At 68.6% G+C, this 56,252-nt stretch carries 55 protein-coding genes (1 of these 55 running past the window's edge); 36 read left to right on the top strand and 19 right to left on the bottom strand.

Features of this window, described 5'->3' with window-relative positions:
* From leuD to E3T22_RS01550, 5 genes are all read left to right on the top strand, one after another.
* A protein-coding gene (leuD, locus tag E3T22_RS01570) for a 3-isopropylmalate dehydratase small subunit (RefSeq protein WP_088456509.1) crosses the window boundary here: on the top strand, nt 1-601 show its 3' portion. The gene continues 8 nt to the left of window position 1, outside the view; only the last 601 of its 609 coding nucleotides appear in the window; its start codon lies beyond the left edge, outside the window; it ends in the stop codon at nt 599-601.
* Nucleotides 602-690: 89 nt separating this feature from the next.
* Entirely contained in the window at nt 691-2,013 is a 1,323-nt protein-coding gene (murA, locus tag E3T22_RS01565) for a UDP-N-acetylglucosamine 1-carboxyvinyltransferase (RefSeq protein WP_165787962.1), read from the top strand.
* Between the two features lie 7 nt (nt 2,014-2,020).
* A complete protein-coding gene (locus E3T22_RS01560; RefSeq protein WP_370289979.1) occupies nt 2,021-2,833 on the top strand; it encodes a lysophospholipid acyltransferase family protein in 813 nt (270 codons plus the stop codon).
* Entirely contained in the window at nt 2,823-3,950 is a 1,128-nt protein-coding gene (locus tag E3T22_RS01555; RefSeq protein ID WP_088456508.1) for an NAD(P)H-dependent glycerol-3-phosphate dehydrogenase, read from the top strand. Before E3T22_RS01560 ends, E3T22_RS01555 begins: the two co-directional genes overlap by 11 nt.
* Complete coding sequence (locus E3T22_RS01550) at nt 3,853-4,980, top strand: D-alanine--D-alanine ligase family protein (RefSeq protein WP_134480456.1); 1,128 nt, start codon at nt 3,853-3,855, stop codon at nt 4,978-4,980. Before E3T22_RS01555 ends, E3T22_RS01550 begins: the two co-directional genes overlap by 98 nt.
* 203 nt (nt 4,981-5,183) lie before the next feature.
* Here E3T22_RS01550 and E3T22_RS01545 read toward each other — a convergent pair whose 3' ends face one another.
* On the bottom strand, nt 5,184-5,714 hold the full coding sequence (locus tag E3T22_RS01545) for a DUF3515 domain-containing protein (RefSeq protein WP_103460009.1): 531 nt from the start codon (nt 5,712-5,714) through the stop codon (nt 5,184-5,186).
* Nucleotides 5,715-5,738: 24 nt separating this feature from the next.
* On the opposite strand from E3T22_RS01545, the gene thiL reads away from it, so the two are divergent.
* On the top strand, nt 5,739-6,728 hold the full coding sequence (thiL, locus tag E3T22_RS01540; protein WP_134480455.1) for a thiamine-phosphate kinase: 990 nt from the start codon (nt 5,739-5,741) through the stop codon (nt 6,726-6,728).
* Between the two features lie 26 nt (nt 6,729-6,754).
* Here thiL and E3T22_RS01535 read toward each other — a convergent pair whose 3' ends face one another.
* The gene (locus tag E3T22_RS01535; RefSeq protein WP_134480454.1) at nt 6,755-7,294 is read right to left on the bottom strand and encodes a flavodoxin domain-containing protein; all 540 of its coding nucleotides are present in this window, start codon (nt 7,292-7,294) and stop codon (nt 6,755-6,757) included.
* Between the two features lie 92 nt (nt 7,295-7,386).
* A complete protein-coding gene (gene rsmD / locus E3T22_RS01530) occupies nt 7,387-7,962 on the bottom strand; it encodes a 16S rRNA (guanine(966)-N(2))-methyltransferase RsmD (RefSeq protein ID WP_134480453.1) in 576 nt (191 codons plus the stop codon).
* Between the two features lie 84 nt (nt 7,963-8,046).
* On the opposite strand from rsmD, the gene E3T22_RS01525 reads away from it, so the two are divergent.
* The 9 genes from E3T22_RS01525 to mutM all read left to right on the top strand — a co-directional run bounded on the left by E3T22_RS01525 (nt 8,047) and on the right by mutM (nt 18,263).
* Nucleotides 8,047-10,284: an ATP-dependent DNA helicase RecG gene (locus tag E3T22_RS01525; protein ID WP_134480452.1), complete on the top strand. Its 2,238-nt coding sequence runs from the start codon at nt 8,047-8,049 to the stop codon at nt 10,282-10,284.
* Nucleotides 10,285-10,369: 85 nt separating this feature from the next.
* Complete coding sequence (gene coaD / locus E3T22_RS01520) at nt 10,370-10,858, top strand: pantetheine-phosphate adenylyltransferase (RefSeq protein ID WP_088456502.1); 489 nt, start codon at nt 10,370-10,372, stop codon at nt 10,856-10,858.
* A 140-nt stretch (nt 10,859-10,998) separates the two neighbouring features.
* Nucleotides 10,999-11,934: an AAA family ATPase gene (locus E3T22_RS01515; protein WP_370028266.1), complete on the top strand. Its 936-nt coding sequence runs from the start codon at nt 10,999-11,001 to the stop codon at nt 11,932-11,934.
* 57 nt (nt 11,935-11,991) lie between these two features.
* Nucleotides 11,992-13,386, top strand: coding sequence for a DUF58 domain-containing protein (locus E3T22_RS01510; RefSeq protein ID WP_166789245.1), 1,395 nt, complete (start codon nt 11,992-11,994; stop codon nt 13,384-13,386).
* Nucleotides 13,383-15,683: a DUF3488 and transglutaminase-like domain-containing protein gene (locus E3T22_RS01505; RefSeq protein ID WP_134480450.1), complete on the top strand. Its 2,301-nt coding sequence runs from the start codon at nt 13,383-13,385 to the stop codon at nt 15,681-15,683. Before E3T22_RS01510 ends, E3T22_RS01505 begins: the two co-directional genes overlap by 4 nt.
* An 11-nt stretch (nt 15,684-15,694) precedes the next feature.
* Nucleotides 15,695-16,267: a DUF177 domain-containing protein gene (locus E3T22_RS01500; protein ID WP_370291435.1), complete on the top strand. Its 573-nt coding sequence runs from the start codon at nt 15,695-15,697 to the stop codon at nt 16,265-16,267.
* 2 nt (nt 16,268-16,269) lie between these two features.
* Nucleotides 16,270-16,473: a 50S ribosomal protein L32 gene (rpmF, locus tag E3T22_RS01495; RefSeq protein ID WP_066596228.1), complete on the top strand. Its 204-nt coding sequence runs from the start codon at nt 16,270-16,272 to the stop codon at nt 16,471-16,473.
* A 134-nt stretch (nt 16,474-16,607) separates the two neighbouring features.
* Nucleotides 16,608-17,285 carry a ribonuclease III gene (rnc, locus tag E3T22_RS01490; RefSeq protein ID WP_088456498.1) on the top strand — a complete coding sequence of 226 codons (678 nt, stop codon included), beginning with the start codon at nt 16,608-16,610 and terminating at the stop codon, nt 17,283-17,285.
* A 3-nt stretch (nt 17,286-17,288) separates the two neighbouring features.
* A complete protein-coding gene (gene mutM, locus E3T22_RS01485) occupies nt 17,289-18,263 on the top strand; it encodes a bifunctional DNA-formamidopyrimidine glycosylase/DNA-(apurinic or apyrimidinic site) lyase (RefSeq protein WP_134408346.1) in 975 nt (324 codons plus the stop codon).
* Here mutM and E3T22_RS01480 read toward each other — a convergent pair.
* Nucleotides 18,214-19,335: a GNAT family N-acetyltransferase gene (locus tag E3T22_RS01480; RefSeq protein ID WP_134480449.1), complete on the bottom strand. Its 1,122-nt coding sequence runs from the start codon at nt 19,333-19,335 to the stop codon at nt 18,214-18,216. The two genes, mutM and E3T22_RS01480, sit on opposite strands and share 50 nt — an antisense overlap.
* A gap of 135 nt (nt 19,336-19,470) precedes the next feature.
* On the opposite strand from E3T22_RS01480, the gene smc reads away from it, so the two are divergent.
* Entirely contained in the window at nt 19,471-23,010 is a 3,540-nt protein-coding gene (gene smc, locus E3T22_RS01475) for a chromosome segregation protein SMC (protein WP_134480448.1), read from the top strand.
* A 27-nt stretch (nt 23,011-23,037) separates the two neighbouring features.
* Here smc and E3T22_RS01470 read toward each other — a convergent pair whose 3' ends face one another.
* The 11 genes from E3T22_RS01470 to E3T22_RS01420 all read right to left on the bottom strand — a co-directional run bounded on the left by E3T22_RS01470 (nt 23,038) and on the right by E3T22_RS01420 (nt 34,978).
* A complete protein-coding gene (locus E3T22_RS01470; RefSeq protein WP_088456494.1) occupies nt 23,038-24,450 on the bottom strand; it encodes an FAD-binding oxidoreductase in 1,413 nt (470 codons plus the stop codon).
* A gap of 114 nt (nt 24,451-24,564) precedes the next feature.
* Nucleotides 24,565-25,557 (bottom strand): NAD(P)/FAD-dependent oxidoreductase, encoded by a 993-nt coding sequence (locus E3T22_RS01465; RefSeq protein ID WP_241983564.1) that lies wholly within the window; start codon nt 25,555-25,557, stop codon nt 24,565-24,567.
* A complete protein-coding gene (gene fdxA / locus E3T22_RS01460) occupies nt 25,550-25,879 on the bottom strand; it encodes a ferredoxin (protein ID WP_088456492.1) in 330 nt (109 codons plus the stop codon). Before fdxA ends, E3T22_RS01465 begins: the two co-directional genes overlap by 8 nt.
* Nucleotides 25,876-27,282, bottom strand: coding sequence for an FAD-dependent oxidoreductase (locus tag E3T22_RS01455; protein WP_134480446.1), 1,407 nt, complete (start codon nt 27,280-27,282; stop codon nt 25,876-25,878). The genes fdxA and E3T22_RS01455 overlap by 4 nt, the downstream gene beginning before the upstream one ends.
* 71 nt (nt 27,283-27,353) lie before the next feature.
* Nucleotides 27,354-28,274 (bottom strand): ABC transporter permease, encoded by a 921-nt coding sequence (locus tag E3T22_RS01450; RefSeq protein ID WP_088456490.1) that lies wholly within the window; start codon nt 28,272-28,274, stop codon nt 27,354-27,356.
* Nucleotides 28,264-29,004 carry an ABC transporter ATP-binding protein gene (locus E3T22_RS01445; RefSeq protein ID WP_198414946.1) on the bottom strand — a complete coding sequence of 247 codons (741 nt, stop codon included), beginning with the start codon at nt 29,002-29,004 and terminating at the stop codon, nt 28,264-28,266. Before E3T22_RS01445 ends, E3T22_RS01450 begins: the two co-directional genes overlap by 11 nt.
* A 53-nt stretch (nt 29,005-29,057) precedes the next feature.
* A complete protein-coding gene (locus tag E3T22_RS01440) occupies nt 29,058-30,131 on the bottom strand; it encodes an ABC transporter substrate-binding protein (RefSeq protein WP_088456488.1) in 1,074 nt (357 codons plus the stop codon).
* On the bottom strand, nt 30,128-31,501 hold the full coding sequence (locus E3T22_RS01435) for a sulfate adenylyltransferase subunit 1 (RefSeq protein ID WP_088456487.1): 1,374 nt from the start codon (nt 31,499-31,501) through the stop codon (nt 30,128-30,130). Before E3T22_RS01435 ends, E3T22_RS01440 begins: the two co-directional genes overlap by 4 nt.
* Nucleotides 31,501-32,472: a sulfate adenylyltransferase subunit CysD gene (cysD, locus tag E3T22_RS01430; RefSeq protein WP_134408341.1), complete on the bottom strand. Its 972-nt coding sequence runs from the start codon at nt 32,470-32,472 to the stop codon at nt 31,501-31,503. The genes E3T22_RS01435 and cysD overlap by 1 nt, the downstream gene beginning before the upstream one ends.
* Complete coding sequence (locus E3T22_RS01425) at nt 32,454-33,179, bottom strand: phosphoadenylyl-sulfate reductase (RefSeq protein WP_088456485.1); 726 nt, start codon at nt 33,177-33,179, stop codon at nt 32,454-32,456. The genes cysD and E3T22_RS01425 overlap by 19 nt, the downstream gene beginning before the upstream one ends.
* Nucleotides 33,176-34,978 carry a nitrite/sulfite reductase gene (locus tag E3T22_RS01420; RefSeq protein WP_103459990.1) on the bottom strand — a complete coding sequence of 601 codons (1,803 nt, stop codon included), beginning with the start codon at nt 34,976-34,978 and terminating at the stop codon, nt 33,176-33,178. Before E3T22_RS01420 ends, E3T22_RS01425 begins: the two co-directional genes overlap by 4 nt.
* A 141-nt stretch (nt 34,979-35,119) precedes the next feature.
* Between E3T22_RS01420 and ftsY the strand changes: the two genes are divergently transcribed.
* Nucleotides 35,120-35,995, top strand: a complete 876-nt coding sequence (ftsY, locus tag E3T22_RS01415) for a signal recognition particle-docking protein FtsY (RefSeq protein WP_103432061.1) — start codon at nt 35,120-35,122, stop codon at nt 35,993-35,995.
* A 10-nt stretch (nt 35,996-36,005) separates the two neighbouring features.
* Nucleotides 36,006-36,512 carry a DUF2004 domain-containing protein gene (locus E3T22_RS01410; protein WP_088456482.1) on the top strand — a complete coding sequence of 169 codons (507 nt, stop codon included), beginning with the start codon at nt 36,006-36,008 and terminating at the stop codon, nt 36,510-36,512.
* 73 nt (nt 36,513-36,585) lie between these two features.
* Here E3T22_RS01410 and E3T22_RS01405 read toward each other — a convergent pair whose 3' ends face one another.
* A complete protein-coding gene (locus E3T22_RS01405; protein ID WP_134480445.1) occupies nt 36,586-38,097 on the bottom strand; it encodes an MFS transporter in 1,512 nt (503 codons plus the stop codon).
* A gap of 48 nt (nt 38,098-38,145) precedes the next feature.
* Here E3T22_RS01405 and E3T22_RS01400 point away from each other — a divergent pair, with 48 nt between their 5' ends.
* The 3 genes from E3T22_RS01400 to E3T22_RS01390 all read left to right on the top strand — a co-directional run bounded on the left by E3T22_RS01400 (nt 38,146) and on the right by E3T22_RS01390 (nt 41,184).
* Nucleotides 38,146-38,754 carry a TetR family transcriptional regulator gene (locus tag E3T22_RS01400; RefSeq protein ID WP_134480444.1) on the top strand — a complete coding sequence of 203 codons (609 nt, stop codon included), beginning with the start codon at nt 38,146-38,148 and terminating at the stop codon, nt 38,752-38,754.
* Between the two features lie 12 nt (nt 38,755-38,766).
* On the top strand, nt 38,767-40,332 hold the full coding sequence (gene ffh, locus E3T22_RS01395; protein WP_088456479.1) for a signal recognition particle protein: 1,566 nt from the start codon (nt 38,767-38,769) through the stop codon (nt 40,330-40,332).
* Between the two features lie 63 nt (nt 40,333-40,395).
* Nucleotides 40,396-41,184: an LLM class F420-dependent oxidoreductase gene (locus E3T22_RS01390; protein WP_134480443.1), complete on the top strand. Its 789-nt coding sequence runs from the start codon at nt 40,396-40,398 to the stop codon at nt 41,182-41,184.
* A 34-nt stretch (nt 41,185-41,218) separates the two neighbouring features.
* Here the strand turns inward: E3T22_RS01390 and E3T22_RS01385 are convergent, their stop codons facing one another.
* Both E3T22_RS01385 and E3T22_RS01380 read right to left on the bottom strand, forming a co-directional pair.
* Nucleotides 41,219-42,775, bottom strand: coding sequence for an HNH endonuclease signature motif containing protein (locus E3T22_RS01385; protein ID WP_134485908.1), 1,557 nt, complete (start codon nt 42,773-42,775; stop codon nt 41,219-41,221).
* Between the two features lie 97 nt (nt 42,776-42,872).
* Nucleotides 42,873-44,078 carry a glutamate--cysteine ligase gene (locus E3T22_RS01380; protein ID WP_370028126.1) on the bottom strand — a complete coding sequence of 402 codons (1,206 nt, stop codon included), beginning with the start codon at nt 44,076-44,078 and terminating at the stop codon, nt 42,873-42,875.
* 282 nt (nt 44,079-44,360) lie between these two features.
* Here E3T22_RS01380 and rpsP point away from each other — a divergent pair, with 282 nt between their 5' ends.
* From rpsP to E3T22_RS01325, 11 genes are all read left to right on the top strand, one after another.
* Nucleotides 44,361-44,777, top strand: coding sequence for a 30S ribosomal protein S16 (gene rpsP, locus E3T22_RS01375; RefSeq protein ID WP_103432055.1), 417 nt, complete (start codon nt 44,361-44,363; stop codon nt 44,775-44,777).
* 2 nt (nt 44,778-44,779) lie between these two features.
* Nucleotides 44,780-45,016 (top strand): RNA-binding protein, encoded by a 237-nt coding sequence (locus tag E3T22_RS01370; protein ID WP_088456475.1) that lies wholly within the window; start codon nt 44,780-44,782, stop codon nt 45,014-45,016.
* A gap of 21 nt (nt 45,017-45,037) precedes the next feature.
* Nucleotides 45,038-45,700, top strand: coding sequence for a ribosome maturation factor RimM (rimM, locus tag E3T22_RS01365; protein WP_088456474.1), 663 nt, complete (start codon nt 45,038-45,040; stop codon nt 45,698-45,700).
* 94 nt (nt 45,701-45,794) lie between these two features.
* Nucleotides 45,795-46,652 (top strand): formate/nitrite transporter family protein, encoded by an 858-nt coding sequence (locus E3T22_RS01360; protein WP_088456473.1) that lies wholly within the window; start codon nt 45,795-45,797, stop codon nt 46,650-46,652.
* A 10-nt stretch (nt 46,653-46,662) separates the two neighbouring features.
* Nucleotides 46,663-47,445 carry a tRNA (guanosine(37)-N1)-methyltransferase TrmD gene (trmD, locus tag E3T22_RS01355; protein WP_134408335.1) on the top strand — a complete coding sequence of 261 codons (783 nt, stop codon included), beginning with the start codon at nt 46,663-46,665 and terminating at the stop codon, nt 47,443-47,445.
* 10 nt (nt 47,446-47,455) lie between these two features.
* Complete coding sequence (locus tag E3T22_RS01350; RefSeq protein ID WP_134480441.1) at nt 47,456-48,013, top strand: MFS transporter; 558 nt, start codon at nt 47,456-47,458, stop codon at nt 48,011-48,013.
* A 204-nt stretch (nt 48,014-48,217) separates the two neighbouring features.
* On the top strand, nt 48,218-48,562 hold the full coding sequence (gene rplS / locus E3T22_RS01345; protein WP_088456470.1) for a 50S ribosomal protein L19: 345 nt from the start codon (nt 48,218-48,220) through the stop codon (nt 48,560-48,562).
* Nucleotides 48,563-48,673: 111 nt separating this feature from the next.
* Complete coding sequence (lepB, locus tag E3T22_RS01340) at nt 48,674-49,420, top strand: signal peptidase I (RefSeq protein ID WP_088456469.1); 747 nt, start codon at nt 48,674-48,676, stop codon at nt 49,418-49,420.
* A gap of 34 nt (nt 49,421-49,454) precedes the next feature.
* Nucleotides 49,455-50,099: a ribonuclease HII gene (locus E3T22_RS01335; protein WP_088458030.1), complete on the top strand. Its 645-nt coding sequence runs from the start codon at nt 49,455-49,457 to the stop codon at nt 50,097-50,099.
* 25 nt (nt 50,100-50,124) lie between these two features.
* Nucleotides 50,125-50,448, top strand: a complete 324-nt coding sequence (locus E3T22_RS01330; RefSeq protein ID WP_066596196.1) for a DUF2469 family protein — start codon at nt 50,125-50,127, stop codon at nt 50,446-50,448.
* Nucleotides 50,449-50,485: 37 nt separating this feature from the next.
* Nucleotides 50,486-51,646: a dipeptidase gene (locus E3T22_RS01325; RefSeq protein WP_134480440.1), complete on the top strand. Its 1,161-nt coding sequence runs from the start codon at nt 50,486-50,488 to the stop codon at nt 51,644-51,646.
* A 20-nt stretch (nt 51,647-51,666) separates the two neighbouring features.
* Here E3T22_RS01325 and E3T22_RS01320 read toward each other — a convergent pair whose 3' ends face one another.
* A complete protein-coding gene (locus tag E3T22_RS01320) occupies nt 51,667-52,110 on the bottom strand; it encodes a nitroreductase/quinone reductase family protein (RefSeq protein ID WP_088456468.1) in 444 nt (147 codons plus the stop codon).
* 118 nt (nt 52,111-52,228) lie between these two features.
* Between E3T22_RS01320 and E3T22_RS01315 the strand changes: the two genes are divergently transcribed.
* The 4 genes from E3T22_RS01315 to dprA all read left to right on the top strand — a co-directional run bounded on the left by E3T22_RS01315 (nt 52,229) and on the right by dprA (nt 56,107).
* A complete protein-coding gene (locus E3T22_RS01315; protein WP_088456467.1) occupies nt 52,229-52,753 on the top strand; it encodes a DUF1269 domain-containing protein in 525 nt (174 codons plus the stop codon).
* A gap of 119 nt (nt 52,754-52,872) precedes the next feature.
* Nucleotides 52,873-53,250 (top strand): YraN family protein, encoded by a 378-nt coding sequence (locus E3T22_RS01310; RefSeq protein WP_370449235.1) that lies wholly within the window; start codon nt 52,873-52,875, stop codon nt 53,248-53,250.
* On the top strand, nt 53,250-54,785 hold the full coding sequence (locus E3T22_RS01305; protein ID WP_088456466.1) for a YifB family Mg chelatase-like AAA ATPase: 1,536 nt from the start codon (nt 53,250-53,252) through the stop codon (nt 54,783-54,785). Before E3T22_RS01310 ends, E3T22_RS01305 begins: the two co-directional genes overlap by 1 nt.
* The gene (dprA, locus tag E3T22_RS01300; RefSeq protein ID WP_088456465.1) at nt 54,782-56,107 is read left to right on the top strand and encodes a DNA-processing protein DprA; all 1,326 of its coding nucleotides are present in this window, start codon (nt 54,782-54,784) and stop codon (nt 56,105-56,107) included. The genes E3T22_RS01305 and dprA overlap by 4 nt, the downstream gene beginning before the upstream one ends.
* The last annotated feature ends 145 nt before the right edge of the window (nt 56,108-56,252 follow it).

The following is a 56,252-nucleotide window of genomic DNA, read 5'->3' as shown; positions in this document are numbered from 1 at the left end:
ATTCACCACCGTCACCGGTGTCGCCGTTCCCATGCGCCGCTCGAACGTCGACACCGACCAGATCATCCCCGCAGTGTTCCTCAAGCGCGTCACCAAGACCGGATTCGAAGACGCCCTCTTCTACGGTTGGCGGCAGGATCCTGAGTTCATTCTCAACCAACCGGCCTACCAGAGCCCCAAGGTCCTGGTAGTCGGCGCCGACTTCGGCACCGGATCTTCGCGTGAACACGCCGTATGGGCGCTGCGCGATTTCGGCTTCGATGTGGTGCTGAGCCCCCGATTCGGCGACATTTTCCGGGGCAACTCGGGCAAGCAGGGTCTACTGGCCGGTCAGATCAGTGAGGACGATGCCGAGACCCTCTGGGGGATACTCGAGGCGAACCCCGGAATAGAACTGACCGTGGATCTGGTTGCCTCTACTGCCAGTGTCGGCGACCTCACAGTCTCATTCGAGGTCGACGAATACACTAGATGGCGACTGCTGGAAGGCCTGGACGACATCGGCCTGACCCTGCGCGACGAAGCGCGAATCGCAGAATTCGAATCCCACCGGGAGCCCTGGCGCCCCCGCACTCTCCCCGCAAGGCAGGTAAATTTGTGATCATCGTCGGCGAAAACAATCAGGTCCGCGAAAACGTTCAAGAGAATGCAGAGCGCGGAAACGCGCAGAGTCACGGAGCCAATGTAGGCCTGGTCGGCGACAAGATCACCATCCGCGGCGGCCGCCCCCTGGTCGGTCGCATCGAGGTCAAGGGTGCCAAGAACCTGGTCACCAAGGCCATGGTTGCCGCACTCCTCGGCGAAACCCCGAGCATCCTGCGTGACGTGCCGAACATCAGCGACGTACGCATCGTGCGCGGCCTGCTCGAGGCCCACGGCGTCAAGGTGACCGAGGGCGACGAGCCCGGCAGCCTGCAGCTGGACCCGGTGGACGTGGAGAGCGCGCACTACGCCGACATCGACGCCCACGCCGGCTCCTCTCGCATCCCGATCCTGTTCTGCGGCCCGCTGCTTCACCGCCTCGGCGAAGCTTTCATCCCCGACCTCGGCGGCTGCCGCATCGGCGACCGCCCCATCGACTACCACCTTGAGGTGCTGCGCAAGTTCGGCGCCGTCGTCGAGAAGCAGGAGAGCGGCATCCGCATGTCGGCGCCGAACGGCCTCAAGGGCACCAAGGTGGAGTTGCCGTACCCGAGCGTGGGCGCCACCGAGCAGGTGCTGCTGACCGCCGTGCGTGCCGAGGGCATCACCGAGCTCAAGAACGCCGCGATCGAGCCCGAGATCATGGACCTCATCAACATCCTGCAGAAGATGGGCGCCATCATCACGGTCGACACCGACCGGGTCATCCGCATCGAGGGTGTCGACAGCCTGCAGGGCTACCAGCACCGCGCCCTGTTCGACCGCAACGAGGCCGCCAGCTGGGCCGCGGCCGCGCTGGCCACCGACGGTGACATCTTCGTCGGGGGCGCCAAGCAGGCCGAGATGCTCACCTTCCTCAACGTCTTCCGCAAGGTCGGCGGCGCGTTCGACATCCACGACGACGGCATCCGTTTCTACCACCCGGGCGGCGACCTCAAGCCCGTCATCATCGAGACGGATGTTCACCCCGGCTTCATGACCGACTGGCAGCAGCCGCTCGTGATCGCGCTCACCCACGCCCACGGCGTGTCGATCGTGCACGAAACCGTCTACGAGCAGCGCTTCGGCTTCGTCGACGCCCTGGTCGAGATGGGCGCCACCATCCAGATCCACCGCGAATGCCTCGGCGGGCACCCGTGCCGCTTCGGTCAGCGCAACTTCAACCACTCCGCCGTCATCGCCGGCCCGACCAAGCTGGTCGGCGCCGACATCGAGGTACCCGACCTGCGCGGTGGCTTCAGCCACCTCATCGCGGCCCTCACGGCCGAGGGAACCTCCACCGTGAGCAACGTGGGAATCATCAGCCGCGGGTACGAGAACTTCATCACCAAGCTGCGTCTGTTGGGGGCTGACTTCGATCTCGAAGGATAATGGCACCGTGCCAGATACAGACGTGCCAGATTCCAACGCGCCAGATTCCCCGTCGTTACCGGTGACGAAGTCCGGCCGGGTGCGCTCCGAGAAGAGCAAACCCTCGATTTTCTGGCTGCTTGCCGTGCTCGTGCTGCCGCCGATGAACCTGGCCGCGCGCTACAAGATCACCGACGGCCACAAGTTCCCCCGTGAGGGCGCGTTCGTTCTCTCGCCCAACCACTACAGCGAGATCGACCCGATCGTGATGGGCATGGTCAGCTGGAAGCTCGGCCGGCTGCCGCGGTTCCTGGCCAAGGCGTCGCTCTTCAAGCTGCCCGTTGCCGGCTGGCTGCTGAAGAAGTCCGGGCAGATTCCGGTGCAGCGTGGCGGTTCGGTGCGCGGCAGCGAGCCCGTCAAGGCCGCCCGTCGGCTCGTCGAACGCGGCCAGATGGTGGTCGTGTACCCGGAGGGGTCCCTCACCCGCGATCCGGGCATGTGGCCCATGCGCGGCAAGAGCGGCGCCGTGCGGATCGCCCTGGAGCAGGGCATCCCCATCGTGCCGGCGGCGCACTGGGGCACCCAGCAGCTCATGGAGCGGTACTCCAAGAAGCTGCACCTGTTCCCGCGCAAGACCATCCTGGTCAAGATTGGCGACCCGCTCGACCTGGCCGAGTTCCGCGGCCGCAACCTCGATACGGCGACGCTGAACGAGGCGACCGCCGTGGTGATGGACGCCATCACCGCCCTGCTCGAGGACCTCCGCAACGAGACCGCACCGGCCAAGCGCTGGAACCCCTCTGAGCACGATCAGAAAGAGACCGGCCGTTTTGAAGCCTAAAGTCCAGCCAGGCACCCGCGTTGCCGTTCTCGGCGCCGGAAGCTGGGGCACCACGTTCGCGAAAATCCTCACCGACGGCGGAGCGGATGTGGTGCTCTGGGCCCGCCGCCCCGAGCTGGCGAAGGAGATCACCGAGGGGCGCCGCAACAGCGACTACCTGCCCGGTATCAACCTGCCCGTGGGCCTCCGCGCCACGTCCAGGCTCGATCTGGCCCTCGCCGGCGCCGATCAGGTCTTCGTCTCCGTGCCCAGCCAGTCCCTGCGCGAGAACCTCATCCAGGCCGAACCGTTCCTGGCGCCCAACGCCATCATCGTGTCGCTGATGAAGGGCGTCGAACGCTCCTCGGGTCTGCGGATGAGCGAGATCATCGAGCAGGTCCTGCCGATCGACCCGGCCCGCATCGCCGCGATCTCTGGGCCCAACCTCGCCCTGGAGATCGCCAAGGAGCAGCCCACGGCCGCCGTGGTGTCCTCGTCGAACCTGGATACCGCGCACGCCGTGGCCCTGTTGGCCACCACGAAGTACTTCAGGTCGTACGTGAACACCGACGTCATCGGCACCGAGTTCGGCGGCGTGCTCAAGAACCTCATCGCCGTGGCGATCGGCATCGTGGACGGCGTCGGCTACGGCGAGAACACCAAGGCGTCGATCATCACCCGCGGGCTCGTGGAGATGACCGACTTCGCCGTGGCCTACGGCGCGCAGCCGGAGACCCTCGCGGGTCTGGCGGGCCTCGGCGACCTCATCGCGACCTGCCAGTCCCCGCTGTCCCGCAACAACACCGCCGGCCGGCTGCTCGGCCAGGGCTACAGCTACAACGACGTCATCGCGCAGATGCAGCAGACCACAGAGGGACTCGCATCCGTGAGCCCGATCCTCGAGTTGGCGCGTGCCAAGGGTGTCGACATGCCCATCGTCGAACAGGTGCGCCAGGTGCTGGCGGGTACGCTGAAGCCGCGGGATATTGCGCCGCACCTCACGACTGACTCCGGCGCACCGCAGGGTGAAAGGACCATTGATGACGGACAAGCTCACGGTAGCGCTGCTGTTTGGGGGGCGTTCAAGCGAACATTCGATCAGCTGCGCCACAGCGGGCGGGGTACTGGCCGCAATTGACCGGGACCGCTACACGGTCATCCCGGTAGGCATCACCCGCGACGGCACCTTCGTGCTCGAAGACGACGATCCGACCAAGTTCGCGCTGACCGCCGCCGCCCTGCCCGAGGTCACCGACAACGGGACCCGGGTGCTCTGGCCCGACAGTGCGCGTAGCCGCGAAGTCATCGTCGTGGACGACTCCGGCCGCCGGAGCCTCGGCCCGATCGACCTGGTGTTCCCGATCCTGCACGGACCATACGGCGAAGACGGCACCGTGCAGGGGATGCTCGAACTCGTCGACCTGCCGTTCGTCGGCTCCGGTGTGCTCGCGTCAGCGTTGGGCATGGACAAGCACTTCACCAAGACCGTTCTGCAGCACTCGGGGCTGGCCGTGGCCCCCTGGCGAACCATCACCGCGGACGACTGGGCCGACGCGCCGGGGTCGGCTTACGCCGCCCTGGAGGAGCTGGGGCTGCCCGCCTTCGTGAAGCCGGCCAGAGCCGGCTCCAGCGTCGGCGTGAGCCGGGTCGCCAACTCCGACCAGCTGGCCGAGGCGATGGCCGTGGCGCTGGCCGAGGACGACAAGGTGCTCATCGAGGCGGGCCTGGTGGGCCGCGAGCTCGAGGTCGCCGTGCTGCAGGGGCGCCCCGGCGAACCGGCGCATGCCTCCGTTGCCGGTGAGGTCGTCGTCACCGGCCGCGACTTCTACGACTTCGCCGCCAAGTACCTCGACGCTGCGGGCATCGAACTGCTCTGCCCGGCGGACCTCGCCCCGGCGGACCTGGCCGAGATGCAGGACATCGCGGTGCGGGCGTTCGAGGCCATCGACGCCGGCGGCCTGGCCAGGGTGGACTTCTTCCTCACCGCCGACGGCTGGGTGATCAACGAGATCAACACCATGCCGGGCTTCACCCCCATCTCGATGTTCCCCAGCTGCTGGCTGGCCAGCGGGTACACCTACCCGCAGCTGATCGACGAGCTCATCGAGGTGGCCCTGGCCCGGGCAGCGCACAAGCGCCGCCGCACCTCCGCCGTCGTCACCGAGTAACGCAGACGCCGCCACCACTTGCCGTGAAACGCCCCCTTCAGCTGCTTTGAAGGGGGCGTTTGCCGTGAGTCGATGGGTGCGCCCTCCACGACTTTCCGCAGGATTCCCCTTCAGCTGCCCTGAAGGGTGTATTTCCGGCAACTCGATGAGGGGCGCGCGGGCCCGGGCACGGCATCCGCGGCCTCCGCGCGGCGGAGCCCGCCTTAGGGCGCGGGCGTCTCGCTGGGCAGGGTCACGTCGTCGGCGCTGAGGCACTGCTTCGAGGCGGGAACGTTCGCGACGGCCGCGGCGAGGTCGACCAGGGTTGTCGATCCGCTGACCAGCTCGGAGTCGAGGTAGACCTCCGTGGCCGGTTCACGCCCATAGGTGGTGTACCGGTACATGGGCGCCTCACTGTCATCCTCGATCCAGTCGACTCCGTTGATGCTCACGCACGGCAGCGTGGTGGGTCCGGGCACCTCGACGCCGCAGGTGAGCAGCACCGCGCTGGGGTCACCCCAGGCGCCGGTGGCCTGAGCGTTCGTCTCCCGCTCGGGCTGGTCGGCCACGGTCGTCGGCAGGCGCACGATGATGTCGGCGCAGGCGGGGTTCTCCGCATCCGCTGCCGGCTGCATCGGAACCGCGGCGGCACACCCTGTGAGCACAACGGCGGAGGCCGCGAGCAGCAGCGCTGTCGCGGCGCGGACACCGGTGCTGTGGCGGAGCCGGCGAGAGAGGGTGAACTGGAGAGTCATCACATTCAGGTTACCGTTTGAAGCATGACCAATGCTCCCGACCAGACCCTGGCCGACCTCAGCGAGGGCGAGGTGCTCGCCCGCATCTTCCCGCGGCTGCCGCACGCCGACATCGAGTTGCTCGGACCCGGTGACGACGCCGCCGTGCTCTCCGCGGCCGACGGCCGGTTCGTCGTCACCTGCGACATGATGATCCAGGGCCCGGACTTCAGGCTGGCCTGGTCGACGCCGCACGACCTGGGCTGGAAGGCCGCCGCCACGAACCTGTCCGATGTCGCCGCGATGGGCGCGAGGCCCACAGCGCTCGTGGTGGCCATCGCCGCTCCGCCGTCCACACCGATCTCGGTCATCCTCGGCATCGCCGACGGGTTGCGCGACGGCTGTGAAGCGTTGGCTCCGGGCTGCGGGGTCGTGGGCGGTGACCTGTCCGCCTCCGACGCCCTCACTCTCTCGATCACGGCCTTCGGCGACCTCGAGGGTCGGGCGCCCGTGCTGCGTTCCGGTGCCCGGCCGGGGGACATCGTTGCCCACGCTGGACGTCTGGGTGACGCCGGCATCGGCCTCGGGCTGCTGTTCCGCTTCGGGGTGGACGCCGACGGAGTGCCGAGCCGCGCGGCCGCCGATGCCCTCAAGCTGCGCGAGCCCCGGTTCGTCGAGGCGCAACTGGCGCCGGTACCGCCGATCCGGTTGGGCGCTGTCGCGGCGGCCGCCGGAGCGACGGCCATGCTCGACGTGTCCGACGGGCTGGCTATCGATGCGGGCCGGCTCGCGCGGGCCAGCGGCGCCGGCGTCGATTTTGATTCAGCGGCGCTCGGCGACCAGCGGGAGCTGGCCCTGGGCGGGGGAGAGGACCACGGCCTGCTGGCCACCTTCCCGCCCACCGCGGAGCTCCCCGCCGGATTCCGGCGCCTCGGCACCGTCACCGGCGAGTCCGGGATCGTGCTCGTGGACGGTGAGCCGCACACCCAGGGCGGTTGGGACCCGTACCGCGGCTGGGACGGCGCCACCACCTGAGGCACCCTCCCCAACGATGAGCCGGCTCAGGCGGGCGTGACCAGGGCGCGGGCGATCTCCCTCGCCCAGGCTTCGATCTCCGGCCAGTCGCGGAAGTCGCCGGCCGGGATCTTCTCGGCCGCGCCGGGGAACTTTCGAATCAGCCTGTGCCCCAGGCTGAGCACATCCGGATCGATGGCTCCGAAGAACACCCGGTGACCGACCGGCCGCACGCTGTTGGTGAAATCGGCGATCTCCGCGGGCACGGTGCTCTCCCGCACATCGGTGCCGTCGGCATCCGTGGTCGCCGATCCGAGCGGGCCGCTGCTGAACAGCCAGACCCGGTGTTCGAGAAGGGTGGGCTGGTAGCGGTGCACGAAGGTCGTGGCATCTTTGAGCCAGTGACCCATGTACACGGCGCTGCCCACCACGAAGGCGTCGAAACCCGCCACATCCTCCGCGTGCGGGGGCTGTGCGGCATCGTAGACGCGGGCGTCCAGGCCGGCGAGGCCGAGTTCGGCGCCGATGCGTTCGGCGATGCCCAGGGTGGCGCCGTACTGGCTGGCACAAACAACCGCTACACGCACAGAGTCGACCTTTCGAATGCGGTGGACGACGGTGCCCACACATCAACCGTAGGCGCAAAAATCCGTTCTGACCAGCCCTCTTCAGGGGTTTCCTACACCGGGCCGGCCACCCCGGCGTACCAGAGGGTGGTGTCGCCGTAGTTCTTGCGGCGTTCCACGACGAGGCCGGGTCCCCAGGTGGGTTCCGGCGACCGGGACGAGCGTTCCACCACCACGAGGGCGTCCGGGTCCAGCAGCGGCGCCAGGGCGGCGAGGTTCGCGGCCAGCTCGGCGTCCGGGAGGTCGTACGGCGGGTCGAGGAAGACCAGGTCGAAGCCGTCGGGGGTGCCGCCAAGGAAGGATTGCACGGCCTGGCTGGACACCGAGATAGCGAGGTTCGCGCCCTTCGGGGCGGCCTTCTGCACCGCGGCGGCGTTCTTACGGCAGGTCTGGCTGGCCGCGAAGCCGTTCTCGACGAGGGTGACGACCCTGGCGCCGCGGCTGGCGGCCTCGAGGCCGAGTGCGCCGGAACCGGCGTACAGGTCGAGCACCCTGTAGTCACGGATGGCGTCGCGGGCGTCGAGTGCCGAGAACAGTGCCTCGCGCACCTGGTCGCTGGTGGGCCTGGTGCCCTTGGCCGGCACGGTGAGGGTGAGGGAGCCGGCGAACCCGGCGACAATTCGCGTCATTTGTCTTCGAGCCTAGCCTTCGCGCGCCATCCACAGTCTGCGGCGTCGGTGCCCGGCGTCGGTGCTGACGTTTAGCATCGGAGTATGACCGGTTCGGATGCCGCCACCTCGCACGGGGACCCCGCCGACGACCCCGGGGCGCTGACCCTCGATTCGGCCCTGCGGGGCGTTCTCGGCCAGGGCCAGGCGACCCTGCTGGACAAGGCCTTCGGCATGGCGACGGTGGGCGACCTGCTCAGCCACTACCCGCGCCGATACGCCCGGCGCGGCGAACTCACCACGCTGGCGGCGTTGCCGCTGGACGAGGCCGTGACAGTGCTGGCCGAAGTGCTGTCCGTGACGGTGAAGAGCCCCGGCAGCCGGCAGCCGGGCAAAAAGTCACCGCACCGGACGGAGGTCATCATCTCCGACGGGCGCGGCATGCTCTCGCTGACCTTCTTCAACCAGCCCTGGTTGTCCAGGACCCTGCGCCCCGGCATGCGGGCGATGTTCTCCGGCAAGGTCACGATTTTCAACAAGACCCGTCAGCTCGCCCATCCCGACTTCGAGATCGTGCCGGGCAGCGACAACCCCATGGACGCCACGATCTCGCCGGAGGATGCCGCAGAGGCCCGCCTGTGGGCCGACCGGCCCATCCCGATCTACGGTGCGACGGCTGCCGTGACGAGCTGGCAGATCGCCAAGCTGATCGTGAAGGTCCTCGAGAGGCTCGGCCCGGTCGAGGACCCGATCCCCGAGCGGATGCGCCGCGAACGCGGCCTGCTGGAGCACCGGGACGCGCTGCTGCGCATCCACCGCCCCACCACCGACGACGACTGGAACGAGGCCAGGGAGACGCTCCGCTTCACTGAGGCGTTCGTGCTGCAGTGCGTGCTGGTGCAGCAGCACACCGAGCACCGCGCCCTGCGGACCCGGTCGCGGCAGCCGGTCCCCGGCGGTTACCTCGAGCGGTTCGACGCGACGCTGCCGTTCGCCCTCACCGTCGACCAGGAGATCACCGGCGCCGAGATCCTGCGAGACATTGCCCTGACCGCCCCGATGAACCGGCTGGTCCAGGGCGAGGTCGGCTCCGGCAAGACCGTCGTGGCCCTGCGCGCCATGCTCGCGGTGGCGGACTCCGGCGGCCAGGCGGCGCTGCTGGCCCCCACCGAGGTGCTGGCCGGGCAACACCTGCGCTCGATAGCCCGCATCCTGGGCCCCGACCTCACCGCCGAACTGATGCCCACCCTGCTCACCGGGCAGCTCCCCGTCGCCGAACGGCGGAAGGCACTGCTGCGCACGGTGTCCGGCCAGGCCCGCATCGTGATCGGCACACACGCCCTGCTCAGTGACACCGTCGGGTTCTTCGACCTCGGCCTGGTCGTCATCGACGAACAGCACCGTTTCGGCGTCGACCAGCGCGAGGCCCTGCGACAGAAGGCCGAACTGCCGCCGCACGTTCTGGTGCTCACCGCCACGCCCATTCCCCGCACCATCGCGATGACGGTGTTCGGTGACCTCGACGTGAGCACCATCGCCATGCTCCCGTCCGGACGCCCGGGGATCGAGAGCTTCGTGGTGCCCCTCGACGAAAAACCGGCCTGGGTGGTGCGGGTGTGGCAGCGGGTGTCCGAGGAGCTCGCGCTCGGCCGCCAGTGCTTCGTGGTGTGCCCCGCGATCGCGCCGAAGAAGCTCGAACAGGGCGAGGAGATCGACTTCGACGCCACCCCGATGACCACCGTCGAAGAGCTCAACGCCGAGCTGCACCGGCATCCGCTGCTGCGGGATGCCCGGATCGAACCGCTGCACGGCGCCATGACCGCCGACGAGAAGGACGACACCATGCGGGCCTTCGCGGCCGGTGACATCCAGGTGCTCGTGGCCACCACCGTCATCGAGGTCGGCGTCGACGTGCCCAACGCCTCGGTGATGGTCGTGATGGATGCCCACCGCTTCGGCGTGTCCCAGCTACACCAGTTGCGCGGCCGGGTGGGCCGCGGCGGCGTGCCCGGGCTATGCCTGCTGGTGACAGCGGCGCCGTCGGGGTCCCCGGCCCGGGACCGCATCGAGGCCGTCGCGAACACCCTCGACGGGTTTGTCCTGGCGCAGGTCGACCTCGAGCAACGGCAGGAGGGCGATGTGCTCGGCCGCTTCCAGTCCGGCGGCCAGTCGTCGCTGCGCCTGCTCCGCGTGGCGACCGACGGCGACATCATCGCCGACGCCAGGACCGCCGCCCGCGAACTCATCGGCGGGGACCCGGAGATGCGCACCATGCCGGCGTTGCGGGCGGCCGTGCGCCGCCGGCTCGACGACTCGGAGCGCGCCGCGCTCTCCAAAGGCTGAACGGGTCACCGTCAGCGTCTGAACGTCTGGGAAATCCGGCCGGACCGGGCAGCGGGCGCTGCAAGCTGGCGCTAGGGTGAACCGTATGCGCAGGATCGCCGTCGTACCTGGTTCATTCGACCCCGTCACACTGGGGCACCTCGATGTGATCCAACGAGCGGCGGGACTGTACGACGAGCTGCACGTTCTTGTGGTGCACAACCCGGCCAAGTCGGCGCTTCTGCCGATCACCCAGCGGGTCTCCCTCATCGAGCGGGCGATCATCGAGGCCGAACTGCCGGGAAACATCATCGTCAGCTCCTGGAGCATGGGCCTGCTCGTCGACTATTGCGTCGACGTGGGCGCCAGTGTGTTGGTCAAGGGCATCCGCTCTCAGATCGATGTGGCCTACGAGACCCCGATGGCCATCGTGAACCGCAACCTCGCGGGCGTCGAAACCATCTTCATGCTGCCGGACCCCGCTCACGCCCACGTGTCCAGCTCCCTGGTGCGTCAGGTTGCCGCCCTCGGCGGTGACATCGCCCCGTATGTGCCGCCCGCCGTCGCGGCCTTTCTGAATCGACCGCTCGCATGAACGCATTTCCGGGACGTTGGGTCTCGGAGTCGGCCGTGGCCGGCACGACCACCGTCGGTGCGGCATCCCGCAGCGCCATCGACGGGGACGGTGAAACCGACGTGGCTCTCGCCGACGTGCAGGGAGCCGCCCTCGCGATCATGCGCAACGTCGAGTCCGTCATCGACGGCAAGCATTCGGCCGTGCAGATCGCGCTCACGGTGCTCCTCGCCGAGGGACACCTCCTCATCGAGGACGTGCCCGGAGTGGGCAAGACCATGCTCGCCAAAGCGCTCGCCAAGTCCGTGGACTGCAGCGTCAGCCGCATCCAGTTCACGCCGGACCTGCTGCCCTCGGATGTGACGGGTGTGTCGATCTACAACCAGTCTGAGCGGCGGTTCGAGTTCAAGCCCGGCGCCATCTTCGCGAACATCGTGATCGGCGACGAGATCAACCGGGCCAGTCCCAAGACCCAATCCGCGCTGCTGGAGTGCATGGAGGAACGCCAGGTCACCGTCGACGGACACAGCTATCCGCTGGCGCGCCCGTTCGCCGTCGTCGCCACCCAGAACCCCATCGAGATGGAGGGCACCTACGCCCTCCCCGAGGCCCAGCGCGACCGTTTCATGGCGCGCATCTCGATGGGTTACCCCGACCCGGCCTCCGAACTCTCGATGCTCGACTCCCGCGACCTGACCAGCCCGCTGTCCAGGATCGACGCCGTGGTCACCGGCCCCCAGCTGCGGGGCATGATGTCGGCCGCACGGAGCGTGTTCGCCTCCGGGGCGGTCAAGGAGTACGCCGTCGCCGTGGTGCGGGCCACCCGGGACGACCGCGACCTGCGGTTGGGGGCGAGCCCGCGGGCTACCCTGCAGCTGATCAGGGCCGCGAAGGCCCAGGCGGCTCTGCACGGCAGGGAGTATGTGCTTCCCGACGACATCGACTCGCTAGCCGTCGCCGTGCTCGGGCACCGTTTGGTGCCCACCACCCGGGCACTGGGCCATCGATCGCAGGACAGCGCCCTGCTCATCGAGGAGACGATCAGGCGCATCCTCGCGGCCACGCCCGTGCCGACGGGGTCGCAGGGCCGCCTGTAGCGGGCGGCACACTATCGGAGTCATCATGGGCCATAGATGCAGGTGGACGTGACGCAGATGAGCAAGACGCAGAGGGGCATGACCCGGACGGACCTGACCGGGCGACGCGGCCGGGCCCGCCGACTGGTTCGCCCCACAGTGCGCGGGGCCGTTTTCCTGGGCGTCGGGGCGGTGCTGTTCGCGGTCGCCTGGGCCTACGACGAACGCGACCTCCTGTTCGTGGCCGGGGTGCTGCTTCTGGTCCCGACAGTGGCCCTCGGCTTCGTCCTCGTCCATCCGGTGCGCGTGTCCGTCACCCGCACGTTCAGGCCCGGCACCGTGACAGCGGGGTCCAGCGCCACCGTGACGATCCAGATCCGCAATCTCGCCCCAACGCCCCTGCTCGGACTGCGCTGGCGCGACACGGCGGTCAGGGGCGTCAGCGTGCCGCCGAGCCAGCCGCTGCGGTCCCTCGCACCGGCGCGAGCCGGGCGCTCGAGCGCCGCAGACACCGCGGTGGTGAGCTATCAGCTGCATCCATCCCGGCGGGGGGTGTATCCGATCGGACCGCTGATGCTCGGCCGGTCGGACCCCTTCGGACTCGCCTACAGCGAGTGGCCGATCGGCTCACCGCATGATTTGACCGTGACGCCTAGGGTCACCTCGCTGCCGGGCAACGGTGTGTCGATCACACGGGGCGAGGGCTCCCGCCATGAACGTGTTCGGCATCTCAACAATGACTCGAATGAATTGATCGCCAGGGAGTACCGGCCGGGGGACCCGATGCGCAGGGTCAACTGGCCGGCGACCGCCCGGCATGGCGAGATCATGGTCCGGCAGGAGGAACAACGCAGCCATCCCGAAGCGCGCGTCATCCTCGACACCACCCGCGGAGGGCGGGGCGCCGACCGCGGGCACGACGCCGAATTCGAGCTGGCCATCGAGTTGGCCGCGTCCGTCGCCGTTCATCTGCTCGAGGGCGGGTTCAGACTCGATGTGGTGGAGCTCGGCCCCTGCCAGCTCCTCCCCGTGCGGCCAGTGGCGGGGGACTCCAGGGTTCCTCACGATCCGGACAACGGCCGGCGAGGGGGCCTGCGCGGCGACGACCCGGCTTCGTTCACCGGTCCGGAAGGCGTGCCCGCGCTTGTCGATGCCCTGGCGATCGTGGTCCGACGTGACCGCGTGACCCACGCCGCGATCGATGACGGCCTCGGCCACCGGCCGGCAGCGACTCTGGGCCGTCAGGTTCCGTCCTTCGCGGTTCTCGTCGATATCGGCCCCGCCGACACGCGTGACCTGGTCGCCTTGCGCGGCCTCTGCCAGCCCGCCGTCGCGTTCGTGTTCGACACCATGAGCGCCGACTCCATCGAACGCCTGAGCGAGGCCGGCTGGCAGTGCGCGCTGGTGGATACGTCGGCACCGGTCGCGGTTGCGTGGGCGCAGGCCGGGCAGGACACGGCGGCGACGCGATGACCAGAACTGAAATCGTGCGCTGGCCGCTCACCCTGGCGCTGCTGGTGCTGCTGATGACCGGATGCACCGCCCTGGGCGCCGTCCTGGCCGGATCGTCGTGGTGGTTGGTGCTGTTGATCGTGGCGAGCCTCGTGCTCGTCGGTTCGGCAGGGCTGCGTCGGGCGGGGGTGCACAGTGTGGTCGTGCCGCTGCTGGCGACGGGTGGGCTCATCGTGCTACTCACACTGTTCTTCGGTGGCGGGACCGGGCTGCTCTGGCTGGTTCCCACCGGCGATACCGTCGCCCGCTTCACCGAACTGGCCACTGACGGGGTGCGCTCCATTCAGACGCAGGGCACTCCGGCCCAGGTGCTGGACGGCATCCTGTTCCTCCTGGCCGTGGGAGTGGGCTTGTTGGCGATCCTGATGGACATCCTCGCGATCGGTCTGGGCCGGCCCGCGTTGGCCGGGATCCCGGCCCTGGTCCCCGTTGCGGTACCCGGTTTTGTGGTGTCCACCGGTGCGGACTGGGTCGCCCTCGTTGCGACAGCCGCCGCGTATCTGCTCCTCCTGCGCATCGACGTGCATCTGCGTGGGATGCGGGTCAACCGGCAGGCCGGCGGGCGCGGAACAGGGATCACGGGTGCGACCGGGGCCGTACGCGGAGCCATCGCCATCGCTGCCATCGGCATCGTCGGCTCCCTGATCTTCAGCCTGTCGGCGCCCGTGATCTCCGGCGGAGCCTTCGGCTCGCGGTCCGACAGCGCGCTCTTCGGTGCCGGAGTCAGCCAGATGATCGAACTCGGCCAGGACCTGCGCAGGCCCAAGGCCGGTCCCGCGCTGCACTACCGCACAACGGCCGTCGAGCAGCCGTACCTCGCACTGCTCACCCTCGATGACATCAAGGGCACCACGTGGCTGCCGAGGGCCGTCGAGGTCGATGAGGACCTGACCGTCGACTCCATAGCGAATCCGCCGGGGCTCTCCCAACGGGTGGCCAGGACCGAGGCCAACACCATCATCGACATCGACGGGGTCCGCACCGACATGCTGCCGGTCCCCGTGCCCGCAACGAGCGTCGATGGGCTCACCGGGGACTGGTTCTGGAACAACGACACCCGAGCCATTTCGAGCACCGACAGCACGACCATCGGCCAGCGCTACGCGGTGACGTCCCTCGAACTGCAGCCCACCAGGGAACAACTTCGTGAGTCCGGCACCCGGTACCCCGTCGACATCGAGCCGAGTCTGTTCCTGCCGATGGGAACACCCGGGATCATCGGTGACACCGCCCGCATCGTCAGTACGGGTACGGAGTCGAACTACGACGCCGCGGTGGCCATCCAGGATTACCTGCGCGGAAGTGAATTCACCTACGACACCGAGGCTCCGGTCGATGAGGGGTACGACGGCGGCGGGGCCGATGTCATCGCCACGTTCCTCGACGTGAAACGCGGCTACTGTGTGCACTTCGCCTCGGCGATGGCCCTGATGTCGCGCAGCCTGGGCATCCCGGCCCGGATCGTGCTGGGGTACCTCCCCGGCACCCGGACGGCCACGGCCGTCGACGGCATCAACCGGTACAACGTCGACTCGCACGACCTGCACTCCTGGCCGGAGCTCTACTTCGTCGGGGTCGGCTGGGTGCCTTTCGAACCGACCCCTGGGCGGGGCACGGTTCCGGACTACGCCGCGCCGGAGAGCTCGACGGCGTCCGGTGCGCCGTCCGCGGGTGAGGCGCCGTCGGTCGTGCCGCGGGCCAACGACAACCCCGGATTCGAGGGTGGCCCCGTGGACACTCTGGCGGCCGAGGAGGATGAGTTGCCCAACATTCTCGCCCGGATCGGGCTCGTGGCGACGGGTGTCCTGCTTCTCCTGCTCGCCCCCGGCGTGTTCCGCCTGGCCCGGCGGCGGCGGCGGCGGCGCCTTCTGGCAGCGGATCGGGCCGGCGCGGTGCTGGCCTGGCGTGAGCTGTCCGATACCGCGGTGGATCACGGGCTGGAGGTCTACGACACCCTCACCGCACGGGAGCTGGCCGACAGTATCCGGGACCGGCCCGGTGTGGGCGACAGTCCCCGGGCCCGCGAGGCGCTCGAGCGGATGCTGGTGGCCACCGAACAGGCGCACTACGCCCGCCGGGACGGGTCGCCAACGAACCCGGGTGCCGGGCTGCTGGCCGATCTTGATGTCGTCGTTCACGCCGTGCGGCACGGTTCCCGGGCCATCCAGCGGGCCAGGGCCCTGGTGTTCCCGACGTCGCTGACCTCGTCGGCACTGCGCCGGATGGGCCTGGCCACCGGCACGCCCGGGGGCGCGTAGAATTTTCCCTTGTGATCAAGTTCAAGAAGACCCCGTACAAGGTTGACGTTCGCGACGTCATCAACCGCCCGGGAACGATGTACGAGCGCAACATCGACATCGTCGTTCCCAACGACCTCGGTGAAGCGCTCGTTGCCGTGAAAGCCGGCTCCACCCTCGAGGCCGATCTGCGTCTGGAATGCATCCACGAGGGCATCCTGGTGACCGCCGATGTCACCGGAAAAGCCGCCGGAGAGTGCGGAAGATGCCTGATTGACATCGAATTGCCTGTCCGAGTTCATTTTGTTGAACTTTTCGCGTACGCTCTTGATGAAGCTTATGAGTGTGCGGTTCAAGACGACCACGTGGATCTTGAACCTCTCATCAGGGATGCAGTGGTGTTGTCACTGCCGTTCCAGCCGGTTTGCCGGCGGGATTGCCCAGGTCTCGACCCAGAGACCGGGGAACGGCGTGCCACTTCCCCTGAACTCGAACCGAGTGAAGTGCCGGATCCGAGATGGTCCGCACTATTGGAATTCCAAGCTTCCGAAAGCATCAGCACGGATGAGCACATCCATGCTGTACCGGATAGAGAAGAGAAGTAGTCATGGCAGTCCCGAAGCGCAAGCAATCACGCTCCAACACCCGCTCACGCCGTTCCTGCTGGAAGGCCGAAGCCCCCACCCTGGTGAAGACCATGGAAAACGGCAAGGTTGTCTACAGCCTCCCGCACCGCGCGAAGGTCGTCACGGACGCCGCCGGCACCGCACTCTTCATGGAGTACAAGGGCCGTAAGGTCGCTGACGTTTAGTCAGAGCTTCAACCAAGGGGTGGTGCGCAACCGTGTCAGGTTCTGACGCAAATCCCGGAACAGATGCTCCTGCAGCGGTCACTGCTGCAGGAGTTTCTGCTGCCCGGGGACCGACAGGGGCGCCGGAGAATCCGATGGCGGCCCTGCAGGAGATTCTTGGCGTGCAGGTCGACGCCGGTCTTCTCGAACTCGCGTTGACACACCGCTCATACGCGTACGAGAACGGTGGCTTGCCCACGAACGAACGCCTGGAATTTCTGGGCGACTCGATTCTGGGCCAGGCGGTGACCGTGATGCTGTACCGCGATTACCCGCAGCTGCCGGAGGGCGACCTTGCCAAGCGCCGGGCCAGCCTGGTGTCCACGGCCGCCCTGTCCGAAATCGCCCGCGGTATCGGCTTGGGTCGTTTTGTGCGCCTCGGACGTGGGGAAACCCTCACCGGTGGCCGCGACAAGTCGTCGATCCTGGCCGACACCGTCGAGGCGCTCATCGGCGCGGTCTACCTCGACACCGGCGTGGACTCCGCGACGCGTTTTGTCATGCGGCTGTTGCAGCCCATGCTGGCGGACCCCGGCCACTTCGGGATCTCGATGGACCCCAAGACCAGCCTGCAGGAAGCCGCCGCGCGGTTGGGAGCCGGAGTTCCGGTGTACACCGTCGCCGAAAGCGGACCGGACCACTCCAAAGTCTTCGTGGCCACCGTGAGTGTCGGCACCGCCGTGACGGCCACCGGCGAGGGCACCAGCAAGAAGCATGCCGAGATGGCCGCGGCGCTTGAGGCGTGGACCCGCCTGCGTGCCGTGCGCCGCTGACACGTGCCTGAACTTCCCGAAGTCGAGGTCGTGCGGACCGGCCTGGAAACCGCCGTGTCCGGCGCCGCGATCACGGGTGTCGAAATCTTCGACGAGAGGTCCCTTCGTCGCCACGACCGCTCGCTCGGCGATTTCGAAGCGCTCGTGACCGGCGCCCGGATCGAGGCCGCCGTGCGCCGGGGCAAGTTCCTCTGGTTCCCGCTGGCCGTCGCACCGGGGGAGGCGCCGGGGTCGGGCGCGCGCCGGGCCATCGTGGCCCACCTCGGGATGAGCGGACAGGTTTTGTTGCGTACCCCGGGTGAGACCCCGGAAAAGCTGCTGCGCATCCGCCTGACCCTGCAGAACCCCGAACACGGTGAACTGGCCCTGCACTTCGTGGACCAGCGCATCTTCGGCAGCATGGCCGTCGACACGATGCAGGCCACCGACGACGGCCGGTCGGCCGGTTACGCAGGGCCCGGCATGGCCCCAGGCCGGCCAACCACCGGTACCGCGGATGCGCTCCCGGCCTGGTCCGGCCTCATCCCCAGCCAGGTGGCGCACATCGGCCGGGACCCGCTCGACCCGGCGTTCTCCGCCCCGGCCTTCTACCGAGCGCTGACCCGCACCAGGTCAGGCATCAAACGGGTGTTGCTCGACCAGCAGGTCGTCAGCGGGATCGGCAACATCTATGCGGACGAGGCACTCTTCGACGCCCGGGTGCACTTCGACCAGCCGGCCGCGACGCTGTCCGCGGCGAGCGCCCGCCGCCTACTCACCGCCGTCCGCGCGATTCTGCTGCGGGCGTTGGCCGAGGGCGGCACCAGCTTCGACGCCCAGTACGTGAACGTCAACGGACAGTCCGGCTACTTCGCGCACAGCCTCAACGCCTACGGGCAACACGGCAAGCCCTGCCCCCGCTGCGGCACCGACCTCGTGCGGGTCAAATTCATGAACCGCTCGTCGCACTACTGCCCGCGCTGTCAGCGGCTGCGCTGACCTTCCGCCAGGCACCCTCGTAGCCCATCGGAACGAAACCGAGCGCCTCGTTGACGTCGAGCATGTAGCGGTTCTCTTCGGCGTTGAACGTGGTCACCGCCGGATGCCGGGGATGCTCACGGGCCAGGCTTTGCAGATTGGCCAGCTTCATGAGCATGCCGAGCCGGTGTCCGCGGTGTTCCCGAAGCACCAGTGTGTCCTCCTGGGTCACGGCCCGGCTGGTGTCGCCGGGCACCGACAGCTCGGTGAAACCGGCCAGGCGACCGCTGGGCCGGTGCAGGACAGCGGTCACCAGCGTCCGGCCAGGGCCTGCCGCGTACGCGTCCTGTTCGCTGCGTAGCCGCTCCACGCTCCACACGTCTTCAGGCTCTTCCAGACCCGCCGTCGGGGCATCCGTCGACATGCGGGTGTACAGCAGGGCCATGTCCTCGAGCCAGCGCTCCGGGGTGCGCCCGGTCCAGGACAGCAACGCATAATCCTCGCCGGCGCGGGCCGCCGCCTCCCTGAGCTGCCGGGCGAGGACGGCGGGGTCCACCGGCAGTTGCAGCCGGCTGCCGCGTTCCACCTGCTCGAGCCGGTACCCCCTGTGCAGCAGAAAACGCACCTCGGGGTTGGCCAGCGGAACCGAACCGAAACCCGTGGGCGGGACGAGGCGTTCGCCGGGGCCGGGCGGTGAAACCGCGTAGATCACCCTGCTGCTGCGGTGCTCGGCGGCGGCCAGGGTCTCCAGGACGTCCAACAGTGCGCTGCCGATGCCCCGGCCCCGCCATTCGGGCAGGACCTCGACGGTGAACCAGGCGAACTCCGACGACGGGTCCGCCTGCGTCTCGTAGGCGGCCCGGCCCACGATCGCCCCCGCGACGCGGGCCACGAACATCCGACGAGGAGAGTGCTCGGGGGTGAGGTAGCCCGGCAGCAGTTCCTCCGCCGACTGGGCCAGCTCACCGGTGCCGTACGCGTGGGCCTCCACCCGGTTGCGCACGTCGACGGCCGCGACGAACTCCGGCCAACCCGTCGCGCCGGGCGCCGCCGGAACGCTCAATTCATCGATGCCCAACGAATGACTCTCCATGTCCGCAGAGCCTAGACCCGGTGTCGCGGAACTGACACACTCCCGGGGGATCTCGAGGCGGTCAGATCCCAGTAAACGAGCGGCGGTCCGGTACCGTGGACTGAGTCAGACACTTTAGCGGGAAGGACGAGCGGGTTGTACCTGAAGAGCCTCACCCTCAAAGGTTTCAAGTCCTTCGCGCAGTCGACGACCTTCGCGTTCGAACCCGGCGTCACCTGCGTCGTGGGTCCCAACGGCTCCGGCAAGTCCAACGTTGTTGACGCCCTGGCCTGGGTGATGGGCGAGCAGGGGGTGAAAACGCTCCGTGGCGGCAAGATGGAGGACGTCATCTTCGCCGGCACCTCCACCAGGGGACCGCTTGGCCGCGCCGAGGTGATCCTGTCGATCGACAACAGCGACGGGGCGTTGCCCATCGAATACGCCGAGGTGACCATCTCGCGCACCCTGTTTCGCAACGGCGGCAGCGAGTACGCCATCAACGGCCGCACCTGCCGGCTGCTCGACGTGCAGGAGCTGCTCAGCGACTCCGGTCTCGGCCGGGAGATGCACGTCATCGTCGGCCAGGGCCAGTTGGATGCCGTGCTGCGCGCCAGCCCGGAGGAACGCCGCGGTTTCATCGAGGAAGCCGCCGGAATCCTCAAGCACCGTCGCCGCAAGGAAAAGACCGTGCGCAAGCTCGAGGCCATGCAGACCAACCTCACCAGGCTCAGCGACCTCGCCGGGGAGATCCGCCGGCAGCTCAAGCCGCTCGGCCAACAGGCTCAGGTGGCCAGGCAGGCCCAGCAGATCGCCGCCACCGTGCGGGACGCGCGGGCGCGGCTGCTCGCCGATGATGTGATCGTGCTGCGCAGGGCCCTTGACGCCCACGGCCGCACCGAAAGCGAACGGCACTCCGAACGCCTGGTGGTCCAGGAACAGCTCGACCACAACCAGGTGCGGGTGCGCCGGCTGGAGGACGCGCAGGTAGGCGATGCCGTGGACATCGCCCGGCGCACGGCGTTCGCCCTTGAATCCGCCCAGGAACGGCTGCGCGGGCTGTACACCCTCGCCAACCAGCGGCTCGCCCTGCTGGGCGCCCAGGCTGAACCTGTCGAACGGGCCTCGAGCGTCACCCCGCAGCGGGTCGAGGATGCCGCGGCGGAAGTGGACCGCCTGCGGGCGGGCATCGCGACGGCCGAGGACGTCTGGGCCAGGGCACGCACCACGACGGCCTCGGTGCGCCGCGACTTGGACGCCGTCGACGACGAGATCGCAGCACAGTCCGCCCTCGTCTCCCGTCATGACCTCGAGGTGTCCCAGCTCGCCGGCGAGTCCGACACCGCGGCGTCCCGATTGGCCGCTGTGCGCGGGGAGGTGCTGCGCCAGCAGGATGCCCTCGACTCCGCCCGCGATCGACTCGCCGCATCCCGCCAGCAGCTGGCCGACCTCGACGAGGACGCCGACGACGCGGCGAACGATGTCGACCTCGACGAGGTCGTGGACCTAGCCCAGGCCGAGGTGTCGCAGGCCGAGGCCGAGATCGAGCGGCTCCGCGAGCTCCTGCACGGCCAGGAGCGGGAACGGGATGCGCTGGCGGCCCGCACGAGCGCCCTCACCCTGGCACTCGGCCAAAAAGACGGTTCCTCGGCCCTCCTCGAAGCCGACCTGGCCGGCATCCGCGGTCTGGTCGCCGAGGTCATGAGCGTGCGCCCCGGTTTCGAGCGCGCCGTCGCGGCGGCGCTCGGCTCCCTCGCCGATGCCGTGGCCGCCGATGACCGGGATGCCGCGGTCGCCGCGGTCGGACACGCAGACGCGCTACACCTCGGCCGGGTGGAACTGGTGCTCGCCGGGGCCGCCGACGCCGGGTCCGCCGGGTCTGCTGCTCAACCGGACCTCTCCGGCCTGCCGGGAGTCGTGGCCGCGCACACCGTCGTCGACGCACCGCCCGGCGTGCTCGGGCTGCTCGAGGGCACCCTCATCGTCGACGATCTGACCGCCGCCGTCGCGGCATCCGATGCCCTGGCCTCGTCTGGGCAGGGATCGACAGCCACCATCATCACCCGCGCGGGGGATGTGCTCACCGCCCACGCGTTGCGCGGCGGCTCCGGTGCCGCCCCCAGCAAACTGGAACTCGTCACCGAACGTGACGAGGCCGCGCACCGACTGGCCGAGGTGACGAGCCTGCTCGGCATCGTCTCCGGCGATCTCGGCGAACAGCGCACCCTCCTGGCCGGCGCTCGGGACCGGTCCAGGTCGGCCCAGGCCCGGCTCCGCGAGCACAACACCCTGGCGGCCGCCCGCGCGGACCGGCGCAACCGACTGACCGTGCAGGTCGACGCCGCGGCCGCGGATTTTGACAGGCTGTCGGCCGCGGCCGAGCTCGCCTCCTCAGGAGTCGCCGAGGCCGAGAGCGCCGCCAGGAAAGCAGCCGCCGCTCTGGACATCAGACGCTCCACGCCGCGGCCCATCCTCGACGTCACCGCCCGCGACGCCCTGTACGCAGAACTCGAGCGGGCCAGGGAGACCGAGATCGAGTCGCGTCTGCAGGTGGATACCGCCAAAGAGCGCCTGCGTGGCGGCCAGGCCCGCGTTCTCTCCCTGACCCGGCAACTCGAATCCGACCGGGCCGAGGCGGACGCCGCCGCCCGCCGGGCCGTTCTCCGCCGCCGGCAGGTGGATGCAGCATCCGCCGTTGCCGACGCGCTGCCGGCGGTGCTCGCGTCGGTCGACGGCGCCGTGGCCCAGGCGCGGCAGCGGCTGGCCGTCGCCGAGGCCGAACGGACCAGCCAGAACGACGAGCTGAGCACCCTCCGTCGGGCCGAGAGCGAACTGCGCAGCCGGTTGCAGGCCATCACGGAAAACGTACACGGCCTCGAACTGGCGATCTACGAGAAAAAACTGCAGTTGTCGGCGCTTCTCGAGCGCGCCGCCAGCGAACTGGGCCTGGTGGAGGACGTCCTCGTCGGCGAATACGGCCCGGACCAGCTCGTGCCCGCCGACGGCGAGGCCTCATCGGCCACGCCGTACGACCGGGAGGAGCAACGGGCGCGCCTGGCGGCCGCCGAACGCAAGTATGCCCGTCTGGGGCGGATCAACCCGCTCGCGCTCGAGGAATTCGCGGCGCTGGAACAACGCCACCTATTCCTCACCGAGCAGCTCACCGACCTCACCACCACCAGGGCCGATCTGATGACCATCATCGAGGACATCGACGTGAAGATGGGGACCATTTTCGCCAGCGCTTTCGAAGACACCCAGGCGGCCTTCGCCGAGGTGTTCCCGGTGCTGTTCCCCGGTGGCAGCGGCAGCATCCAGCTCACCGACCCCGCGAACATGCTCACCACCGGGATCGAGGTGTCGGTGAAGCCGGCGGGCAAGAAGATCGAGCGGCTGTCGCTGCTCTCCGGCGGCGAACGGTCGCTGGCCGCTGTGGCCCTGCTCATCGCGATCTTCAAGGCCAGGCCGAGCCCGTTCTACATCATGGACGAGGTCGAGGCCGCGCTGGACGACGCGAATCTGGGCCGGCTGCTGACCATCTTCGAGGATCTGCGGGCCACCAGCCAGCTCATCGTCATCACCCACCAGAAGCGCACCATGGAAATCGCGGATGCGCTGTACGGCGTCTCGATGCGGCAGGACGGAGTGTCCGCTGTGGTCGGCCAGCGCATCGTGCGTGAGACGGAACAGGCGTCCTGAGCCACGTCTCGTGTCGCTACGTCTCGGCTAGGCCGGCAGCGGCCGGTTGCTGCGGAACAGGTTCTCCGGGTCGACCCTCGCCTTGATCCCGGCCAGGCGTTGCAGATCCTCCGGCGTGAACGCCACGCCCAGATCCTGGCCGGCCGCGAGCATCGTCGGCACGATGCGGGGCACACCCACGGCATGCACGGTGTCCTCCAGCGGCTGGAACACCAGATGGCGGTCGGAGGCGGCCGGAACCGGCGCGCCCGGCGGCAGGATCGCCGCCGCGAAGAGCATGAACCCGGCGTCGAGGTGGCCGACGACTCCGTCGGCGCCGACCGTCGGGTCGCCGATCAACCCGCCCAGCGGCCGCAGCTGCAGCAGGGACAGTCCGGCGTAGCTCGCGGTGTGGAACGCCTCGACGAGGCTCGCGATGGTGGCGGTGTCGAGATCGCTGACGGTCCTGGACCAGTCCAGCGTCGCCGAGGGTTCCTGCGGTTCACCGGATACCTCGCCCAGCTGGCCGATCGAGAACGGCCGGCACAGGTTGGCGATGACCGGGGCGATCGACACGAGCGGAGCGAGCAGGGCGCTCCCCGCCGCTTCCGACCCCACAAAAACCGCATCAACCTGGGTGAAGCTCCGCCCGCGCAGAAGCTCGGGCACCTGCTCGACGTCGGGCAGGTTGATCAGGCCCAGGAACAGGCTCAGTTCCGGCGGCGCATCCAGCAGGATGTCGGCCGCGGCTCCGAAGACCACCTCGGCCGATTCGGCGGGAAACAGGATCTTGCCGCCGAAGAGGTCGGCCGCCGGGTACAGCTCGATCTCCAGGGCGGTCACCACGCCGAAAAGCCCGCCGGCGCCTCGCAGGCCCCAGAGCAGATCCGGGTCGCTGTCTTTGGTGACGCGGCGCAGCACCCCGGTGGCGTCGATCAGCTCGACGGCTCGAATCGAGTGCGCGGCCAGCCCCTGCCACCGGCTGAACCAGGAGTGCCCGCCGGAGAGCAGGTACCCCGTGACGCTGACGTCGGGGTTGGTGCCGGCCAGAGCGATCAGGCCGGTGCCGTCGAGACGGTTGAGCAGGGTGACCCAGGGCACGCCGGCGCCGACGCGTGCGAACCGGGCGACGACATTCACGGTGACCTCGTCGAAGGCACTGGTGCGCACGAGGATCTGGCCGGCGAGGTCGGCGGCGGCGCCATGCCCCCGCGGCTGCACGGTCACTCCCAGGCCGGCCTCCCTGGCCGCGACGATGACCTGCCTGAGGTCGCGCACAGAGCGCGGCCGCACGACGGCGCTCGGCTGCTGGTCGACGGCGAGGTTCCACGGGGCGCGGGCGTCGTCCCAGCCTGCTTCGCCGGGCAGCACCAGAGCGCCTTCGAGAATCCCGCTGAGGGCGATGAGGGCAGGATGCGCGCCGGACGCCGGCGATTGCATGGGCTGTGGTGGGGTGCTCATGGGCGTCCTTTCGACGGGCGATGCTTTCACCGACGCAAGGCCGACCCGCGCGGCGACTACCGTGACGATACCCAGCACCGCGGCGGCCCGCCACCCCGGGCGCCGGTGCACCTGTCAGTGTGCGGTGCTTACCCCCAGCAGGTCCTGGCTGATGATCGCGGCCGTGCGGGCACCGGCGCCGGCCGCCACGATCAGCTGCTGGGGTCCGGGCGCCGCGACGTCCCCGGCGGCGTAGAGCCCCGGCACGCTGGTGCGCCCGTTGCGGTCGGTGAGCAACTGGGCGTGCGCGTCCCCGGCGACGTTCAGCCCGGTCAGGAACTCCACGGCGGGATGCCAGAGCGGCCGCACGAACCCGCCGGTGACCGGGATCCGGTCACCGCCAGACACCCACACCGAGGCGAGCCGCCCCCGGTCGCCTTCGAGGTCGGTGATGCGGCGTCGTTCGACGCTGATGCCGCGCCCGCGCAGCACCCGTTCCTGGCCGGCGGAGACGGCGCCGGTCTCGTCGCTGAAGAGTGCGCCGTTGGTGAACACCGTCAGCGTGCGGGTCCACTGGGAGACCAGGAGCGCCCGGGCGAACAGGTCCTCGGTCTCGCCGATCAGGGCCAGCGGTTGATCACCCAGCTCGTAGCCGTCGCAGGCGGCGCAGCTGAACAGGCTCATGCCATAGAACCCGCGGATGTTGGGAACATCCGGAAGCGTCTCGCGCAGCCCGGTGGCCACGAGCACCGCGCGGCTGGCCACGGTTCGACCGGCACTTGACGGGCTTCCGAGCGTCACGGTGAACGGGTGCGAGTCGTCCTCCTCGGACAGCTCGCGGGTTCGCCGGACCGCGCGCACCGAGGTACGCCGCAAGATCTGGGCGCCTGGATAGCCCTCGACCTCTGCCCTGGCCAGCCGGCGCAGCTCGTGCGGAGGGACCCCGTCCCTGGTGAGGAAGCCGTGCGAGATCATGGTCGCCGCGTTCCGGGGCCGGTCGCTGTCGATGACGAGCACGGTGAGGCGGGCCCTGCTCAGGTTCAGCGCCGCCGAGAGGCCGGCAGGACCGGCGCCGATCACGACGCAGTCGTAGCGGTCCTGGTCGTCGTGCTCCAGGGCCTCAGCCACCGAGTGCGCCCTGGCGAGGCAGCTCGGCGATGACCGGGTGGTCGTAGCCGAGCACACCGGTTTTCGCGGCGCCGCCGGGGGAGCCGAGCTCGACGAAGAAGTCCACATTGGCCCGGTAATAGTCGGACCAGGCTTCGGGCAGGTCGTCCTCGTAGTAGATGGCCTCCACCGGGCAGACCGGTTCGCAGGCGCCGCAGTCGACACACTCGTCGGGGTGGATGTACAGGGACCGTTCGCCCTCGTAGATGCAGTCGACCGGGCACTCGTCCACGCAGGCGCGATCCTTCACGTCCACGCAAGGCAGCGCGATGACATAGGTCACGAGGACACCAGCGAGACTTCGGCGGCGATCAGCACCTGCTCGTCGCGGGGCACGACCTTCACCCGTTCCCGGGTCACCTCCGACAGGTCGGCATCGCCGAGGGCCCGTTCGTGGGCGTCCAGGGCCAGCCAGCCGGGCCAGGTGGTGTAGCGGATGCCGCGCTCGCCGAGCAGTCGCAGGACGGCGTCCTGGGCGGGGTCGGCCGGTTCAGGCAGCAGTGCCAGGTCCTCGACCAGGTGGGTGATCGTCTCCAGTGCGTCGCCCTTGGTGTGGCCGATCAGCCCGACCGGGCCACGCTTGATCCAGCCCGTGGTGTAGAGCCCGGGCAGGGGCGTGCCGTGCTCGTCGATGACGCGGCCTTCGTCGCTGGTGATGACGCCGCGGGCGTCGTCGAAGGGCACATCGGGCAGCGCGCTGCCGCGGTAGCCGACCGCGCGGTAGACGGCCTGCAGCGGGTAGTCGAGGATCTGCCCGGTGCCGCGCACGCCCCCGTCGCCGGTCGGCGTGGTGCGTTCGAAGCGCATCCCCTCGACTCTGTCGGTGCCGTAGACCTCTACCGGGCTGTGCAGGAAGTGCAGGTGCAACCGCCGGGGCGCTCCGGTGGGCTCCCGGGTGAGCCAGCCGTTCAGGGTGCGGCTCATCACCTTGACCTGGTTGCTGGATGCGGCCAGGCGGGCCTCGGAGTCGGCGTCCCTGGGGAAGTCCTCCTCGTAGACGATCACGTCGACGTCGGGGATATCGCCGAGTTCGCGCAGCTCTATCGGGGTGAACTTCACCTGGCCGGGACCGCGCCGGCCGAAGACGTGCACGTCGGTGACCGGCGAGCCCGCCAGGCCGTCGTGCACGTTGGCGGGGACGTCGGTGCTGAGCAGGTCGGCGGGGTGCTTGGCCAGCATCCGCGCCACGTCGAGGGCCACGTTGCCGTTGCCGATCACCGCGATGTCGGTGGCGTCCAGCGGCCAGTCCCGCGGCACATCCGGATGCCCGTCGAACCACGAGACGAAGTCGGCCGCTCCGTAGGATCCGGGCAGGGTGATGCCGGGGATCGGCAGGTCGGCGTCGCGGATCGCCCCGGTGGCGAAGATGACGGCGTGGTAGTGCCGGCGCAGGTCGGCCAGGCTCAGGTCGGTGCCGTAGCCCACGTTGCCGAGGAACCTGATGGTGCCGGCATCGAGCATCTCGTGCAGGGAGGTGACGATGCCCTTGATGCGGGGATGGTCGGGGGCCACGCCGTAGCGGATCAGGCCGTAGGGGGCGGGCAGGGTGTCGAACAGGTCGATGCCGACCTCACCGCCGGTCGCCCGCACGGCCGTGCCGAGGATGTTGCCGGCGTAGATGCCGGCGGGGCCGGCGCCGATGATGGCGACGCGCAGTGGCTGGGGCGCGGAGGGCGTCCGGGTCATGAGTGGCCTTTCGAAAGAGCGGGGTCGGACGTGCGTGACGGGGTGGGGTGAATCGGTGGGTCCTGGTTCGCCTACCGGCGCGCGCCGGGGGTGAGGCCACGGCGGCGCAGGAGCCGGCGCTCGAGCGGGGCGAAGGCGGTCAGTTCCACCAGAATGCCCACGGCGAGGATGACCAGGATGGTCGCGAGCACCGCGGAAAGGTCGGCGAGTTCCCGGCTCTGCTGCAGCATGGTGCCGAGCCCGAATCCGATCGAGCCGCCTACCACGATGATCTCCGCAGCCATCAGGGACCGCCAGGCGAAGGCCCACCCCTGTTTGAGCCCGGAGAAGTACCCGGGCAGGGCGGCCGGGAGCACGACCAGGGTGGCGAGTTCGATGCGGGAGGCGCCCAGCACGGTGCCGACCTTGCGCAGCTGCGGGGGAACCTGGTCGATGCCGGAGACCAGCCCGTTCGCGATCGACGGGACGGCGCCCATCAGCACCACGAAGTAGACGGTGGCGTCGGTCAGGCCGAACCAGATGATCGCGGCGGGCACCCAGGCCACGGACGGCAGCACCTGCAGACCGGACAGGAGCGGCCCGAGGGCACGCCGGAGCAGCCGCCACTCGGCCAGCAGCAGCCCGAGCGGTGTACCGATCGCGACGGCGATGAGGAAGCCGGCTCCGCCGCGGGACAGGCTGGTGAGAACCGCCTGCTGCAGTCGGCCGTCGTTCCACTGCTCGACAAGCGACCCGGCCACGTTCACCGGGCCCGGTGCCAGGTCGGGTCGGGGCTGGGCGATCACGGTGTAGAACTGCCAGGCCACGATCAGCGCCACCACCAGCAGGACCGGTGGCAGCACCCCGCCGAGAAACCGGCGCCAGCGGCCCTTCTCGGTCAAGGGCACGGTCTGGAGGGCGTCCAAACCTGATTCGAGGCGTCGGAGCTCGTCGTGATCACCGACGCTGCGGGGCGCGGCGGAAGAACTGTGCAGCTTGGTGTCAGGCAGCATTGCGGCGGATCTCCTCTCGTAGCTGGTCGGTGATCTCGATGGCCAGGCGGGACACCTCGGGGGACTCGATCCGCCGGGTCCCGGTGTCGTCGATGCGCCATTCGTTGGCGATGCGGCCCGGGCGAGAGGACATGAGCACCACCCGCTGGCCGAGCCGGGCGGCCTCGCGCACGTTGTGGGTGACGAAGATGATGGTGCGGCCGGTCTCCCGCCAGACCCGCTCCAGTTCCTCGTGCAGCAGGTCCCGGGTGATGGCGTCGAGGGCCGCGAAGGGTTCGTCCATCAGTAGGACCTTGCGGTCCTGGGCGAGGGCCCTGGCCAGGGCCACTCGCTGGCGCATGCCGCCGGAGAGCTCGTGCGGGCGTTTCTGGGCGGCATCGGCGAGGTTGACGAGGTCGAGCAGCTCCAGGGCCTGGGCGCGGCGCTGGGATCTGGGCACCCCCCGGAGCTTGAGAGCGAGTTCGACGTTGCGTCCGGCGGTCAGCCACGGGAAGAGCGCCGACTCCTGGAACATCACCGCCGCGTTGCCGCTGGTCACGGTGACCGTGCCCTCGGTCGGGTGTTCGAGACCGGCGATGATGTTGAGCAGGGTGGATTTGCCGCAGCCGGAGGCGCCGAGCAGGCAGAGGAACTCGCCGGTTGCCACGGTGAGGGTGATGTTGTCCAGAACGACAGGGCCGGTCGGTCCGAACCGTTTGCCGAGTGAGTCGATGCGGATTGCCGGAGTCACACCGAGAGGCTGCGTGGTCGGTGCCTGGGGCGTGTCGGTGACGGTCTGCACGATTACTCGGTTCCGAGCCCGGCAGCGGCGACCGGTTGCCCGCCGGCCGCCGTGAGGACCCTGTTCAGCGGTGCCAGGTCGAAGAGCCCGTCCAGGCTCCCGGTTTTGGCGGTGCCGACGTCGACTCCGGCCTGCAGCAATGGAGGGAAGGCCGCCGCGAGCGGGTCGGTCGTGAACGTCACGCCGGTGAGGGCGCGGGCGAGAACTGCGTCCGGCAGCGGCGTTCCGGTGTCCGCAACGAGGGTGCGGTTGATCGCGGCGGCGGCCTGGTCGGGGTTGGCGGTGAGCCAGTCGACTGATGCCGTGTGGCCGGCGACGAGATCCTGCACGGTTTCCGGATGCGCGGCCAGGAAGTCGGTCCCCACCACCAGCACCGTGGTCGGGAACGCGCCGTCCGGCCAGAGCGAGGCCTCATCGACGAGGACGGTGGCACCGGCCTCGAGGATGAACCTGGACACCCAGGGTTCGGGGAGCCACGCGCCGTCGATCTTGCCGCTCTGGAAGAGGGTGAGGGCCTGGGCGTTGTCGGTCGGGGCGATATCCACGTCGACGTCGCCGCCGGTGGTGCTTGTCGAGTAGCCCTGCTCGCCGAGCCAGGAGCGCAGCGCGACATCCTGCGTGTTGCCCAACTGCGGGCTGGCGATCGTGGTTCCAGCCAGGTCGCTCGCGTCGGTGATTCCGGGTCGCACGACCAGCGCGGCCCCGCCGCTGGTGGCCCCGGCCACGATCCGAACCGACTGGCCGGCGCTCTGCACAAAACTGTTCACCGCGGGGTTGGGGCCCAGGTAGGCCGCGTCGATGGCCCCGGCGCTGAGGGCTTCGATGGCGGCGGGGCCGGCGCCGAAGACCTGGGTGGTCAGCGTGGTGTTGCCGAGCGCATCCGCCAGCAGCCCCTGATCCAGCCCGACCAGTGCCGGGGCGTGGGTGACGTTGTCGAAGTAGCCCAATCGGAGCTCGGCGGCCGGCCCGGCCGGTTCCGCGGCACTGCGGGAGACGGAGCATCCGCCCAGCAGCACTGGAATCAGGGCGGCGGCCAACAGGAGGCGGCCGGCCGGACGGGCGGTGCGGGCGCTCATGCCTGCCCTCCGGTTCCGGCAGCAGTCCCGGCAACCGTCCTGGCATTGGTCCCGGCAGCCGTCACGATTCCGGCGGCCAGTGTCGCGCCATCCTGCGGCTGGATCACCAGGAACGCGCCGGCTCTTCGGTTCGCCGCGTAGGTTTCCACCGGGAGGGCGGCGGACAGCCGCACGGTGACCTGTCCGATGTCGTTGATCTCGAGCGCTGGAGCGACTTCGAGGTCCAGGGTGTCCAGGTTGAGCCGGCCGGTGATGGTTCCGACGATGGCCTGCACGGTGTGCGTGCCGAACTTGACCAGCACCCGGGCGCCGGGCTGCAGGGCCCGGGGGTCGAGCCAGAACAGGTCGGCGGCCAGCTCCTTCACGGGTTCGGGCATGGTGCCGGCCGTGCCGATGACGGCGCCGCGGGCGATGTCGAGGTCGTCGCGCAGCCGCAGGGCGACCGACTGCGGTGCCACGGCCTCGTCAAGTGCGATTCCGGCGAAGTCGATGCCGGTCACGACGGTGCTGGCGCCGCCGGGGGTCACCGTGACGGTGTCGCCCACCCGCACGGTTCCTGACGCCACCTGGCCGGCGTACGCCCGGTAGTCGCGGTAGTCCGCGGCGTCTTCCGGCGCAACGGCGACGGCGCCCTGGGGGCGCAGCACGAGCTGCACCGGCAGCCTGAACGACTCCACATTCGTGGCGACGTCGTCAGCGGCGGGCAGGGTCTCCAACAGCTCGAGCAGGCTCGGGCCGTCGTACCAGGGCGTGTTCGGCGACCTCTCGACGACGTTGTCGCCCACGAGGGCCGAAACCGGGATGACGTGCACAGCGCCCAACCCCAGCTCGTCGGTGACCCGGCGCACGGCCGCGGCGACAGCGCCGAACGCGGCCTCGTCGTAATCCTGCAGATCGATCTTGTTCACCGCGATGACGATGTGGGGCACCCGCAGCAGTTTCACGACGGACAGGTGCCTTCGAGTCTGTTCGAGCACGCCCTTGCGCGCGTCGATGAGCATGATGACGGCATCCGCCGTGGTGGCGCCGGTGACCATGTTGCGGGTGTACTGAACGTGGCCGGGGCAATCGGCCAGGATGAACGAGCGCTGATCGGTGGCGAAGTACCGGTAGGCAACGTCGATGGTGATGCCCTGCTCGCGCTCGGCCCGGAGCCCGTCGGTGAGCAGCGCAAAATCGATGCCGCCGGCCGCGCCGCCGAAGCCGCGCTCGGTGGAGGTACGGGTGACGGTGTCGAGCTGGTCGGCGAGGATCGCCTTCGAATCGTGCAGCAGCCGGCCGACCAGGGTGGACTTGCCGTCGTCGACGGAACCGGCGGTCGCGAATCTGAAGAGGGTGCCCTCTGAACGTTCGAGCTGTACCTGAGTCATTAGAAATACCCGTCCTTCTTGCGATCTTCCATGGCGGCTTCTGAGATCCGGTCATCGGCGCGGGTCGCGCCGCGTTCGGTGATGGTGCTCACGGCGATTTCGCGTACGACGTCCTGCACGGATGCGGCGTCGGAGTCGACGGCGCCGGTGCAGCTCATGTCGCCCACGGTGCGGTACCTGACCGTGCGCGAGACGACGGTCTCATTGGCCAGCGGGGCGCTGACCGGGCCGACGGCGCGCCACATGCCGTCGCGACGGTAGACCTCGCGCTCGTGCGCGTAGTACAGCGGGGGCAGCCTGATGCCCTCCCGCTCGATGTAACGCCAGACGTTGAGCTCGGTCCAGTTGCTGATCGGGAACGCCCGTACGTGCTGGCCCACAGTGTGGCGGCCGTTGTAGAGGTTCCAGAGTTCGGGGCGCTGGTTGCGCGGGTCCCACTGGCCGAACTCGTCGCGGAGCGAGAGGATGCGCTCCTTCGCACGGGCCTTGTCCTCGTCGCGGCGGGCACCGCCGAAGACGGCGTCGTGGCGGCCGGCGGCGATCGCGTCGAGCAGCGGCAACGTCTGCAGGGGGTTGCGGGTGCCGTCGGCGCGTTCCGTCAGGCGGCCGTCGTCGATATAGTCCTGCACCCTGGCCACCTCGAGGCGGAGACCCAGACGGGCCACGGTCTCGTCACGGAACTCGAGGACCTCGGGAAAGTTGTGCCCGGTGTCCACGTGCAGGAGCGGGAACGGCACCTTCCCCGGCCAGAACGCCTTCGCGGCCAGGTGCAGCACGACCACCGAGTCCTTGCCGCCGGAGAACAGCAGCACGGGGCGTTCGAACTCGGCGACCACCTCACGGATGATGTGTATCGCCTCGCTCTCGAGCACGTCGAGCTGGCTCAACCCGGTGCTGTCGGTGGAAGCGGCGCGGTCGATGGCGCGGTCGATGGTGGGGGCGGGGAGAGCGTTCACAGGTGGAGTCCGCATTCTGTCTTCGCCAGGCTGGCCCAGCGTCCGGATCGGGGATCGTCGCCTTCGGCGACGGGTTTGGTGCACGGCGCGCAGCCGATGGAGGGGTAGCCCTGGGCCATCAGCGGATTGATCGGCACGTTGTGCGTGCCGGCGTAGTCCAGGATGTCCTCGAAGCTCCAGGCGGCGAGCGGATTGACCTTGACGAGGCCGTTACGTTCGTCCCAGGCGATCAGCGGCGTGTTCGCCCGGGTGGGCGCCTCGTCGCGGCGTACGCCGGTGAACCAGACCTCGTAGCCACCGAGCACCCGGTGCAGGGGATCGACCTTGCGCAGCGCGCAGCACAGGTTCGGGTCCCTGGCGAACAGCTCGGAACCGTGCTCGGCGTCCTGCTCGGTCACCGTGCGCTCGGGCAGCACGTCGACGATGCGTACGGGCAGCAGCCTGGCCACGTCGCCCCGGGTGTCGTGGGTCTGGGCGAAGTGGTAGCCGGTGTCGAGGAAAAGCACGTCAACGCCGGGCAGTCGCCGGGACACGGCGTGGGGGAGCACGGCGTCGGCCATCGAGCAGGCGACCGCGGCGGCCTCCGCGCCGAAGTTGCGGGCCACCCAGGCGATGACCTCGTCGGCGGATGCCTCGTCCAGCTCGGCAGCGCCGGCCGCGGCCAGGGCGCGCAGCTCGTCGGGGGAGCGGCGGGTGCTCGTGGGAGTGCCGGTGCTGCTCATAACAGAGCCTCCTCGTTTGCGCGGTGCGCCCAGACCGCGAAGGTCTCGGTGTCACCCCTGTCGGCCAGGAAACGGAGGACGATGCGCTCCACATAGTCCGCGAGGTCGTCTGCGGTGACCTTGAGACCACGCACGGTGCGGCCGAGGCCGGCCTCATCGCGGCCGACGGAGGCCAGGCCCCCGCCGAGGTGCACCTGGAAACCGGGGACCTGGCCGCCGTTCCCGTCGGCGAGGAGCTGGCCTTTGAGGCCGATGTCGGCGGTCTGGATGCGGGCGCAGGAGTTGGGGCAGCCGTTCACGTGCAGGCTGATCGGTTGCGGCACGTCGATGCCGGCCAAGCGTTTCTCGAGTTCGAGAACGGCGTCGGTCGCGGTCTGCTTGGTCTCGACGATGGCGAGCTTGCAGAACTCGATGCCGGTGCAGGCGATGGTCGTACGGCGGAACAGGCTGGGGCGGGCGGCGAGGCCGAGCGTGTCGAGGGCGGTGATGAGCGGTTCGACGTCTTCTTCTCGGATGTCCAGAAGTACGAGTTTCTGGTGCGGCGTGGTGCGCAGCCGCCCGGAGCCGTGCTGCTCGAGGAGGTCGGCGAGTCGTGTGAGCATGGTGCCGGAGACCCGGCCGACAAACGGGGTGACACCGATGTAGAACCGGCCGTCGACCTGCTTGTGCACGCCGATGTGGTCACCGTGCTGGGTCGGCGTCGGGGCGGGCGGGCCGTCGGGCAGTGCCTCGAACAGATACTCGTCTTCAAGGACCTGACGGAATTTCTCCGGCCCCCAGTCCGCCAGCAGGAACTTCAACCTGGCCTTGTTGCGCAGGCGCCGGTACCCGTAGTCGCGGAAGATGGAGGCAACGCCGAGCCACACGTCGGCGACCTTCTCGGGTGAGACGAAGGCACCCAGGCGCTCGCCGAGCCGGGGGTTGGCCGAGAGGCCGCCACCCACCCAGAGGTCGTAACCGAGGCCGAGCTCCGGATGCCGCAGGGCGACGAAGCCGACGTCGTTGATCTCGTGCACAACATCCTGGCTCGGGTGCCCGGTCAGAGCGGTCTTGAACTTGCGGGGGAGGTTCGCGAGTTCGGGGACCCCGATGTACCGCGCCGTGATGTCGGCGATCGTGTCGGTCGGGTCGAGGAGTTCGTCGACGGCGATGCCGGCGACGGGGGAGCCGAGCACCACGCGAGGCACATCGCCGCAGGCTTCGGTGGTCTGCAGGCCGACGGCCTCGAGGCGGCGCCAGATTTCGGGAACGTCCTCGACCCGGATCCAGTGCAGCTGGATGTTCTGCCGGTCGGTGAGATCGGCGGTGTCCCGGGCGAATTCCTCGGAGATCTGACCGATGACCCTCAGCTGGCCGGTGCTGAGCTGGCCGCCGTCGATGCGCACCCGCAGCATGAAATAGGCGTCTTCGAGTTCGTGGGGTTCGAGGGTCGCGGTCTTTCCGCCGTCGATACCGGGCTTGCGCTGAGTGTAGAGGCCCCACCAACGGAACCGGCCGTGCAGGTCCGTGCTTTCGATGGAGTCGAACCCGTCTCGGGAATAGATCTTCTCGATCCGCTCGCGCACGTTCAGCCCGTTGTCTACTTGCTTCCAGGCCTCGTTGCCGTTGAGCGGCTCGGTGCCGTCGACTTTCCACTGGCCGTTCGGCCGGGAGGCGGGTCGCGGACGATGGCCGGCCTCGGTCTGCGGCTGGGTGGTCTGGCTCTGTGGCACTGAGGTCCTCCTCGTTGAACGCGGGCGCTGCTCCGCCAGGCTGCGCGGCGTGCTGGGAAATCTACCGAGCCTGCGCCGCAACGTCATGGCGAGGCGTCACAGCCGGTCACGCTCCGTAGCGGGGCGTCACGAAGGCGCGGCCGACGCCCCGAGTGAATATGGTGTCGCGGTGCGCACTGGTGCCCGGCGTCGACGGCGGGGTCGGCAGCCGAGCCATAGGCTAGGGGCATGGCAGAACGCACCCCGTGGTCCCTCTCCGGCGCATTGCGCGGAGTGTTCGCGAAGAAAACCATCGACGCCGATACCTGGGATGACCTCGAGGACTCGTTGATCCAGGCCGATTTCGGCCCCGACATCACCGATGCGATCGTGGCAGAGCTGCGCGCCAAGGTGTCGCGGTACAACACCACGGACCCCAAGGACCTGCACCGGATGCTCCGCGAGGGCATCGAGGAGCGCCTGGCGAAGCTCGATCCCACGCTGAACCTCAGCGCCCGGCCTGCCGTGGTGCTCGTGGTCGGTGTCAACGGGGTGGGGAAGACCACCACCATCGGAAAATTCGCCAAGTTCCTGCGCGTCCACGACCGCAGCGTCCTGATCGGGGCCGCCGACACCTTCCGTGCCGCCGCTGTGGAGCAGCTCGCCACCTGGGCGGAACGGGCCGGCGCGGACATCGTGAAACCGCAGGCCCAGGGCCAGGACCCGGCATCCGTTGCCTTTCAGACCGTCGAACGTGCCGTCAGCACGGGTACCGAGATCGTGATCATCGACACCGCCGGCCGGTTGCAGACCAAGGGCGGGCTGATGGATGAGCTCACCAAGATCCGTCGGGTCATCGAGAAGCAGACCCCGATCTCCGAGGTGCTCCTGGTGCTGGATGCCACGACCGGCCAGAACGGTCTCGCGCAGGCGGAGGCATTCATCGAGCACGCCGGGGTGACCGGCCTCGTGCTGACCAAGCTCGACGGGTCGGCCAAGGGCGGTTTTGTCCTCGCCGTTCAGGAAAAAACAGGAATCCCCATCAAACTCGTCGGGCAGGGTGAGGGAATCAACGACCTCACCGGTTTCACCCCGCACGTTTTCGCACAAAAACTCGTCGGATAGGACGCCCCTCATGACCATCGAACATGACTTTTTCGGAATCCTCGGCAGCGACGACGACAGCGGCGAGGTGTACTGGTCCGATACCGCTGAGCTGGGTGACCAGAACGTCGAAATCGACGTGAGCTCACCCGACGAAGACTCGGTGTCGGTTGAGGCCCTCGATATCGTCGCGGCCATGATCAACGCCCTGGAAGACCTCGATTCGCAGGCTCGCGAATCACTCGTCGCCGACCTGAGCGCCGAGGTCTCGGTCACCAGCCAGTTCATCGTCGCGCAGTTCGAGGAGCTGGACGCCGAGGTGCTCGAGGACGCCCTGATCTGGGACTCCGGGGACAAGCAGATCGATTACCTGCGCTCTCTCCAGTTGCAGCGCATCGGGTTCCACCCGCATCACGTCGGCAACGACCAGCATTTCGCGGTGCTCGACTACTCGATCAGCCCGCACGAGACCGATGCCCTGCTCGTTGTGACCCTGGACGTACACGGCGACACCATCGTGATCGCCGCCGACAGCTGATATTCGGCCTCGTCACATACCGAAGGCCCCCGGAGCGATCCGGGGGCCTTCGATGTGTGCGGAGCGTGGCGATTCAGCCCAGGTGCATGGCCGACTCGGTGCCGAGCAGGTCCTCCGGCTTCGGGCGCACCATGAAGAACGCGACGGGGGCGGCCACCAACACGCCCACGGCGGCCCAGAAGAAGGCGGCCTGATAGCCGTCGACGAAGGCCTCCAGCTGGGCGACGGGGGTGCCGTCGCCGCCGGCCAGCGAGGCCGCAATGGCCGAGGTGTAGAGCACTGTGAAGACCGCGGAGCCGATCGATCCGCCGATCTGCTGCACGGCGGTGACCGCGGCGCTGGCGGCGCCGGCGTCGTGGGCGTCGATGCCGGCCAGTGCCACGTTTTGCAGTGGCACAAAGATCATCGCCAGGCCCGCACCCATCAGAATGAGGCCGGGCAGCACCTCAACGACATAGCTGCCGTCGACGGTGATGCGGGAGAGATAGAACAGCCCGGCGGCCACGATGACAGGTCCCACGGTCATCGGCACGCGAACGCCGATGCGGGGCAGGAACTTGGACAGCACAGTGGCGCCGACCATGATCGTCGCGGTCATCGGCAGGGAGGCCAGTCCGGATTCCAGCGGCGAGAAGCCCAGCACGATCTGCAGGTGGAAGGTGAGGAAGAGCAGGCCGCCCAGCAGCGCGGCGCCGGTGAGCGTGCCGGTGATGAACGCGCCTCCGCGCACCTTGTCGGCCAGGATCCGCAGCGGCAGCAGCGGGTGGTTGGACCGGCTCTCGACGAGCACGAAGAGGCCCAGGAGCACGACGCCCAGCGGGATGAAGACGAGGACCTGCCAGGCCGACCAGCCGTTCTCGGCCTGGGCGAATCCGAAGACCAGCGAACCGAGTCCGAGAGCAACCAGAATCGCGCCGGGCACGTCGTACCGGGTGTTGCCGTGGGCCTTGCTCTCCCGGATGATCGGGATGGCCGCGGCGATGGCGATGATCGCGATCGGCACGTTCACAAGCAGGCACCAGCGCCAGCTGGCGTACTCGGTGAGCACCCCGCCGAGCACCAGGCCCACCGCGGCGCCACCGCCGGCGATCGCACCGTAGACCGAGAAGGCCTTGATGCGGTCCTTGCCACCGGGGAAATTGACCGTGAGCAGGGCCAGCGAGGCCGGGGCCAGTAGCGCGGCGAACAGGCCCTGCAGGCCGCGGGCGGCCAGGAGTTCCCAGGTGCTCTGCGCCATGCCGCCGAGCGTGGAGGCGACCGCGAAGCCGGCCATGCCCACGACGAAGGAGCGCTTGCGGCCCCAGTAGTCGGCGATGCGGCCGCCGAGGAGCAACAGCGCGCCGAAGACCAGGGCATAGAGGGTGACGACCCAGGTGCGGTCGCCGTCGCTCATGCCGAGGTCGCTCTGGGCGTGAGGGAGGGCGATGTTGACGATCGTGCCGTCGAGTACGACGGTCAGCTGGGCGAGGGCCACGATGGCCAGCAGCCACCACCGGCGGGGGTGGTGAGCGTGGGCTTCGGTAGAGGAGTCGGGCGATGGAGGGGTGGAAACCGGGGAAACGCCGGTCGCGCTCGATTGTGACATGCCGAGAACTATACCAAACGAACTAGTTCGTTTTGTTACACTGTTGGCATGAAAAGAGTCGATTCACCGTCCGGGCTGCCGCCGACGGAGCCAGCGCCCACACGTCAGCGCATCCTCGAGGCCGCGAGGGTGGAATTCGCCGCTTACGGGCTCGCTGGTGCCCGCATCGACCGGATCGCCCGCAACGCCTCGGCCAGTAAGGAGCGCCTCTACGCCTACTACCGGCACAAGGCGGACCTCTTCAGCGCGGTCCTGGAACTGAACCTGATCGAGTTTGCGAGCGCGGTGGAGCCGGGCGCAGGGGAGTCCCTGCCCGAGTTCGCGGGCGCACTCTACGACTACTCGGTCGCGCATCCGGAGTACCTGCGGATGATCGACTGGGCCAATCTGGAGGGCCAGGACCTGATCAACCCGCCGCTGGCCCTCGTCGAGGATTTCCACGCCGAGCGGGTCCGCGCGGTCATCGCACTGCAGGCGTGCGGAAGCGTCGACGCATCCTGGGACCCCGACCACCTCAACGCCCTCGTGTTCGGGATCGTCTCGTGCTGGATCCACGAGCCTGCCGCCGCCCTGGCCGCCGCCCGGGCGCCGGATCCCGCCACCGTCGCCGCCCGGCGGGCCAGTGCGGTGCGCGCTGTCGAACGATTGATCGGTTAAACTAAGACCACAATGGCTACTTTTGGAAACCTCTCAGATCGCCTCGCCGAGACGTTTAAAAATCTCCGCACCAAGGGCAAGCTCAGCGCCGCGGATGTCGACGGCACCGTCCGCGAGATCCGGCGCGCCCTTCTCGACGCCGACGTGGCGCTTGAAGTGGTCAAGGACTTCACCGGCAAGGTGCGCGAACGCGCCCTCGGCGACGAGGTCAGCAAGGCGCTGAATCCGGCCCAGCAGGTCGTGCAGATCGTCAACGAGGAGCTCATCCAGATTCTCGGTGGCCAGCAGCGCCGCCTGGAATTCGCGAAGAAGCCGCCGACCATCATCATGCTCGCCGGTCTCCAGGGTGCGGGTAAGACCACCCTGGCCGGCAAGCTCGCCAAGTGGCTGGCAAAGGACGGCCACACGCCGATCCTGGTCGCCGCCGACCTGCAGCGTCCCAACGCCGTCACCCAGCTCGAGGTCGTCGGAGCGCAGGCGGGTGTGCCCGTGTACGCCCCCGAGCCCGGCAACGGCGTCGGCAACCCGGTCAAGGTGGCCCGCGACGGCGTCAAGTTCGCTCAGCAGAAGCTGCACGACGTGGTCATCGTCGACACCGCAGGACGTCTCGGCGTCGACGCCGAGATGATGAAGCAGGCCGCGGACATCCGCAAGGCCATCGACCCCGACGAGGTGCTCTTCGTCATCGACGCCATGATCGGTCAGGACGCAGTGGCGACGGCCCGTGCATTCCAGGACGGCGTCGACTTCACCGGTGTCGTGCTGTCCAAGCTCGACGGCGACGCCCGCGGTGGTGCGGCACTGTCGGTGGCGTCGATCACCGGCCGACCGATCATGTTCGCGTCCACGGGAGAGGGCCTGGACGACTTCGAACCGTTCCACCCCGACCGCATGGCCAGCCGGATCCTCGACCTCGGCGACATCCTCACACTGATCGAGCAGGCTCAGGGTGCGTTCGATGAGGACGAAGCGCGCAAGATCGCGGAGAAGTTCTCCACCGACACCTTCACCCTCGACGACTTCCTCGGCCAGATGCAGCAGCTGCGCAACATGGGCTCGATCAAGAAGATGATGGGCATGCTGCCCGGCGCCGGCGCCATGAAGCAGCAGCTGGACAACTTCGACGAGCGGGAGATCGTGCGCACCGAAGCGATCATCCAGTCGATGACCAAGGCCGAGCGGGTCACACCCAAGCTCCTGAACGGTTCACGGCGCCTCCGCATCGCGCGCGGTTCCGGGTCGACCGTCACCGAGGTGAACCAGCTCGTGCAGCGGTTCGAACAGGCCGCCAAGATGATGAAGACCGTGGCCAAGGGCGGCATGCCCAACATCCCCGGCATGGGTCCGATCCCCGGCGGTATGGGCGGCAAGCGTCCCCAGGTGCAGCAGAAAAAGAAGGGCTCGAAGTCGGGCAACCCGGCCAAGCGTGCCGCGGAGAATGCGGCAATCGCCTCCGGTGAAAAGGTCGGCGGCGCTCCCGCCGCCGGCGGCTCAGGTTTCGGTCTGGGCGGCGGAGCCAAGGCCGGCGGACCGTCGGCCGAGGAGATGGCGGCACTGCAGAAGATGCTCGGCCGCTAAAGCGCCCGGATGTCGCATGCCGGCGTCGCCGAAATGGGTGTGGCCGGGGATTAGGATCTTGCAATGACCTCTCCCCAGCCCCGCCCCGTGCGCCTCGGCGTGCAGATCGCCCCGCAGCACGCCGACTACACGTCGATCCGGAACACCGTTGCGGCGGTCGAAGCCCTCGGCGTTGACGTCGCCTTCAACTGGGATCATTTCTTCCCGCTCTCCGGCGACCCGGAGGGGCTGCACTTCGAATCCTGGACCCTGCTGGCCGCCTGGGCCGAACAGACCAGCGTCATCGAGATGGGCGCACTGGTCAACTGCAACAGCTACCGCAACGCCGACCTGCAGGCGGACATGGCCCGCAGCATCGACCACATCAGCGGCGGCCGCTTCATCTTCGGCACCGGCTCGGGCTGGTTCGAACGCGACTATGACGAGTACGGCTACGACTTCGGTACCGTCGGCACCCGCCTGGACGCCCTCGCCGCAGACCTGCCTCGCATCGAGGCTCGCTGGGACAAGCTCAACCCGGCGCCGGTTCGCGACATCCCGGTACTCATCGGCGGTGCGGGTGAGAAGAAGACGCTGCGTATCGTGGCGCAGCACGCCGACATCTGGCACTCGTTCTCCACCCCAGAGGTCCTCACCCACAAACTCGGCGTCCTGGGCACCTGGTGCGACATCGTCGGGCGTGACGTCAGTGAGATTGAAATCTCCACCGAACTGCGCGGCAAAACCACCGAGGAAGCCGACGAACTCTATGGACTCGGCACCACCCTGTTCACCCTCGGAATCTCCGGTCCCGCCTACGATCTCGCGCCCGTGGAGGACTGGCTCGCCTGGCGCGACAGCAAAAACGCCTGATATAGGCCCGGTGAGGTGGCCTGTCCTCGTCGGGTCAGAACGGCGGGTTTTCGGGCACCGGCGGGGTCGGCTTCCGGGTCGGCCGCTGCCGGGGCATCAGGTAGGTCTCGTCGGCGGGTCGCTTCCGGGTTTTCGGCCCGGCGACCGGTGGTCGGGGTCGGGGTGGGCCGATCGGGTTGGCGGGGTCGGTGCGGTAGCTGCGTTTGCCCGGTGAGGTCCAGTGCAGGATCCCACCTGGTTCCTGCGTGACCCGCCACTGGGAGAGGTGTTTGAGTCGGTGGTGGGGTTCGCAGAGGTGGGCGAGGTTGTCACTGTCGGTGTTGCCGCCGCCGGCCCAGGGGTCGGTGTGGTCGACGTCGCTGGTCACCGCGGGTCGGGAACAGCCCGGGAATCGGCAGGTTTCATCGCGCACCCGCAGGTATTTCTTCATGGCCTTGGTGTTCTTGTGCTGGGTTTTGCCCAGTGAGAGCACCACCCCGGTTTCCGGGTGGGTCAGTAGCCGGGTGAAGCTCGGTGCGTGCCCGGCGATCTCCCGCGCGACCTCCGGCGAGATCGGCCCGTAGCCCTCGAGGGTGGCGGGTTCCTCGTCCACGCCCAGCAGGGTCAGCACGGGCACGGTGACCATGACCGTGCCGCGGATGCCGGCGCCCATCCCGTCGGGCGTGATGCCGTCCAGCAGCAGGGCGGCGGTGATGTCGGCGCGGAGTTGGTCGAGGGTGCGGGTCGGGGAGTCGTCGGCCGGGTCCTGCGCGATGCCGAAGGCGGCGCCGTTGCTGCTGGCGTCATCCGTTTGGTCGGCCGGGCTCGGGTCGTCGAGGTGCTTGAGCCGCACGGCCATCGTGTTGATGCGGTCGTAGGCGGCCTTGGTGTCGTGGGCGGTGCCGTACCAGTGCAACCAGGCCATTCCATCCGGGGCGGCCTCCCAGTACGAACGCCGGTCTGCCAGCGCGTTCCGGTGCCGGGTCACGATCGATTCCGGGTGCAGTCTCTCCCGCAGCCGGCGGGCCTTGTCACGGAACCGGCCCACCGGCAGGCGTTTCGCGTCGGGCAGCACCTTCTCTTCAAACGCCGCCTGGCCCCCATCGGGCAGGGTGAGTAGCTGCCCGATGAGGGTCGTGGCATGCCGGTAGCTGATCTCGCCTCTCGAGAACGCCGCGAACGTGGCCGGTGCGTAGGAGCTGAGGAATCGGGCTTCGTCCAGTTGCCGGTCGATGGTGCGCTCGGCCACCCGGGTCAGACACGCCGTCTCACTCACGATCGTGCGACGGGCGACCTCCCGGTCGTCCCACCGGTTGTACGCGGCGGCACGGGCCTGGTCCTCGGTCATGCTGGCCGCGTTGTCGTCGGCGAGGCGGATGTTCGCCGGGTGGCCGTGCAACCGGGAGGCGACCTGGGGTTGTTCGCTCCAGTCCTGCAGGTCCAGCAGGTGCTCGATACGGCGGGCCTGGGCCCGGGCGATGAGGCGGTCATCGGCCGCGATCCGTTCGGTGTGCCGGACCAGATCGGTCTGGACACGGTCGTCCAGGGTGGGCTCCGGAGAGTAGTCGTCATCGTCCGGAGCTGGCGGTAGTACCTCGTCAGCGATACTCATGCTGAGATCGTCTCACCTACCACCGACACTCACCCCGCCCCGGTCATGGCATCCGCGAACCGTGAGAAAAGCCCCAGAATTCGCGAGTCTTTGGTGCTTAATTCCCGGTTCGCGAGGGTGGGGCCGGCGGGAGCAGACCCTCGCGGAGCTCGCGGCTGAGGGCGGCGACCACGGCGGGGAGGTCACCGTTGTGTGTGGCCGCCACGGCCAGCTGACGCTGATAGCTGGCACCGTGGTCGAGGATCAGGTTCAACTGCAGCAACTCGGTCAGGCAGCCGAGGCGCTCGGCGGTGGGGGAGAGCACCTCGACGAGGCGGCGCACCTCGTCGGTGACCATCCGCTCGGTGCCGGTGGAGCTCACTATGATCTCGGCCGCCAGCCCGTACCGGGCCGCCCGCCACTTGTTCTCACGCACGAACCAGGGCTGCATGGTGGGCACCGGCCGGCCCTCGTCGATCTCCGTCGACATCCACTCGACCACACACTGAATGAACGCGGCGATCGCCCCGAGCTCTTCCACCGTCGATACTCCGTCGCAGGCGCGCACCTCGATGGTGCCCCAGCGCGGCGACGGGCGGATGTCCCAGCGCACTTCGGAGGCGTCCTCGATAATTCCGGTCACCGTGAGGTCGTTGACGTACTCCTCCCACGCGGCCCAGTCCTCGAGGCGCCAAGGCAAACCGGCCGTCGGAAGCTGCTGGAACATCTGGGCGCGGTTGGAGGCGTAGCCCGTGTTGACCCCGGCCCAAAACGGGCTGGACGCGCTCAGCGCCTGCAGGTGCGGCACGAAGCTCAGTAGGCCGTTGAGGATCGGGATGACCTTGTCGCGGTCCTCGATGCCCACGTGCACGTGAATGCCCCAGATCATCATGTTGCGACCCCACCACTGGGTGCGGTCGATGAGCTTGTGGTACCGCTTCTTATCGGTGACCTGCTGGTCGAACCATTGCCCGAACGGATGTGAACCCGAACAGATCGGGTCGACGCCCAGAGGGTCGGTGATGGCACGCACCTCGGCGACCTGCCCGGCGACGTCGCCGACAGCGCCGGCCACGGTGTGGTGCACCCCGGAAACGAGCTCAACGGTGTTCAGGAGGAGCTCTCCGGTGATGTGCGGGTGTGGGGAGCCGTCCGGCCCCCTGAGAGCGTCGAGTACCTCGTCGGCGATCGACACGAGGTCTCCGGTCGCGCGGTCGACCAGGGCGAGTTCCCACTCGATCCCCACCGTCGACCGCTCGGAGCGAGCGAATTCGATTCCCACTCTTTCGATACCCACGGTGGTGCCCTTCGTGCTTCGAGTCATGCTTCGAGGCCCCGATGCGGGGCGATGTGGCACAATCCTGACAGCTAAACCGTGCCGGCGCGGTTCGCCGCGCTACACGGGGTCACGGTGTCGGCCGGATTGCCCGAAGCAACTCGGCGCACGATTATCACAAAGTGCTCGATGTCTGACACAATGATTAGTCGAGTTCCGTTATGCCCGACCCTCTAATCCGGCGTAACACGAACCTTATTGAGCTTGTGCCGAGTGTGCCCCCACGCTCACGGCTGTCAGTTCGCCAAACATCTAAATCACAGGAGAATTGTGGCTGTCAAAATCCGTCTGAAGCGCATGGGCAAGATCCGTGCACCGTACTACCGCATCGTTGTCGCCGACTCGCGCACCAAGCGCGACGGCCGCGTCATCGAAGAGATCGGCATCTACCACCCCACGCAGGAGCCTTCGGTCATCGAGGTCAAGTCCGAGCGTGCCCAGTACTGGCTCTCCGTCGGCGCCCAGCCGACCGAGCAGGTTGCGGCACTCCTCAAGCTGACCGGCGACTGGGGCATCTTCAAGGGCGACAAGAACGCCGTCTCCACCGTCAAGATGAAGGAGCCGAAGGCTCCCTTCGTCGCCGACGAGAAGAAGAAGCCGGTTCTGAAGCCCAAGGCTGACAAGCCCGCGGCCAAGGCCCCGACCGACGACGTTGCCGCCGAGGCAACCGAAGAGGACAAGGCGTAATTTTGCTCGCTCCCGCGCTTGAGCACCTCGTCAAGGGAATCGTTGATCACCCGGACGACGTGCACGTTGTAGCCCAGAACTCACCCCGTGGTGAGGTGCTCGAGGTTCGTGTGAACCCCGAGGACCTCGGCCGGGTGATCGGCCGCGCCGGTCGCACCGCCAAGGCGCTGCGCACTCTCGTGGCCGCTCTGGCCGATGGCAAGCGCGTGCGGGTCGACGTTGTCGATACCGACAACTGAGCGGGTAGTGACTAGCCCCTCATGAGCGACGACAGCACGACCCCGGCCACCCAACTGCGGGTGGGGCGCCTCACCAAGGCCCATGGCCTCAAGGGCGCCATCAAGCTGGAGCTGTTCACGGACGACCCGGGACGACGTTTCGTCCCGGGCGCCGTGTTCACACTCCAGGTGCCGACCAGCTCACCCTGGCACGGCAAGACCATCGAACTCGTCGAGCTGCGCTGGTACAACCAGCACCCCGTCGGGTTCTTCAAGGGGGTCCCGGACCGCGAAGCCGCCGAGGCCCTGGCCAAGGCGATCCTTTGGATCGACCAGGACTCGGCCGAGCAGACCGACGAAGAAGACGCCTGGTACGACCACCAGCTGGTGGGACTCGCCGTCGTGCGCGACGGCGTGCAGATCGGCACGCTGACGCGCCTCGAGCACCTGCCGGCCCAAGATCTCCTGATCGTGAAGACCGCCAACGGCGAGGTGATGATCCCGTTCGTCAAGGCGATCGTTCCCTCGGTCGACGTCAAGGCCGGCGTCATCACGATCACTCCGCCCCCCGGGCTGCTCGAAGAGCTGCCTGAGGAACCCGACACCGACGACTCGACGCCCGGAGACGCGGCGCCGGCAGCGGATGCGGAACCCGACTCAGATGAACCGGCAGCGACGCCGACTCCTGACGGTCAGGACGCATAGACGCGCCCTGATCCAGTTCACGGGAAGAGGCGCGCCGCGCCACACCTCCTTCACGTTCGTTGACATCGCGGCCGTCGAAGTGGAGTACCGTCGCATGTCCTACGTTAAACCGGATCACCTGATCGATCAGCTCGTTCATTCCGGAGTTGTCAAGACCAACCTCACCGCACGTCAGATGTTCGTGCGCGGCACGCTCTCCGGAGCGATCCTCGGCGCGGCCACGACCCTGGCACTGACCGCGGCGGCCCAGACCGGGCTGCCGATCGTCGGCGCCCTCGTGTTCCCCGTCGGGTTCGTTGTGATCCTGATGCTCGGCCTCGAACTGGTCACCGGCAGCTTTGCGATCATCCCGCTGGCGATCCTCGAGGGCCGCACCACCATCGCCAAGGGCCTGAAGAACTTCGCCGTCGTCATCCCGGCGCATATCTTCGGCGCCGGTCTCTACGCCGTCCTGTACGTGGGTGTCATCACCTACCTCGGGACGGACACCACCGACCCGATGATCCAGGCGATCATCAACATGGCCGAGCACAAGGTGCTGCCGTACGCGACGATCGGTGCCGGCGGCGTCCTGGTCGCCATCATCAAGGCCATGCTGTGCAACTGGATGGTGGCGCTGGGCACCATCATGTTCTACACATCCACCTCGGCCTCCGGCAAGATCCTGGGCATGTGGCTGCCTGTGCTCACCTTCTTCGGCCTCGGCCTCGAGCACGCCGTCGTGAACATGTTCGTCATCCCGGCGGGCATGCTGCTCGGCGCCGACATCAGCTTCGGCGACTGGTGGGGCTGGAACACCGGCCCGGTCCTGATCGGCAACTTCCTGGGCGCCGTGCTCTTCACCGCCCTGCCGCTGTACTTCTCTCACCGCACCAAGGTCAACCGCGCGGCGGCCCTCGAGGCCGAAGACGATGGCGCGAGCGCGCCGGAGCTCACCGTCACCCACTCGTAGAATTGCCCCTATGCGCATCGACATCATCAGTATCTTTCCGGAGTTCTTCGGTGTGCTGGACATCTCCCTTCTCGGCCGCGCCCGCCAGGCCGGCCTGATCGACCTCGCCGTGCACAACCTGCGCGATTTCACCCACGACAGGCACAACACCGTCGACGACACCCCCTACGGCGGCGGCGCCGGCATGGTGATGAAGCCCGAACCCTGGGGTGAAGCGCTGGACAGCATCCTGCCCTCGGTCGAGGACGCGGATGCCGGCGCGCCGGAGGGCGGCGCCGGCCCGGTGCTGATCTTCCCCTCGCCCGCCGGAGAACAGTTCACCCAGGCGATGGCCCGCGAACTCGCCCACGAGCCGCACCTGGTCTTCGGCTGCGGCCGCTACGAGGGCATCGACCAGCGTGTGGTCGACCACTTCGCCGGCCGAGGCCGGGTGCGCCTGGTGAGCCTGGGCGACTACGTGCTCAACGGGGGAGAGGTGGCCGTGATGGCCATGATCGAGGCCATCGGCCGGCTCATCCCCGGCGTGGTGGGCAACCCGGAAAGCCTGGTCGAGGAATCGCACGAGGACGGCCTGCTGGAGTACCCCAGCTACACCAAGCCCGCCAGCTGGCGTGGCCTGGAGGTGCCGCCGGTGCTGCTCAGCGGCAACCACGGCGCCATCGCGGCGTGGCGTCGTCAGCAGCAGATCGAGCGCACCCGGTTGGTGCGCCCCGACCTCCTGCCCGCCGACGACGCGGATGCCGCCCTTCAGCCTCCAGCGAACTCCAAGGCTCGGCGGGCCCCCCGCGGGTAATCTGGGGACTGTGATTCTCCGCAGGGTCTTCTACTACTGGCAGTTCGTAGCCGTCGGCGCGCTTCCGCTCTGGCTGATGGTCGCCGCGTCGATTTTCGGATCCTCGGCCTGGGAGGTTCTCGGCGCCACCTTCGGTGCCATCGCCATCGGTTTCGGCCTCCTCGTCGTGAGCCTGCTCTTCCTGGCCCGCAAGGAGGTGCGTGCGGTCAAGGCAGTGTCCTGGGCGGATGTCGGGGTGCTGGCCCTCTGGCACGTACTGATCGTGCTGATGGGCGTGTTCTCGGTGACGGCGCCGTGGCTGTCCGTGCTGGTGGTCCTGGTCGGTCTCGGCGCCTTCTGGTTCGCGCTCTGGGAACTCTTCGACGCCGCTCGCACCCGAGTGCGCGAAGCCATGGTCTACATCGACGAGACCGCCAGGTTCGGTACCGTCCCGGCCGGGCCGAACCAGTTCCCGCCGATGAACGACCGGTCCGGCGTTGGTGCGGACGGGGCCCGGCAGGATCCGGCGCCCACGACGCCCGCCGACCCGTCGGTGATCATCATCCGGGAGAAGCTGACCGACCCGTAAAAGGTGCCGTCGGCCGAGGGTTTGGCGAGCGGCTGGTTTAGTGGCAGAATTAGCGTTTGTGCCGCGGCATGTCTCTGCCACAGGGGAGCTGCATTCATATCGGCACGCACACACTCAATTGGTCGCCACCAACTCACCTTCGGTGAGAGGGCGGGGCGCCACTGAAACGTCCTCGACCTGTGGCGGGTACAGAGAGCGAACAACATGCATATTCTCGACCAGGTGGACGCAGCATCGCTGCGTTCAGACATCCCGGAGTTCCGGGCCGGCGACACCGTCAAGGTACACGTCAACATCGTTGAAGGCGCGCGCTCGCGTGTCCAGGTCTACCAGGGCGTCGTTATCGGCCGTTCCGGCGAAGGCGTCCGCGAGACGTTCTGCGTCCGTAAGGTCAGCTTCCAGGTCGGCGTCGAGCGTACCTTCCCGGTGCACTCCCCGGTGATCGACCACATTGAGGTCGTCGTCCGCGGTGACGTGCGTCGCGCGAAGCTGTACTACCTGCGCGGTCTCCGTGGCAAGAAGGCCAAGATCAAGGAAAAGCGCGACTAAATAACAGCGCCTATCCCGATTCGCCAGGTCTGAGCCTGAGCGTATTCGCAGCCGCTGGATTTCCCCCTGAGCTCCTCCCCGCTAAACTGGGCGAGGAGCTCAGGCGGTTAAATGACAGACAACACTCTGCCCTCGCGATCGCATCGCCTGGAACCAGATTCGCCGCGCAAAAGGCGCGGCGTTGCGATATTCATTCGCGACCTTCTCATCATCTTCGTGGTGGCACTGCTCATCTCGTTCCTAATCAAGACGTTTCTCGTGCGGTCGTTCTACATCCCGTCGGGGTCGATGGAAAGCACCCTGCTGGTCGACGATCGCATCATCGTCAACCAGCTCGAACCCGCCCTGGTGCCCGTCTCCCGCGGTGACGTCGTCGTCTTCCGCGATCCGGGCGGATGGTTGCCGGCGCAGCCGCCCCTCGAACAGAATCCGATCGTCGCGGCGCTCGACTGGACGATGTCGGTGGTCGGACTGTCCGCACCGGACAGTAACGACCACCTGATCAAACGGATCATCGGTTTGCCCGGAGACCACGTGGTCTGCTGCAACACGCTGGGCCAGATGAGTGTGAACGACATACCGCTCAGCGAACCGTACGCGCAGCTGCCGGCGGGTGAGACGAGCGTGTCCAAGGACGCGTTCGACGTCGTCGTTCCAGAGAATTCGCTGTGGGTCATGGGCGACAACCGCTACGACTCCCTCGACTCCCGCTACCACCCCAACGCTCCGGGCAAGGGGTTCGTGCCGATGGACAACGTTGTCGGCCGCGCCCTCGTGATCAGCTGGCCGCTAGAACGGTGGAGCTGGTTGGACGATTACCCCGAGGTGTTCCGCGGGGTCGAAGAGGCCGACAAGTGACCGTTCCCCAGCCCACGAAGCCCCTCCAGTCATGATGGCTGTCGTCGAGCCGACCCTCGACGTGGAGCTGGCGATGCTCGCTGCCGGCGCCAGCTGTGTGATCGGCTGCGACGAGGTCGGCCGCGGTGCCCTCGCTGGCCCCGTCGCCGTGGGCCTCGCGGTCGTGACGGCCGACGTCGGTGCCTTCCCGGTGGGCTTGCGCGACTCCAAACTCCTGAGCGAGCCCCGCCGTGAGCGGCTGGCCCCCCTGGCCGCGGCGTGGGTGCGTCACAGCGCCGTGGGGTTGGCGTCGCCGCAGGAGGTGGACAGCGTCGGCATCATCGCCGCACTCGGCCTGGCCGGCAAGCGAGCGCTTGCCCAGCTGCACGCCGACGGCGTGGACATCGTCGGCGGAGTCGTGCTGCTGGACGGCAACGACGACTGGCTCAACAAGGCCCTCAGCACCCCGCTGTCCGTCGTGACCCGTATCAAGGCCGACCAGGACTGTGCGTCGGTGTCCGCGGCATCCGTGATCGCGAAGGTGCACCGGGACCAGCTGATGATCGCGGCCGACCTCGCCACCCCCGGCTACGGCTGGACGGGCAACAAGGGCTACGGCAGCGCCCAACACATGACCGCCATCGGTGCGTTGGGGGCCAGCGAACAGCACCGGCTCAGCTGGCTCAAGATTCCGGCTTGAGAACTGCGCGTAAGATTGACTCACCATGGAAGAAGATGAGTTCGAGGACTACGACCGCGAGGTCGAGTTGGCCCTATACCGCGAGTATCGAGACGTTGTGGGGCAGTTCCAGTACGTCGTCGAGACTGAGCGCCGCTTCTACCTCGCCAACGAGGTTGAACTCGTGCGCCGCGACACCGAACACGACTTCTACTTCGAACTGACGATGAAGGATGTCTGGGTCTGGGATGTCTACCGCTCCGACCGTTTTGTGAAGTCGGTGCGAGTGCTGACGTTCAAGGACGTCAACGTGGAGGAACTGGCGTCGAAGGAGTTCGAACTTCCCAAGGAACTCGCGCTCGACGAGTAGCCCCGCCGGCCCGCCGCGCGGCTGCTAGCGTGTGCGGATGACAGCTCGCACCGACTCGTCTAGCGCGGTCCCGTTTGGCACCGCCCCGTCCAGCAGGGCCCCGTCCAGTGCTGACGCGTCCAGCGCTGACGCCCTGGCCACGGTGGCCGCGGCCCTGGACCTGGCTCCGCTCATTGACGGGCACAACGACTGGGCTTGGGAGTGTCGCGAGAACCGGGACTACTCCGTCGAGGGTCTCGACGGCGCCCTGGCCACTGACACCGATATCGACCGGCTCCGAGCCGGCCGGGTGGGCGGTCAATTCTGGTCGGTGTACGTGGAAGACACCCTCGACGGAGCCGACGCCGTGCAGGGCACCCTGGAGCAGGTGGACTGGGTGTACAGACTCGCCGCCCGGTATCCGCAGACCTTCGTGATCGCCACGAGTGCGGCCGATGTGGAGGCCGCTCGTGCCAGCGGCCGGGTTGCCTCGCTGTTGGGCGCCGAGGGTGCCCACTCGCTCAACGATTCTCCCGCCGTGCTGCGGATGCTGGCCAGGCTCGGCGTGCGCTACCTCACCCTCACTCACGTGCACAACACGAGTTGGGCCGACTCCGGCACCGACGAACCGGTGCACAACGGCCTGAGCCCGCGCGGTGTCGAGTACATCCGGGAACTCAACCGGTTGGGCATGCTCGTTGACCTCTCGCACGTCTCCCCGGCGACTGCGCACGCGGCCCTCGACGTCACGAGCGCCCCGGTGATCTTCAGCCACAGCTCCTGCTCCGCCGTCACGGCCGACCCACGCAACGTGCCTGACGATGTGCTCGCGCGCCTGGCCGACAACGGCGGCGTGCTGATGGTCACCTTTGTGCCGCAGTTCGTCTCGGCGGAGTATGCCGGCTGGTTCGGCGGCGACCGGAGCACGCCCGCACCCCGGGTGACCGTGGCGCAGGTAGCCGATCACGTCGAGTACGCGCGCGACGTCGCCGGCATCCGCCACATCGGGCTAGGCGGGGACTTCGACGGCACCGACGAGTTCCCCGAGGGCCTCGAGGGCGTCGACGGTTACCCGGCGCTGCTGCTCGAGCTCGCCCGGCGAGGCTGGACCGCTGCCGAGCTGGCCGCCCTGGCCGGCGCCAACGTGTTGCGGGTTCTGCGGGCGACGGATGCCGCCTTCGCCGGACACGACGTGGAGCTCACCCGGCTGACCCGCTGACCCTGCGCCCGGATCCCGACTCAGGGGGTGCGCGGCTCGCAGATGACGACGGGAATGTCCCGACGGGTCTTCTGCTGGTAACCGGCGTAGCCCGAATAGGCGCGCACGATCGCCGGCCACAGCGCCGCCTTCTCCGTCGCGGTGGCCGTGCGGGCCCGCATCGGGCGGGTGACCCCGTTCTCGGTGAGTTCCACCTCGGGGTGGGCGACCAGGTTGAGGTACCAGAACGGGTTGCGGTCGTCGCCGCCCTTCGACGCGATCAGCACCACCCGGTTCGGCTCGTGGATCGGGGCGGTGAGCATCGTGGAGCGTCGCTCGCCGGTCTTCCGTCCGAGTGTGTGCAGTTCCACGACGGGCATCGGCCCGATTTTCCAGCCCAGCCGGCCTCGGGAGAGCACCAGCAGCGTGCGGTGTACGGCGTTCATGGCTCGCATCGACAGGTCGGTCAGGCGGTCGGAGATCATGGCATCAGCCTACGGTCGCGCCGGCTGCCCTGCGCGGTTGACACCCGGACGGGGGCTGGGTACCGTCCCCTGCGACAGCGACCCATTTCCGAAATCCCACGTGAAATAAGGAGTTTCCATGTCCGACGAATCCGTCTTCCTCTATCTCGGTGTGTACCCCAACGCGGCAACGGCCGAGTCCGACCTCGAGGTTGTGCGTGAACTGCACTCCACCAAGGTGATCGGAACCTACGACGCCGCCGTCGCCACCAAGGAGGCCGATGGCTCGGTGCAGGTTCACCGCAAGACCAGCAAACATGCCGGCTGGACCGGCGTGGCCGCCGGCGCTGTTGTCGGCCTGTTGTTCCCCCCGGCGATCATCGGCAGCGCCATCGTCGGCGGAGCAGCCGGCAGCGTTGTTGGGCACTTCTGGCGGAGCCTGGACCGTGGTGACATCAAGGAACTCGGCGAGCTGCTCGATTCCGGCGAGGCCGCGCTCATCGTCGTGGGCAAGGACCGGCTCGACGAGGAATTCCGCAAGGCGGGCCTCGTGGCGCAGAAGCACCTCCAGAAGGAGCTGAAGGTCGACGCGAAGGAGCTCGACAAGGAGCTCGCGCAGGCCTCCAGGGAAATGCAGGCGGAGGGGCGCTCCGACACCGTTTAGTCCGGTCGGTTCAATCCGGATCAGCCGAACACCGAGAGCCCGCTCCTCCACAGGGGGCGGGCTGCGCTGTGTGTGCACAGGCTCGACACCGCCGTCTCGCGTCCGAGACCGGTCCTCGCATGCTGGTCGCGGAGGTGCTCGTGGCACGCAAAGACGATTTGGGCCGGCGCGGCGAAGACTGCGCCGCGGAGTACCTGGCGCGGGCGGGGTACACGGTGGTGGAGCGCAATTGGCGGTGCGGGCAGGGTGAGATCGACCTGATCGTCGCCAAGGATGGCGACATTGTGTTCGTCGAGGTGAAGACCCGCTCAGGCACCGGATACGGGCATCCGTTCGAGGCCATCACGGTGGCCAAGCTGGCCAGGCTGCGCCGGCTGGCCGGGGCCTGGTGCGCACAATTCGAGCCGAGGGCGCGACACATCCGTATTGACGCCATCGCGGTGATCGCCCGCCCGGGCCACGCACCGAGTGTCGAACACCTCGAGGGCGTGTTCTGATGGGCCTGGCCCGCACCCACTCCGTCGCACTCATCGGCCTCGCCGGGTCGCTTGTCGAGGTCGAGGCCGACATCTCCAGCCAGTTGCCGGGGATGCGGCTGATCGGGCTTCCGGACGCGGCCCTGGCCGAGGCCGCCGAACGGGTGCGTGCCGCGGCCAAGAACTCCGGCTGTGCGCTGAACGGTCACCGGCTCACCGTGAACCTCTCGCCCGCCGCCCTGCGCAAGCACGGCTCCGGCTTCGACCTCGCCATCGCGGTGGCCTGTCTGGCCGCGGACGGGGTGGTGCCGGCCGCGTCGGTGGGCGCTGTGGTGCACATCGGCGAGCTCGCCCTGGACGGGCGCTTGCGGCCGACGCCCGGCATGCTGCCGGCGGTGATCGCCGCGGCGCGGCTCGGGCACCGCACGGTGATGGTCCCGGCCGGCAACGCCGAGGAGGCGGCCCTGGTGCCGGGGATCCGGGTGGTGGGGGTGTCGTCGCTCCGTGACGCGCTGATCTGGCACGGTGCCAGGTTGGAACCCCAGGAGGTGGAGGTGCTGCGTGCTCCCGTTGAGGACGACCCGGCCGACGAGAGCCTCGACCTGCTCGACGTCGTCGGCAACGACGAGGCCATCCTGGCCCTGCAGGTGGCTGCGGCCGGCGGTCACCATCTCTTCATGCTCGGGCCGCCAGGCGCGGGCAAGACCATGCTCGCGGCCCGTCTGCCGGGGCTGCTGCCCGACCTTGGCCCGGCCGCGTCTCTGGAGGTGAGCTCGCTGCGGTCGCTGAGCGGCCGTCCGGTGGGGCGTTCGTTGATCACCAGGCCCCCGTTGGAGTCGCCACACCACACCATCACGGCGGCCGCGATGGTCGGCGGCGGCAGCGGGCAGATCCGGCCGGGTGCGGCGGCGCGGGCGTCCCACGGGGTGCTCTTCCTGGATGAGGCACCTGAGTTCTCCGGTGCGGTGCTCGACGCTCTCAGACAGCCCCTGGAATCCGGTCGGATCAGCATCCACCGGGCGAACGCCATCGCCCATTTTCCCGCTAGATTCCAGCTGGTGCTGGCCGCGAACCCGTGCCCGTGCGGCCAATACGGCGCCGGCGATCAGGAATGCAGCTGTCCGCCGAACGCGCGGCGCCGTTATCTCGCCCGCATCTCCGGCCCGCTGTTGGACCGCATCGACATCCAACTCACCGTGACCCGGGTGACCGCAGCGCAATTACGCATCTCGGCCGACGGCGGCCGGTTGTCCAGCGCGGTGGCCCGCAGCCGCGTTCTGGCCGCGCGGGAAACCGCGGCAGAGCGGCTGGCCGGAACGCCCTGGACGGTGAACTCGCAGGTGTCAGGACCCTGGCTGCGCAGTTCCGAGAGACGGTTGGGCGCCCCGGTCACGGCGATGCTCGACCGGGCCCTCGAGAGGGGTGGGATCACCATGCGCGGCTACGACCGGATACTCCGGGTGGCGTGGTCTGTCGCGGATTTGACCGGAGTCGCCAGACCCGGGCCAGACGAAGTGGGGCAGGCCCTGTACCTGCGGAAGGGAATGGCGTCATGACACTGTTCGGAATCGACGAGGCGGTGGTGACCTCGCTCACCGCCGGCGTTCGCCCGGCCGCCGCCGCACCCGGTGAGGAGCAGCCGGCGGATGCCCGGCCCGCCGATGCCGAGCTCACTTCTGCGCGGCTCTCCGACCTTGGGGAGGTATTCGCCCGAGCGGCCTGGACCACGATCGCCGAACCGGGGGACGGGGTCGCCGGCGCCGTGGTGGGCCTGCTCGGCGCGGCGGCGGCCCTTCGCTCGGTGGTGGAGGCGTGGCCCCCGGACCGACTGGCCGGCACGCTCACGGACTCCGTCGGCGAGCACGAGGCGAGTGATCCTTCCGGACTCCGCCCGGAGCTGGAGCAGGCACTCGCCCGATGGCGACCACGATTGTCGTCGACCGAGGTGATCCGGTCGCTGCAGCAGGCCCGGCGCACGGGAACGGCACTGCTCCTGCCCAACGACCCGCTCTGGCCCCGCGCTGTCGACGACCTGGGCCGGCACGCCCCGCTCGCCCTGTGGTGGCGGGGTCAACCGGATGCCCTGGCGGCGCTCCGCCACTCCATCGCCCTGGTCGGCGCTCGCGCTGCGACAGGGTACGGAGAACACGTGGCGATGGAGGCGGCGGCGGGATTGGTCGACCGGGGACTCGCTATTGTGTCGGGGGCGGCCTACGGGATCGACGGAATGGCACATCGGTCGGCGCTGGCCAGCAACGGAGCGACCGTCGCTTTTCTGGCCGGGGGAGTTGACCGCTTTTACCCCAGCGGACACGACGCCCTACTCACCCGCATCGTCGAGGCCGGCGCCGTGCTGTCCGAGCTGCCCTGTGGGGCGCCGCCCACCAAATGGCGGTTCCTGCAACGCAACCGGCTGATTGCCGCTTCGAGTGCGGCCACCGTGGTGCTCGAAGCGGGCTGGCGCTCCGGATCGCTCAATACGGCCGGGCACGCGGCAGCGCTCGGACGCCCGCTCGGCGCTGTTCCCGGCCCGGTCACCTCGCCCACCTCGGCCGGCTGTCACCGCTTACTGCGGGACTACGACGCCATCTGCGTCACCAGCGCCGCCGATATGGCCGAGCTCATCGGCCTGGGCGTGGATTTGGAGCTGGACGTGCCCGGGACGGCCGGCCGGGATGCTGAGGGAACCGTGCCGCGGGAACGCACGAGCGATCAGGTGCGGGTATTCGATGCGCTCAGCGTGCGGGCGCCTCGCGTAGCCGCCGACATTGCCCGGCGCTCCGGACTGTCGACAGTGGCGGTGCTCGGGGCGCTGGGCACCCTCGACCTCGAGGGCTCGGTGCGGGAACGAGCGACCGGCTGGGTCAGGGTCACCTGAGTCGCCGGCCTAACTGTTCCCCGTCCGGACACATGTTCCCCTTGGGTTCAGGGGGTCGTTGCAACACCTGATTGATTGAGGTGTTGGTTATGGGTGGTCGTGTTGGGTTTCCGCGTGAGGTTCGTCGTCGGTTCTGGGAGGAGCT

The organism is Cryobacterium sp. TMB3-10, from assembly GCF_004402305.1.
Taxonomy (GTDB): Bacteria; Actinomycetota; Actinomycetes; order Actinomycetales; family Microbacteriaceae; genus Cryobacterium; species Cryobacterium zongtaii.
Note: the sequence above shows the minus strand (reverse complement) of the source record. Positions and strands in the feature narration are given on the sequence as shown.

Bases quoted from the DNA above. Each gene is read 5' to 3' on its own strand.
- ffh (WP_088456479.1), top strand. From the start codon at position 38,767: ATGGCTACTTTTGGAAACCTCTCAGATCGCCTCGCCGAGACGTTTAAA.
- dprA (WP_088456465.1), top strand. From the start codon at position 54,782: ATGACACTGTTCGGAATCGACGAGGCGGTGGTGACCTCGCTCACCGCC.
- E3T22_RS01330 (WP_066596196.1), top strand. From the start codon at position 50,125: ATGGAAGAAGATGAGTTCGAGGACTACGACCGCGAGGTCGAGTTGGCC.
- E3T22_RS01320 (WP_088456468.1), bottom strand. From the start codon at position 52,110: ATGATCTCCGACCGCCTGACCGACCTGTCGATGCGAGCCATGAACGCC.
- E3T22_RS01435 (WP_088456487.1), bottom strand. From the start codon at position 31,501: ATGACTCAGGTACAGCTCGAACGTTCAGAGGGCACCCTCTTCAGATTC.
- rimM (WP_088456474.1), top strand. From the start codon at position 45,038: ATGAGCGACGACAGCACGACCCCGGCCACCCAACTGCGGGTGGGGCGC.
- E3T22_RS01515 (WP_370028266.1), top strand. From the start codon at position 10,999: ATGCGCAACGTCGAGTCCGTCATCGACGGCAAGCATTCGGCCGTGCAG.
- E3T22_RS01335 (WP_088458030.1), top strand. From the start codon at position 49,455: ATGGCTGTCGTCGAGCCGACCCTCGACGTGGAGCTGGCGATGCTCGCT.
- cysD (WP_134408341.1), bottom strand. From the start codon at position 32,472: ATGCGGACTCCACCTGTGAACGCTCTCCCCGCCCCCACCATCGACCGC.
- E3T22_RS01390 (WP_134480443.1), top strand. From the start codon at position 40,396: ATGACCTCTCCCCAGCCCCGCCCCGTGCGCCTCGGCGTGCAGATCGCC.
- E3T22_RS01380 (WP_370028126.1), bottom strand. From the start codon at position 44,078: ATGACTCGAAGCACGAAGGGCACCACCGTGGGTATCGAAAGAGTGGGA.
- E3T22_RS01305 (WP_088456466.1), top strand. From the start codon at position 53,250: ATGGGCCTGGCCCGCACCCACTCCGTCGCACTCATCGGCCTCGCCGGG.
- E3T22_RS01545 (WP_103460009.1), bottom strand. From the start codon at position 5,714: ATGACTCTCCAGTTCACCCTCTCTCGCCGGCTCCGCCACAGCACCGGT.
- coaD (WP_088456502.1), top strand. From the start codon at position 10,370: ATGCGCAGGATCGCCGTCGTACCTGGTTCATTCGACCCCGTCACACTG.
- rpmF (WP_066596228.1), top strand. From the start codon at position 16,270: ATGGCAGTCCCGAAGCGCAAGCAATCACGCTCCAACACCCGCTCACGC.
- E3T22_RS01405 (WP_134480445.1), bottom strand. From the start codon at position 38,097: ATGTCACAATCGAGCGCGACCGGCGTTTCCCCGGTTTCCACCCCTCCA.
- E3T22_RS01310 (WP_370449235.1), top strand. From the start codon at position 52,873: ATGCTGGTCGCGGAGGTGCTCGTGGCACGCAAAGACGATTTGGGCCGG.
- lepB (WP_088456469.1), top strand. From the start codon at position 48,674: ATGACAGACAACACTCTGCCCTCGCGATCGCATCGCCTGGAACCAGAT.
- E3T22_RS01410 (WP_088456482.1), top strand. From the start codon at position 36,006: ATGACCATCGAACATGACTTTTTCGGAATCCTCGGCAGCGACGACGAC.
- rsmD (WP_134480453.1), bottom strand. From the start codon at position 7,962: ATGACGCGAATTGTCGCCGGGTTCGCCGGCTCCCTCACCCTCACCGTG.
- E3T22_RS01325 (WP_134480440.1), top strand. From the start codon at position 50,486: ATGACAGCTCGCACCGACTCGTCTAGCGCGGTCCCGTTTGGCACCGCC.
- E3T22_RS01315 (WP_088456467.1), top strand. From the start codon at position 52,229: ATGTCCGACGAATCCGTCTTCCTCTATCTCGGTGTGTACCCCAACGCG.
- E3T22_RS01480 (WP_134480449.1), bottom strand. From the start codon at position 19,335: ATGGAGAGTCATTCGTTGGGCATCGATGAATTGAGCGTTCCGGCGGCG.
- E3T22_RS01420 (WP_103459990.1), bottom strand. From the start codon at position 34,978: ATGACGTTGCGGCGCAGGCTCGGTAGATTTCCCAGCACGCCGCGCAGC.
- E3T22_RS01505 (WP_134480450.1), top strand. From the start codon at position 13,383: ATGACCAGAACTGAAATCGTGCGCTGGCCGCTCACCCTGGCGCTGCTG.
- trmD (WP_134408335.1), top strand. From the start codon at position 46,663: ATGCGCATCGACATCATCAGTATCTTTCCGGAGTTCTTCGGTGTGCTG.
- rnc (WP_088456498.1), top strand. From the start codon at position 16,608: ATGGCGGCCCTGCAGGAGATTCTTGGCGTGCAGGTCGACGCCGGTCTT.
- E3T22_RS01470 (WP_088456494.1), bottom strand. From the start codon at position 24,450: ATGAGCACCCCACCACAGCCCATGCAATCGCCGGCGTCCGGCGCGCAT.
- E3T22_RS01400 (WP_134480444.1), top strand. From the start codon at position 38,146: ATGAAAAGAGTCGATTCACCGTCCGGGCTGCCGCCGACGGAGCCAGCG.
- E3T22_RS01550 (WP_134480456.1), top strand. From the start codon at position 3,853: ATGACGGACAAGCTCACGGTAGCGCTGCTGTTTGGGGGGCGTTCAAGC.
- E3T22_RS01450 (WP_088456490.1), bottom strand. From the start codon at position 28,274: ATGCTGCCTGACACCAAGCTGCACAGTTCTTCCGCCGCGCCCCGCAGC.
- E3T22_RS01425 (WP_088456485.1), bottom strand. From the start codon at position 33,179: ATGAGCAGCACCGGCACTCCCACGAGCACCCGCCGCTCCCCCGACGAG.
- E3T22_RS01440 (WP_088456488.1), bottom strand. From the start codon at position 30,131: ATGAGCGCCCGCACCGCCCGTCCGGCCGGCCGCCTCCTGTTGGCCGCC.
- E3T22_RS01525 (WP_134480452.1), top strand. From the start codon at position 8,047: ATGACCGGTTCGGATGCCGCCACCTCGCACGGGGACCCCGCCGACGAC.
- E3T22_RS01360 (WP_088456473.1), top strand. From the start codon at position 45,795: ATGTCCTACGTTAAACCGGATCACCTGATCGATCAGCTCGTTCATTCC.
- E3T22_RS01385 (WP_134485908.1), bottom strand. From the start codon at position 42,775: ATGAGTATCGCTGACGAGGTACTACCGCCAGCTCCGGACGATGACGAC.
- thiL (WP_134480455.1), top strand. From the start codon at position 5,739: ATGACCAATGCTCCCGACCAGACCCTGGCCGACCTCAGCGAGGGCGAG.
- E3T22_RS01455 (WP_134480446.1), bottom strand. From the start codon at position 27,282: ATGACCCGGACGCCCTCCGCGCCCCAGCCACTGCGCGTCGCCATCATC.
- E3T22_RS01510 (WP_166789245.1), top strand. From the start codon at position 11,992: ATGAGCAAGACGCAGAGGGGCATGACCCGGACGGACCTGACCGGGCGA.
- ftsY (WP_103432061.1), top strand. From the start codon at position 35,120: ATGGCAGAACGCACCCCGTGGTCCCTCTCCGGCGCATTGCGCGGAGTG.
- rplS (WP_088456470.1), top strand. From the start codon at position 48,218: ATGCATATTCTCGACCAGGTGGACGCAGCATCGCTGCGTTCAGACATC.